We start from the raw sequence: 55291 nt of genomic DNA, 5'->3' as shown, positions 1-55291 counted from the left end.
GAAACGCGACGGCCGAGCTGAGTTACAACGCACATGGAATCTTCAACGAAGAAACTTATCGCGGTCGTACTCGCGGCGGTGATGATGAGCTCCGTCGCGGGGATGGTCGGAGCGCAGGAACTGCGGCCACAGGTCGATGCTCCGGCAGGCAACGACGCCACGGTGGCGTTTTCCGACCAGACAACGAACGGCACGGCGGTGACCGTCGATTCGGTCAACACGTCCGACGGTGGATTCGTCGTGATCCACGACGATAGCCTGCTCGACGGGGAGGTCACCGGGAGCGTGATCGGCGTCTCGGAGTACCTCGAGCCTGGGGAACACGAGAACGTCACCGTCACGCTGTTCGATGACGTTCCGGGAGCGACGTTCGACCGAACGGAACTAACCGGAAACGAGACGCTGATCGCGATGCCGCATCGCGACACGAACGCGAACGGGACCTACGACTTCGTCGCGACCGACGGGTCGGAGGACGGTCCGTACGTCGCCAACGGGTCGGCGGTCACCGATGCGGCGAACGTCACCGTGGAGGCCTCGGAGACCACCGGCGAATCGTTCGTCGTCGATGATCTGACCGCGCCCGAGGTCGTCGAACGGGGCGACGCGCTGGACGTCACTGCGACCGTCGAGAACCCCAACGACGAAGCGGACACACAGACCGTGGAGTACCGATTCGACGGTAACGTATCGGCCCGCGAGGAGGTCAGCCTCGATGCCGGCGAATCGACCGACTTCACGACCACGGTCAACACGTCGGAGATCGATTCCGACGCGTACATCCACGGCGTGTACACGCGTGAGGACGGGCAACCGGCCCGAGTCCTGATCGTCGACGAGATCGTCTCCTTCGGAGTCACGGACCTCACCGCGCCCGAGTCCGTGACCGCGGGCGAGAACGTCACCGTGAACGCCACCGTCTCGAACCCCAACGAGTTCGCCCACGAACAGCCGGTCCAGTTCCGGTTCGACGGCGACCTCGTGGAGACCCGAACCGTCGACCTCGACGGCGAGAACTCGACGACCGTTCAGTTCGAGATACCCACTGACGGGACTCCCGCAGGCACGTACATCCACAGCGTCTTCTCGAACGACTTCGGGCAGGACGCGATCATCACGATCGAAGCCCCGGACGACGAGAGTGGGGATACTGACGACGGCGATGCCGACGACGGCGACGCTGACGACGGTGAGGATGCCGACGAAGGCGAGGACGCTGACGACGGCGAAGGTGCCGACGACGGCGAGGACGCTGACGACGGCGAAGGTGACGATAGCGATGCTGGCGACGACTCCGGTGAAGACGAGAGCGACGACGATGCTGACGGCGGCGAGGACGCTGACGACGGCGACTCCGGTGAAGACGAGAGCGACGACGATGCTGACGGCGACGACGATGCTGACGACGACGACTCCGGTGAAGACGAGAGCGACGACGGCGAAGATGGAGGTGCCGACGACGGCGAAGGTGCCGACGACGGCGACGCTGAAGACGGCGGCTCCGGCGAAGACGGCGAGGCCGATAACGACGACGCTGACGACGACTCCGGTGATGACGAAAGCGACGAGGCGCAGCCGGAAACTCCTGAGGACGGGTAGCTAACCCGGTTTCCTCAGTTTCGCACCTTCTGCCGAGGTAACGGGTTCGGTCATCGAGCACTTCCGTAGCCGTCGTCCTCACGAGGGAACCGCCTTCGAGGACAGAGTGACGATTCGAACGGTGACGGTGTGGTTGGTCTCGACGAGACGACCGTCGTGAGCGAACGCGAGGGCCAACTCGGCATCGTTCCCGTCGAGATGATGGATAACACGAGGGGCAGCGTCGGATCTACGCCACGAGCGTCTCCTCGAGCAGCTGGAGCGGGTGTTCGATCTCGTAGCCGGTGCCGTGTTCCATCTGCATCGCGCAGGTCGGGCACTCCGTCATCCCCACCTCGCCCTCGGCGTCCTCCATGTGATCGAACATCTCCTCGCCGATCTGCATCGACTTCTCGTACTTCTCGCTCTTCCAGCCGTAGGTGCCCGAGATCCCCGAACAGGAGTCGCCCACGTCCTCCATCTCGACGCCGTCGACGTCGCGGAACGTCTCGACCGCCTGCCGGGCGAGCCCCTGGTTACGGGCGTGACACGGCGCGTGGTACGCGAACGACTGCTCGTCGCCGGGGCCGTCGCTCTCGGCGAGCGCGCCGTCCAGGTCCTCGTGGATCCGGAGGTACTCCAGCGCCTCGAAGGTGTGATCGGAGACGTCCTCGATGCCGTGGATGTCGAACAGCTCGGGGTACTCCTGCCGGAGCGACATCGAACAGGAGGTACACGACGCGATCACGTCCGCGCCGTCGCCGATCGCCTCGACCAGGTTCTCGACGTTGGTCTCGGCGTGGCGGCGGGCGTCCTTCAACATCCCGTTCGCGAACATCGGCGTCCCCGAGCACTTCTGGGGCGGCACCATCACCTCGTACCCGAAGTGCTCGTACACTCTGACCATCGCTTTCCCCACCTCCGGCGTGTTGTAGTTGGAGTAACAGCCGTGGAAGTACGCCACGCGCTTGTCGGGGTTCTCAATCTGTGCGCCGCCGCGGTCGCGCCACCACTCGCGGAACGTCGTCGTCGCGAACTCGGGGAACTCCCGCTCTTTGGGGATCCCGAGCACTTTGTCCATCGCCCACCGGGCGGGCCCGAAGTTCATCGCGAACGAGGAGAGCCGCGGGACCACGCTCGCCAGCCGCGCCGAGGTCCGGTAGTTCGCTAAGATCCGGTTGCGGACGTACTCGAGGGAGAGCTTCTCCATCTGTTCCTCGACGAACTGGCCGCGCGCCTCGTTGTGCATCTGCGAGAGCGGCACGGAGGAGGGGCAGGCGTCGTCACACCGCATACAGTTCGAACAGGAGGTGATCGACTCGTCGATGTCGTGGTCGTCCTTCCGTTTGAGCCGCCACTGCTCCGGTCCCTGAAACTTCGGGCCGGGGAACTCGTCGTCGACCTCCGCGACCGGACAGGAGGTATCACAGGAGGTACACTTGTAACAGGAGTCGGCCCCGTCGCGCAGGTCGAGGTCGCCCTCCGGGAACACGTCGATCGGATCGTAGGCGTCGGGGTCGAGCTCGGTCGAGTCGCTGCCGCCGGTCGCGCTCTCGACGCCTCCGTCGGTCGCGGTTCGCGGCGCGTCCGCCGCGGCCGACCCGTCCGTCTCGGACGGCCCCGCGCCGGCGCCTTCCTCGTCCCCGCCGTCGGGAACGAAGATCGCCGGGCGCTCGTCGCGGCCGATCTCGGGCACGTTCGGCTGCGGCGTCCCGTCGGTCCCCCCACAGCCGCAGCGTTGGGCGTCGTTCGCCCCGCGGCGGTCGCCGTCGTTCGGTCCGCCGTCCCCGTGCGATCCGTCGGTCCCGTCCGCCCCGTCGCCGTTCTCTGTGTGTCGTGTCATTGCTGAACCTCCCGTGCCGCCTCCCGACCCGCCACGAGGCCGGTCGCGAGCGAGACGCCGCTCGCGGACTTCTCGCGCGCCACGTCCGCGCCGCCGACGACACCGCCGGCGACCCGGACGTTCCCGTACGCAACCTCCCCCGACCCGTCGAGCGGCCGCAGTCGCTCGTCCGGCCGCACACCGAATCGCGCGTACGGCTGCTCGCCGAACGCGTCGTCGACGAACCACTCGTAGCGGTCCGCGGGCTGTGGAACGTGTAGGTCGAGGACCGGCTCGCGCACGCCGTCGCGGTCCGAATCCAGCCCCTTCCCGACCAGCCCGCCCGTCGCGAGCACCACGGCCTCCGCGCCGTACGGGACCTCGCTGCCCTTTCGGTCCATCACGAGGTGGTCGATCCGGCCGCCGTTCCCGTCGCCGCCAGCCCCGCCCTCGTCCGTCTCGTACCCCACCGCGGGCGTCCCCGTCTCGAACCGGACGCCGGCGTCGTCGAGCGCGTCGTACAGCAGGTCCTCGAGCCGGAGTCCGGGCAGGCTCGGCGGCCCCATCGGGACCTCGAAGACGTCCGCGCCGAGCCGGTCGGCGAGCGCCGCGCGCACCTCCGCCGCGTGGTCGTCGCCGAGGAACGCCGGGAACCCGACCCGCTCGACGCGGTCGACGCCGCCGGCCTCGTCGACGACGTCGTGGAGGTGCGGCCCCACCGCCTTCGCCAGCGCCTCGCGGGCCGGCGTGCCGTCGATCGGCTCGTCGCGGTCGAGCGCCTTCGCGAGGCGGGTGACCTTCGCGTCCGCGCGGAACGCCTCCGCGAACTCCACCTCCGCGCCGGCGACGTCGAAGGGGACGCCGGCCGCCGCGAGCCGGTCGGCGAACGCCCGCGCGTCGTACTCGGTGAGCGACCGGAACCCCACGATCAGCGTCGGGCGGTCGTCGCTCGCCACCCCGGCCGCCGCCGACGCGGGGTAGCGGGCGGTCGGTTTCACGCTACCGCCGAACGTCGGTACCAGCGCGTTCCGGTCGGTGTGGCCGCCGAGGTACGCGTCCCCGACGAGGTCGTCGAACAGCGCGAGCCCCTCCCGCAGCGCGTCCGCGCCGACGAGCCGGTACGGGTGGTCCTCGGGGAGCCGGTCGATCGCCTCGAAGGGGTCGGCGATCGGTCCCTCCGGGTCGGGCCACTCGTCGGGGTCGAGGTTCCAGCCCGCGGTCGGCGGCCCCTCGCGCAGGGGTTTCGCCGGCTCGGTCGGGGGGACGTAGCCGAGCGCGTCGATCAGCCCCGACGCCTGCCGCAGCGTGCTCGCCTTGTGCGAGACGAGCCGGACGTCGGCCCCTTCGCGGGCGGCCGCGATCGCGGCCGTGATTCCGGCGATCCCCCCGCCGACGACGAGGACCTCGCTATCGATCGCCATGCGTGCCCCCGTCGGTCGCGTCGGGGCTCTCGGCCGCGTCGATCCCGCCGTCGGTCGCCGTGACGCCGGCGGCCGAGTCGTCCGACTCCGAGCCGTCGCCCGCGGACCCGCCGCCCCCCGGCTCGACCCCCGCGTCGAACGCGCCGAAGTCCACGTCGGCGTCGGTCGTCGCCGGGTCGCCGTCGCGGTTCATCGTGGTGGCGTGGAGCAGGTGGTTCAACATCGCCTGCGAGAGCTGGCGGCCCCACAACGCGTGCCGCTGGCCCTTCCAGCGCTCCTGGTAGAGCTCGTCCTCGGCGTCGCGGGCGACGGGCTCGGGGTACTCTTGCGCCAGTTCCGAGGCGATGCGGTGGGTACAGAATCCGCCCTGACAGTTCCCCATCGAGGCGCGGGTCCGGAGCCGAACCGCGTTCAGGTCGGAGCCGGCCTGTTCGATCCCGTCTCGAACCTCCGCGCGGGTGACCCCCTCGCACTCGCAGACGACGGGGTTGGGGTCGGTCCCGCCCAGCACGTCGTCGGTCCGCGAGCCGAGCCGCTGGGCGGATCTGCGGCCGATCGGCGACCGGATCCCGAACTCCTCCATGTAATCGCGCAGGACGCTGAAGTCCTCGGAGCCGGGAAGCGGCACGTCGGCGGTGTCGCAGTCGGCGTCGTGGCCGAGCTTCCCACAGACGTGGTCGGAGATCGACTCGGCCATCATCCGGTAGGTGGTGAGCTTCCCGCCGACGATGCTCGTCATTCCGGGGAGGTCGTCGCGCTCGGCGTGGTCCAAGAGGAAGTAGTCGCGCGTGATGTCGGTGGGGTCGTCGGTGCCGGTTCCGGGCGGCTCGTAGAGGGGTCTGACGCCCCAGAACGAGCGGAGCGTACGGGCGTCCTTCAGCGCGGGCACGAGTTCGGAGAGCGTCTCGATCATCAGGTCGACCTCCCACTCCTCCTCCGGGTAGTCCTCGGGGTCGTCGACCTCCTCGTCCGTCGTCCCCAGGATACAGGCCGTCTCGTGGGGAACGACGATGTCGGCGTCGCCCTTCGGTCGGCACCGGTTGATCACGGTGTCGACCTGCCGGGTGTTCATCACGGTCATCACGCCCTTCGACGGGCGGACCTCGACGTCGACCCCGGCCATCTCGCCGATCCGGCCGGCCCACGCGCCGGTAGCGTTGACGACGTAGCGCGCGCGGATCTCCTCGGTCGTCCCCGGCTCGCGGTGGACGCGCTTTCCGGGTCCGCTGTCGTGTTCGATCTCGACGCCGACGACCGCGTCGTCCTCGACGAGCACGTCCGTCACCTCGGCGTGGGTCTCGACTCGCGCGCCGTGTTCGCGGGCGTCGGCGGCGTTGGCCACGCAGAGCCGGAACGGGTCGACGGCCCCGTCCGGGACGACGATCGCCTTCTCCACGTCGCGGGCGAGGTACGGCTCGCGTCGGCGCGCCTCCTCGCCGTCTATCACCTCCGCGGGGATGTCGCACGCGCGACATCCCTCGAGCTTCTCCCGGAAGTACTCCTCGGAGTCCTCGGGCCGCTTGACGAACATCCCGCCGGTCTCCTCGACGCAGTGGGCGGCGATGTCCCGGAGCACCCGGTTCTCCTCGATACACTCGCGCGCGCTCTTCTGATCGGAGACGGCGTACCTCCCGCCGCTGTGGAGGAGCCCGTGCATGCGCCCCGTGGTCCCGTGCGTGAGGTTCCCCTTCTCGACGAGGACCGCGTCGAGCCCCCGGCGCGCGAGGTCCCGTATCACGCCGCAGCCGGTCGACCCACCACCGACGACGACGACGTCCACTTGATCGTCCATGTCATACCGCTTGGACTGGGATCACTTTACTTTACCTCCCGTCCCGACCCGATCATAACTATCAGGGATAGTCATTACGTCTTGTCGGACAGCTAACCCACAAATTTATATATTTACCTTTTTTATGCGAGCCGTATCGCGGATTTTAACAGGAAGATTATTATGGTAGTACATTATGTTCACGAATGGCGTGGTAGCTTCCGTGAAGATATGCCGTGGCGGCGACGACAGCGACCCCGCGTCTTCGGTCCGTGGGCCGGCGTGAGGCCCGGACGCGACGTTTCGACGTGGGGAAGGTGACGGTTCGGTCCCGGACTCGGTCGGGACACGGACGGTGGCGTCGTCGTTTCGGCCGGACCAGCGCCGCAGGAGGGATCCAGAACATGACACAGTACGTCGGTGCGATAGACCAGGGGACGACCGGGACTCGCTTCATGGTGTTCGACCACGGCGGGCAGGTCGTCGCGAACGCCTACGAACAACACGAACAGATCTACCCCAATCCGGGTTGGGTCGAACACGACCCGATAGAGATCTGGGAGAACACTCAAGAAGTCGTCCTCGACGGCCTCGCGGACGCCGGATTGGAGGCGAACCAGCTCGACGCGATCGGGATCACGAACCAGCGCGAGACCACGATCGTGTGGGACCGCGAGACCGGTAGACCGGTCCACAACGCGTTGGTCTGGCAGGACCGCCGGACGACGGATCGGGTCGAGGAGCTTCAGGACGCGGGAATGGTCGAGGAGATCCGCGAGAAGACCGGCCTCGAGGCCGACGCGTACTTCTCGGCGACCAAGACCGAGTGGATCCTCGACAACGCCGAGCCGCTCAAGATGCAGAGCTCCCGCGGCGGCGACCTCCGCGACCGCGCCCGCGAGGGCGAACTGGTGATGGGCACGATCGACTCGTGGCTCATCTACAACCTCACGGGCAACCACATCACGGACGTGACGAACGCGTCCCGGACGATGCTGTACAACATCCGGGACCTGGAGTGGGACGACGGACTCCTCGAGGAGTTCGGCGTACCGAAGGAGATGGTTCCGGAGGTACGCCCCTCCTCCGACGAGGAGTACTACGGCCACACCGACGCGGACGGCTTCCTCGGCGAGGAGATCCCGGTCGCGGGCGCGCTCGGCGACCAGCAGGCCGCGCTGTTCGGCCAGACCTGCTTCGACGAGGGCGACGCGAAGAACACCTACGGCACCGGCTCCTTCTACCTGATGAACACGGGCAACGAGGCCGTCGAGTCCGACCACGGACTCTTAACGACCATCGGCTTCCAGATGTCCGGCGAGCCGGTCCAGTACGCGCTGGAGGGCTCCATCTTCATCACCGGAGCCGCCATCGAGTGGCTCGAGGACGTCGACCTGATCAACAACGCGGCCCAGACCGCCGAACTGGCGCGGTCGGTCGAGTCGACTGACGGCGTCTACATGGTTCCGGCGTTCACGGGCCTCGGCGCGCCCCACTGGGACGGCCGCGCCCGCGGTACCATCGTCGGGATGACCCGCGGCACGAGCAAGGAGCACATCGTCCGCGCGACGCTCGAGTCGATCGCCTACCAGACCCGCGACGTGGCCGAGGCGATGGAGGCCGACTCCGGCGTGGAGACGACGAGCCTCCGCGTCGACGGCGGGGCGGTGAAGAACAACTTCCTCTGTCAGCTCCAGTCGGACATCATCCAGACCGAGATCGCGCGACCGGAGGTCGACGAGACGACCGCGCTCGGTTCCGCGTACGCCGCCGGGCTCGCGGTCGGCTACTGGGACACCGTCGACGAGCTGCGCGACAACTGGCAGGTCGACCGCGAGTTCACGCCCGAGAAGGAGCAGGGGGAGGTCGACAAACTGTACGACCGGTGGGGCGACGCCGTCGAGAAGTCGCTCGACTGGGCGAGAGACGACGAGGGGGACGAGTAGATGAACTCCGCAGTCGCGATGGGAGTCCTCGCGCAGGCCAGCGGCTGGAACGCGGGTTCGGTCGACGCGGTGCTCGAGATCCTGCTCGACCCGACCATCTGGCTCGGCGCGGCCGCCGGCGGCGCGTTCGGTGCCGCCCTCGGCGCGCTCCCCGCGTTCATCTTCACCGGGTTCCTCGTGATCGCCGGCGTCTGGGGCGGCGACGCCGCCTCCGGCGTCGGCGTCGGCGTCGGCTTCGGGCCCGTCTTCGGCCCGCACATCTCCTTCGCCGGCGGCGCGGCCGCGGCGGCCTACGCAGCCAAGAACGGCGAGATGGAGTCCGGCTTCGACTACCACAACGCGAAGGACATCGGCTTCGCGCTCGGCAGCAAGCCGGACATCCTCGCCGTGGGTGCGGTCTTCGGCGTGTTCGGCATCGTGCTCGAACAGACGTTCCGGAACCTCGCGATCCCGACGGACCCGATCGCCTTCACCGTCGTCGCGAGCGCGCTGTTACACCGTGCGGTGTTCGGCTACTCCGTGATCGGCACCGTCAGCGACAAGGCGAACGGGTTCATGGACATGGGTCCCTTCGAGCGCGGCGAGATGCGCGAGGCCGACGAGGTGCCGGGCGACGGCGAGAAGTCGTCGGAGGACCGGCTCGCGGTCGAGCCGTGGCTGCCGAACATGTACAAGTGGTCACACGTTGCGGCGATCGGGCTGACCGCGGGGCTGGCAGCAGCCTACGCCGCGATCCAGACCGGCAGCCCGTTCCTCGGGTTCGGGATCAGCGCGGCGACGCTGCTGTTCTTGAACCTCGGCGTCGAGCGGATCCCGGTCACACACCACATGACCCTGCCAGGGGCGACGGCGTACCTCGCCACGGCGGGGACGGGCTACAGCCCGCTCGTGGCGCTGCTCATCGCCGGGCTCTTCGGGCTGCTCGGCGCGGTCGTCGGCGAGGCGTTCCAGCGCGTCTTCTACGCGCACGGGGACACCCACGTCGACCCGCCGGCCGCCTCCATCGCGATCACGCACACGCTCATCGCGATCCTCTCCATCGCGGGGATACTCGGGTCGGCCGTGTGGGTTCCCGGAGCCATCTGAGCCGCCACCGGAGCCGATTTTTAGGCCGTCGGAAGCGCCGAGGCACACAGCAGATACGCAACACTCCCGGAGATGACCCCGACACCAACCGCGGTGACGAAGCCGTGACCGAGACCGAACGAACCCACCGCGACGGCGGAGGCCGCCACCAGCGCCAGCCCGGCCGCGCCGTGGTGGTAGTTTCCGGCCGTCGGGTGATCGCGCAGCGGTCGCCGGTCCGGCTCCGGAACGCGGACGCTGGCGTGGTACGGAACGTACAGCCGCGTCCCGATCCCGGCCGTCGCCGCGACGATCGAGGAGAACTGTACGTCGCCGATCAGTTCCCGGACGGCCAGGAAGACGCCGATCGCGACGACCAGCGCGAGCACCTTGCTCCACCTGTCGGCGGCGACCACCGACTCGTGGAACGACCCTTCGGACATGCTCGCCGGGAAGCGGCCGTTCGGGTTAAGTGTGTGGTCGAACGTGAGGGCGACTCACTCCCCGTCGCCGCCGCGGTCGATCGGTACGGAACCGAGCCCGTGGGGGTGGATTTAACAGCGAGTGGGGCGAGCGGGCCGCATGAGCACGCTGGGTCTCGAGAAGCGCGACGGACGGAACATGCTGGTGGTCGCGGCCGTCGTGACGCTCGTCATCGCCGGGACCGCCGAGGGGGCGCTCGGCGTTCGGGTCGTCGCCGGGACGGTAGCCGGCGTGATGAGCGCCGTCGTCTTCGTGATATCGACGCTTCTCATCAACCGGTACGGACCGGATCACTGGTAGGGTGGGGCCGCCGCCCTCGACGTGATTCGCGTCGCGGTTCCCGTCGTTCCCACCGCGGTTCGTATCGGTTTTATTCCCGTACCGGGGAGGGAGGAGCGTGAACATCGACGACCGGATCGAGCGGCGGCTTGGGTACGACACCGGGGCGGGCGTCTTCGTCGACTTCGACGCCGTCTCCCCGGTGTTCCACCTCGAGTCACCGATCGGTCGGGGGCCGGCGATCGAGCGCCTGCTCGACGCGTTCAGCCCGGCTTTCTCCGGCGCGCTGCCGCCGAGCACCTACGTTCACGGCCCGAAGGGAAGCGGCAAGTCCGCGGTCGTCTCCGCGCTGTTCGCCCGGCTCGCGACCCACACCGGGCCGCCGCAGGCGATCCAGACGTCGACGCGGGCGGTCGAATCGTCGCTTCCGGGGTTCGTCTACGTGGACGCCAGGCGGGCTTCGACCCGATTCCGGCTCTATCACGACGCCCTGGCGGCCGTCGCCGACGAAACGATCCCGGACCACGGCATCGGGACCGACGACCTCGCCGAGTCGCTCCGGGACGCGATCCGGACGGGTCCGGACGTCGTGGTCGCGGTCGACCACACCAACGAGCCGGAGACGCCGAGTCCGGCGACGGTCGTCGAGTGGCTCACCGACGTGAGCGGGCACATCGTTCCGGTGTGTCTCGGACGGGAGCCGCCCGAGGAGATCGCGTGGAGCCCCGACGAATCGGTGGCGTTCTCGCGATACCGTCGGCACGTGCTCGTCGAACTGTTGACGAGCCGCTGTTCGACGGGGCTCGGTCGCGACGCGCTCAGCCACGACCAGGTCCGCGAGATCGGCGAGTGGGCCTCCGGGGACGCTCACGACGCGCTCGCCGCGATCGCGGGCGCCGCCATCCGCGCCGAGCGCGCGGGCGTCTCGACGATCCGACCCGAGGACGTCGACGCGGGAATCGAGGAGGTTCCGAAGCCCTGTGTCACGCTGGGGCGCGTCCTCTCGCTCTCGGAGAGCCGCCGCCGGCTCCTCTACGAGCTCGCGACGCTGCCCGAGTCCGACCGGTCGTCGGTGAGCGCCGCGACGGAGACGATCGCCTCGCGTCGGCGCGTCGACCTGTCGCCGTCCACGGTACGTCGCGTGCTCTACGAGCTCGCCGACGCCGGGCTGCTCGATCGGGTGACCGTGCGACGGAGCGACGGCAAGGGCCGGCCGCCGAGCCGGCTCGTCCCGCGGTTCCCGACGCTCGTCTACCGCGAGCTGTTCGACCGATCGACACGCGGCTGAGCCGACTCCTCGGTCCCTTCCTCGCCGAACGGAAGACAGTTGTCACCGGCGACCCGGTGTGTCGACATGGTTCCGCCCCTCGCGCTCGACATCGACGGGACGCTGACGACGCCGGACGGCCGAGTCGATCCCCGCGTCTTCGAGCTGTTGCCCGACTGGGAGGCCCCCGTGGCGCTCGCGACCGGCAAGGCGTTCCCGTATCCGGTGGCGCTCGCGGGGTTCCTCGGCCGTGACGCGACCGTGATCGCCGAGAACGGCGGGGTCGTCCACGTCGGCGACGAGACGACGATCCTCGGCGACTCCGCGGCCGCGTGCGCCGTGATCGAGACGTTCCTCGAGCGCGGCGGCGACCTGGGCTGGGGCGGGGACGAGACGGTGAACCGGTGGCGCGAGACGGAGGTGGCGGTCTCCGTCGACGCGGACGAGGCGCTGTTGCGCGAGGTCGCCGCGGCCGCCGGGGGCGTGGAGGTCGTCGACACCGGCTACGCGTTCCACGTCAAGTCGCCGGACGTGAACAAGGGAGACGGGCTCGTCCGGGTCGCGGACGCGCTCGGCGTCGATCCGTCGGCGTTCGTCGCGATCGGCGACAGCGAGAACGACGTCTCGACGTTCGAGGTGGCCGGGGACTCCTACGCCGTCGCCAACGCCGACGAGGCGGCGACCGCGGCGGCCGACGTCGTCCTCGAGGCGGGGTACATGGACGGTACCGCGGCGGTGCTGGAGGCGTTGCGTGCGGGCCAGGATCCGTGATCCCCGGTCAGTGGTAGGGGTACCGCCCGGTCGCGCCGCACTCGCGGCACCGGACGACGACCCGGCCGGGACCGAGCCGGACCCGGCTCGTCTTGCCCGGTCGGAGGTACACGTCGCAGTCGTCGCAGGTCTTCCGCTCGAACTCGCGGGGGACGCCACAGCGGTTCCGCTCGGCGATCCGCCTCGCGAGGCGGACGTACTCCCGCGCCCGGTCGTACTCGTCGTCGACGACCGCCTCGCGCGCGAGCCCGAACAGTCGCTCGATCCGTTCTTCCGGGATCCCCATGCGCTTCCGGTATCCCCCCATCGCAAAGGCGTTGTCGTCCGCGGTCGGAGCCGTCCGGAGCCGGAGCGGCGGGATCGGAGCCTCTCGGTCGATCCGCCGCACCGACCCGCATCCTTTTTGAACGCTCCACGCCAACCCGCTCGCATGAAGGAATCCCTGATGGACGTGATCTGCTGTCCGCTCGACAAGGCCGACCTCGAACTCGACGTCGACGAGCGGGACGACGAGGACATCCTTGAGGGGACGCTCACCTGTACCGAGTGCGGCGAGGTCTACCCGATCGAGGACGGGATCCCGAACCTCCTCCCGCCGGACATGCGCGAGGAGGAGGAAGCGGCGGCCTGAAGCAAGCGGCGGCCTGGGCCGAGGTACGCCGCGGGTGCCGGCGGATCCGAGAACGTCCCCTCGTTCTCGTACGGACAGGGGACCCCGTGGAACGAGGGGACGTTCACACTCGGAACATATCCGCGAGTACATGTCGTGTCCTGAAGGAAAGAGGGGGTTTTGGTCAGTACTCCAAGGATCGCTAGCGAAATGCTTGATACGACTGGACGCTATTACTATGACATATTATGACAAAGGCACTCGAAACGGGTATTGGCAGCGATAGGGTCGACAGTCTCGTGAGTGCCACCCGAACCAGTCTCGGCGACTCCCTCCGAAGCGTCGTGTACTTCACTCCGTCCGCGTTCGACGTACTGTACGTCCGACAGGATCTCTATGCGTCTGACGATGCTGCTCGGGAAGTGAAGGCGGAACTGGTCAGCCTCGAACAAGTCGGATTCGCGGAGCGACCAGTTCGGACGACGATCGCACACAGGGACATTGGATCGGATATCGGACCGTACAATTTCACCGTCCGGTTCCACGAGAACGGGTTCGTTGTGCGGGTGCTCCAGGACGACGTTGGCGTGCTCTTCACTGCCGACAGCATGGATGTCTCCGCATTCGAGGAGGCGATCAGTGCTATCAGGGGAGTACTCCGCGGCGAGTGACACGGCCGTCGTAGGCGAGAAGTCCCTGGTGGTGTGACATCCTCTCCACACTGAGGAGCGAAGATTCCCATGGCACCGTCCCGCTGGTTTGGGATGTTTCCGGTTCGTAGCTGCCCCGATGACGGCTACTGGCTGTGCCAATCAACCGGTACTACCCTCCCGGCATGGGAGTCGGAGGTACTTGTCGGATTCATCCGCGCGCTGAAGCGCGGGATGATGTCAATCACAGCGGAGTTGATCCGCGATTCGTGTGGCTGCTGCGAGGTGTTCGTTTGCTGTTGAGTCGCCCGTGTCATCAACTTCGTCGAGAAGGGCCGCCATTTGGGTAGCACGCTTGCGAACGAGTTCCGGATCGTTCGGAACTTCGACGAGGTCAGCTGCGACTGCTTCCGCTTCACCGATCCAACGATTCGCGGCACGTTCAATCGGCAATTCCGCCGTTGCCGCCAAGTGGCCGTGTAACTCGTTGACAGCAGCTCGTCGCTCGTCGTCATCTTCGATCGGCGAAGGTACCATTGCCAGCAATAGGACGTCGCCGGACAAAAATGGAAGCATACCACGTTTGTACGGGATTGAGGTCATAACCGCGTCGATGCTGACGGTCGAACTAGGGGAGTGCGGTTTTAGCTCGCCGCGACATGCGGTTCATAAGCATACAGACGAGATACAGTTATATTCTCTCCCAACCCATATTGTGTATGATGTCCACATTACTCAAAGACGACGTAGCAGTTGTTACCGGTGGTTCCAGCGGGAACGGACGCGCGATCGCTCGACGGTTCGCTTCGGAAGGAGCTGATGTCGTTATCGCGGACATTCAGGAGTCTCCTCGCGAGGGGGGAGACCCGACGCACGAACTGATCGAGGCCGAAACGGAGGCGAGGGCGACGTTCGTCGAGTGTGATGTCACGAACGTCGACGATCTCGAGGCGGCGGTCGAGGCGGCCGAGGAGTTCGGTGGTGTCACCGTGATGGTGAACAACGCGGGAATCTTCCACGGCGAGGAGTTCCTGGAAGTCGACGAAGACGCGTTCGATCGGATGATGGACATCAACGTCAAAGGTGTCTATTTCGGCGCACAGGCGGCCGCAAAGCGGATGGTCGAAGCCGGAGGCGGGCGGATCATCAACCTCTCGTCGGTAGCCGGTCTCGAGGGCTCCGGCGAGTTCATCACGTACTGCGGGACGAAAGGCGCTGTGCGACTACTCACGTACTCGATGGCAGCGAAGCTGGGACCCGACGGGGTTCGGGTGAACGCTATCCATCCGGGACTGATCGAGACGACGATGACGACTGATGATTACCCGATCATGGGGACGGATGCTGAAGAAGAGTTCCTACAGGCGATCCCGTCGCGGCGAGCGGGCCAGCCTGAAGACGTCGCGGATGCAGCGGTGTATCTCGCAAGCGATCTCTCGGACTACGTGAACGGTGAATCGCTCGTCGTGGACGGCGGGATGACGAATACACAGTAGACAGTGAACGACGGTCACAACGGGGGCTAACCGTCGGATTATGCTTTCTAGTCGGAACGCAGTGATCGATTCGCGAGAACCAGTCACCGCCTGTTCCTGGTACCTCCGACCGACTAGAAGATGATCTGAGGGATATCCTGTAATCGGGTGTTCGACTGAGTACCCGATGACGATGGGCCGATGGAACCCGTCGGGTTCGAGAAACCGCCGGAGACCCGGATGGCGTTTCTCAGCACGTACGGCTCCATGGGCATCGCCCTGGGGAAGGCCGACAGTCTCAGAGGACGCTGGGATCCGAAAACGATACCGACGGCGTTCTACAGCCTGAGCAGGCCGAGTGCCTCGGGGCTTGACCCCGAGGGTGAAGGCCGTACGCTCCACGAGCTGGACTGTGACATCCACCTGATCGATCCCAACTGGATCGGGCGTCCTGTCCGACGACTGGAGCGAGAACACGCCGCTGCGTCGGTGTGTCTTCACGGGGCGCACTTCCTGCCGGCGAGCCGTCTCGACCATGCGGTCGAGTATCCTCGACCCACCGACGTACCCTTGCTCGGCCGCTTCCGTCACCCGCAGGTCGACACCCTTCGGCCTCGCGGACGGCGATCGGCCGGTCGCACGGACGGCGGTTCAATCGCGCCGGTGCCCGAGCGGCCGCTTCCGGTCGACCTCGACCTCGACGTGGATCGAGTCCGGGAAGTCGCGACCGACGACGTCGCGGGCGACGTCGTCGGCGCCGTGGATCTCCATCGACCGCGTGTACACGTCGTAGCGCCACGGTGAGAACTCGTCGCCGGCGCGAAGGCGTTTGTACTGGGGAACGCTGACGGTCTCGGGCGGGGAGGCGTGCGGGCCCTTACACTCCGCACCCTTCCGCTCGAGGGTGTCTTTGAGCTCCTGGACGGTCTCGGCGAGCACGTCGCGGTCGCCGGAGGCGAAGGAGAGTTTCGTGACGAAGGTCATGGCTGGGGGTCGTGGATGAATGGTCCCCCGAGGCGTAAAAACACATCTACTGGCGGACACGCCCGGAGGAGCTCGAGCGTGACGGTTCCGCGGACCCGCGCAGATCGACGGAGAGCGTTGGAAAGGGTCGAGGAACCGGCAATTCCGACACCCTCTTTACCGGTCGTTGCTTACCTGAGGCTAATGACGGTCGAAGCGACCAGTTCCGGAGCCATCCTCTTCCGCGATACCCGCGGCGAACGGGAGTACTTGCTCCTGAAGAGCCGACCGGGGGACTGGGAGTTCCCCAAAGGCGGGATCGAAGGCGAAGAGGAGCTCCAGCAGACGGCGATACGGGAGGTGTCCGAGGAGGCAGGGATCGAAGACTTCCGCCTCATCGACGGCTTCCGTCGGGAGTACGACTACGTGTTCGAGGCCGGCGGGAAGACGATACACAAGACGGTCCACCTGTTCATCGCACGCTCCTTCGAGGCGAGCGCGGAGCTCTCGAAGGAGCACCGCGACCTCCAGTGGCGCGATTACGAACAGGCGATCAACACGATCACCCAGGACGGCCCGCGAGAGATCCTCGAGGAGGCTCACGAGTACCTCGACGAGCTCCAGGAGGAGGCCGACGACGGCTACGTCTGAGGCGGGCGTGACGGTGGCATCGACTCGCCCCGGACGACCGCGTCGGCGACGACGACGGCCGTGATCTCCGACGCCGAGTTCGGCTACGAGATGCTCGTTTGCCGGTACGCCGAGTTGACGTGGTACCCCGACGCCGACCCGCGTCCGGCGCTCGTCTCCAGACAGCTCGGCACGAAGCGGCGGCGCTGGGACACGGTCGTGATCGAGGTCGATCCGGAGGAATTCGCCGCGCGGCGAGCATTCGGCGACCGGACTCTCGACTCCGACCTCCTCCACGTCGTCCGAGACGCGCCGGCGGAGTGGACGTGGTACCGCGACGCGCTCCCCGATTCGGGCTACCCGTGGCGATACGTCCGACAGGCGGTCCACCGCGCCGCGGGCCGGGAGCTGATCGAGAAGCGGCGGCGGGGGAACCGGATCGAGATCCGACGCCACAGGCCGTATCCCGACTGGGTCGAGCGGATCGTCGCGATCGAGAACAAGCCCGACCTCGACCGGTCGGCGGCGGACGTGCTCGCCGACCAGCTCGCCCACGACGTCGAGACCGCCCTCGCGGACGAGGTCTGGCTCGCGACGGAGGCGACGGGCGACCGCGTCGAGCCCGCGCTCCTCCGCGAGATGCCCGTGGAGGCGGGGATCCTGACCACGTCGTTCGTCGGTGACGATCCGGGAGGCGACGACGTCGTCGACGCGGACGCCGCGACCGTGGACTGGCTCCCGAGCGACCTCGCGCCGAGCGGGTCGGGGAACCGCGACTCCGAGACGGTCACCCGTCGCTTGGAGATAGCCGAGCGCGCCTACGGCAAGGGGTGGCGCTCCTACCACGACACGATGCGGCCGGACTGCCGGCACTTCCAGCTTCGCCGCGCCGGCCGGGCGCTCGTTCCGCGCTGTGCGGCCAAGGGCCGATGCCCCACCGATCGGGAGTGTTCGGGCTCCTGTCCGGCGTTCTCGCCGGAACCCCCCGCGTGGCGGACGAAGGGGTGGCCGATCGAGGGCGGTCCGGGCAAGGGGATCCGCGCGCTCCTCTCGCGGCGTCGAGAGCGCGAGCGGGACCGGGTCGAGCCCGATGAGTGACGGGAGGGGTCAGACGAGCGCCGCCGCCAGCTTCTCCACCGGGTGCGGCGGCTCCGGGGCCGCGTCGTCGCGCTCCTTCAGCTGCGTGCTACAGGACGCGCCGGGCGCGACCACCTCGTCCGCGTCGCTCCCGTCCACCTGCGCGAAGAGATCCTCGCCGATCGCCTTGCTCATCGAGTAGTGTTCGGCCTCGTAGCCGAACGAGCCGGCCATTCCACAGCAGGTGGTGTCGAGCGGCTCGACGCCGTAGCCGGCCCGCCGGAGGACGCCCACCGCGTGGTGGTCCTTCTTCGTCGCCTTCTGGTGGCAGTGACCGTGGTAGGCGAGCCGCTCGCCGGGCGCGTCGAAGGAGATCGCCTCGTCGAGGCGGAGGGCGTCGACGTACTCCATGACGCCGAAGGTGGCCTCCGAGAGCGCCGCGACGTCCTCGTCGGGCACGTCGCTGGCGTCGCCCCCGAGCAGGTCGGCGTAGTCCGACTGGAGCATGACCGCGTCGGTGGGCTCGACGACGACCACGTCCCATCCCGCCTCGACGTCGGGCGCGAGCGTCTCGACGGTGTCGCGGGCGGTCGCTCGGGACTCGTCTACGAGCCCCTTCGAGTGGGGCGGCCGTCCGCTTCCCTTCACGTTCGGGATCGCCACGTGGCAGTTCGCGGCCTCGAGTACGCGCACCGCGGCCTTTCCCGCGCTCGGGCTCGTGTAGGTGGTGTACACGTCGGGGAACAACAACACGTCGTGGTCGGCCTCCTCGCGGGGGACGCCCGCGCCGCCGCGGGCCTCGAACCAGTCGATCAGGCTCTCCGAGCGGAACGTCGGGAGGTCGCGCTCGCTCGCGATCCCGAGCGTCTTCTCGAGGACGAGCCCCGCGCCGGGGAGCTTCCCCGGTAGATTCGACAGCGGCGCGAACCGGGAGCCGAGCGGCGCGAGATCCTCGAACTTCCCGAGTAGTCGGGTCCTGAGACTCGCACCGTGCTCCTGGTGGTGGGCGTGTTCGACCTCGGCTTTCAGCTTCGCCATGTCGACACCGCTCGGACAGTCCACCTTACACCCCTTACACCCCACACAGAGGTCCATCACCTCGGTCACGAACTCGTCCTCGGTCGGGTCGTCGGGGAGCTCCCCGTTCATCGCGCCCCGGAGCAAGTTGGCGCGCCCCCGCGTCGACTGGATCTCCTCTTCCGCGGCGCGGAAGGTCGGACACATCACGCCGCCGGTCGTCTCCTGTGGCCCCCGGCAGCCGCCACAGCCGTGACAGAGCTCGACCATTCCCCGCATCCCGTTCTCGTTGTCCCACTGCATCGCGGCGTCGAAGCCGGCATCGAACTCGTAGTCGGGGTCGAACCGGAGGTTCTCGCTCATGTCGAAGTCGCCGCAGACGTTGCCGGGGTTGAGGAGCCAGTCGGGGTCGAAGGCGGTCTTGAGGTCGCGGAACGCGTCCCAGAGGTCGTCGCCGTACAGCTTCCGGTTCCACTGGGTGCGCGCGTGGCCGTCGCCGTGCTCGCCGGAGACCGATCCCCCGAGCCGGACGACCGCGTCGGTCACGCGGTCGGCGATCTCGACCATCGTCTCCACCTCGTCGACCTGTTTCGTGTCGATCAGCGGCCGAACGTGGAGCACGCCCGGTCCGGCGTGCGCGTAGAACGTCGCGAACGTGCCGGTGTCCTCGAGGATCTCCTGGAACTCGCGAGTGTACTCGGGGAGGTGCTCGGGCGGGATCGCGCAGTCCTCGATGAAGGAGATGTGTTTGGCGTCGGAGGTCCGCGACAGCAGGATCGGGAGCCCGGACTTGCGCATCTTCCAGAAGCGGTCGCGCTCGTCGGCGTCGTGCGCCTCCATGGCGTGGAGGGCCCGCTTGGGTTGGGCGGTCGTCTCCGCCGCGCCCGGAGCCGGGTCGGCGACCGTCGACGCGCCGTCGACGCGATCGGCGACGAGGTCCGCGACCTTCCGCCGTCCCGCCTCGTCGTCCTCGGCGTAGAACTCGACGAGGAGGACGGAGTCGGTTCCCTCGGGGAGCATGCCGACGACCTCCGCGAACTCGGGGGTGTCGGCCGCGAGCGAGAGCAGCACGTCGTCCATCACCTCGACGGCCGCGGGGTCGTGGTCGAGGATCGGCGCGACGTCCTCCATCGCATCGAGGAGGTCGCCGTAGGTGAGAAGCGCCACCGCCTTCGTCTCCGGGATCTCCACGAGCGAGACGGTCGCCGTCGTCACCGTCGCGAGGGTTCCCTCGCTGCCCGCCATGAGCCGGCCGAGGTTGATCACGCCCTCCTCGCCGTACTCGCCGCGGTACTCCGCGAGCAGCCGGTCGAGGTTGTAGCCGGAGACGTTACGTTTCATCTCCGGGAAGCGCTCGTCGATCTCGTCGGCTTCCTCGTCGATGATCCGGACGATCTCGGCGTGGATCCGGGCGAGGAGGTCGTCGCTCTCGGGGTCCGCGGACTCGCGGAGATCCGCGACCCGCTCCTCGCCGAAGGTCGCGACGGTCCCGTCCGCGAGCACGACCTCGAGCTCCTCGACGTAGTGGTCGGTCTTCCCGTACTTGAGCGAGTGCGACCCGGTGGAGTTGTTCCCGATCGCGCCGCCGACCGCGGACTTGTCGCGCCAGGCGGGGTCGGGCGCGAACTTCAGCCCGTGCGGCTCGACCGCCGCGTTGAGGTCGCCGACGTACGCGCCGGCCTCCACGCGGGCGGTTCGGGCCTCGGGGTCGGCGTCGAGCACCGCGTCCATCGCCTTGGTGAAGTCGAGGACGACCGCCTCGTTCACGGTCTGGCCGGCCAGCGAGGTGCCGCCGCCGCGCGGCAACACCGGGATCTCCTCCTCGAAGCAGTACTCCTGGACCGCGGCCACGTCCGCGGTCGACTCCGGGAAGACGACGCCGATCGGCGTCACCTCGTACGCCGAGGCGTCGGTCGCGTACAGCCGGCGCGAGTAGTCGTCGAACCGCACGTCGCCCTCGACGCGTCGGTCGAGCGCGTCGACGAGGTCGGGGCGTTCGACCGTCCCGCCCGTGTACTCGAAGTTCCCTCCCTCCCGCGGGTCGCGTTCCGACCCGCTCGAGTGTGTTGCCATGCGACTCCCTCGCGCTCGGACCGACAAAAGTCCCTCGGGGTCGGCGAGATCTCTCTGTGCTGGCCCTCGGAGTCGGCGAGATCTCTCTGTGCTGGCCCCGAGGTCTGCGGGCTCGCTCGGCGCGACGCCCGTCGGTCGACCACCGGAGGTTTCATTCGTCGACTCGCGGATCGTCCGGACACGATGGTTCCCGGAGGCGTCCTTCCCGATACCGCGGTCGCGAACGTCCTCGTGGTCGTCCTCGCGAGCGGGACGATCTGGGTCGGTAGCGGGTGGCTCGAGGAGGCCGCGGAGGGACTCGCGGCGCACTACGGGCTCCCGCCGGTCGTTCAAGGGACGGTCGTCGTCGCGGTCGGGTCGAGCTTCCCGGAGCTCGCGAGCGTGGTCGTCACCGCCCTCGCCGGCGTCTTCGACATGGGCGTCGGCGCTATCGTCGGCTCCGCGATATTCAACGTCCTCGTCGTTCCCGCGCTTTCTGGACTCTCGACCGACGACGACCTCGGATCGAGTCGGACGATCGTGTACAAGGAGGCGCAGTTCTACATGCTCGCGGTCTCGGTCCTCGTGATCACGTTCGCGCTCGCGGTCATCTACGGGCCGGTCGCGGCCGAGGCCGGCGGCACCGACGGGGGCGGTTTGACCGGGACGATAACGCGCCCGCTCGCGACGGTCCCGCTTCTGGTCTACGGGCTCTACCTCTTCATCCAGTGGCAGGACACCAACGACTACGAGGCCGAACCGGGAGCGGACGTCGCCGTCGGCCGCGAGTGGGGGAGGCTCGCCGCCGGCCTGCTCGTCATCCTCGCGAGCGTCGAGGCGTTGGTGTCCGCCATCGAGTCGCTCGGGCACGCGTTCGGGATCCCCGAGTTCCTCGCCGGCGTGACGATCGTCGCGGCGGCGACGAGCCTCCCGGACACGCTCGTCAGCGTCCGGTCCGCCCGCGACGACAACAGCGCGACGAGCCTCGGCAACGTCTTCGGGTCGAACACCTTCGACCTGCTCGTGGTCATCCCCGTCGGCGTGCTCGTCGTGGGGGCGGTTCCGGTGAACTTTTCGGCCGCCGTGCCGATGTTCGCCGTGCTCACGTTCGCGACGGTGCTGCTCTTCGGGATCCTCCGGACGGATCTGACGCTGACGACCCTCGAGTCGTACGCCCTGCTCGTCACGTACCTGCTATTCGTCGCGTGGGTCGTCGCCGAGACCGCCGGCGTGACGCGGATCCTTCCGGCCTGACACGGATCCGTCCGGCGTGACGCTGGCCACCCAACGTCGCGAGGATCACCCGACACGGCGCGGGGCCGTCTGCGGGCCGATCGGGTCCCGCGTCAGACGGGCGTCGTTCGACAACGAACGCTTAATAGGCGTGCTCGTGACCATATCTGACATGAACGCTGCTCCCGAAGAGATCACGTCACTTGTCGGCAGAGAGGTGTACTCGAACAACGGCGTCTTCGTCGGCGAGGTTGAGGACGTCCGCCTCGATCTCGACACGCAGTCGGTGACCGGGCTGGCGCTGGCCGAACTCAACGGCGAGCTGTTCGCCGGACGCGTCGACGGGAACACCGGCGTCATCGTCCCCTACCGCTGGGTCCGCGCGGTCGGCGACGTGGTGCTCGTCAACGACATCATCGAGCGGCTCGAGACCGGCACCGACGAGCCGGAGGTCGAGCCGGAACAGCAGGCGACCTAGACCGGCACGGAACCCCCGGACTGCGGCTCAGAACGGAAGCGCGTTCCGGAGCCCGTCGAGGAACCCGCGACCGCCCCGCCGCGCCTCGTCGAAGACCGGGTACAGCGCGTCGAGCAGCTCCGTTTCGTTCTCGAACTCCGATTGGGGGACCTCCTCTAAAGCCGCCGCCAGCTCGATCGTTCGTCCCTTCGAGTCGTAGGGGATCTCCGGATGATCGAGCGCGCGGAGGATCTCCCCGCTCGTCGCGGGAAACGCGAGGTCCGACTCCCCCAGCCGGGCGTCGAGCGCGGCGATGCCGAACTCGATCGCCTCCGGTTCAGCGGACCCGCCGCCGCCTGGTGGACGTGCTGCCATCGACTCCTCGTAGCCGCTCGGCCGCCTTTAAACTCGGGTTTGTGAGACGATCACTCCGGCACCGCCTCCGCGGGCGGGACCGCGTCGAGGACGACCAGTTCGATCCCGTCGCCGGCGCGGTCGAAGGCGGCGACGTGGTCGTCGTCGTACGGCGGAACCGAGACGAGAACGACGGCCGCGAGGTCGTCAGTCTTCGAGAGTTCGAGCCGACCGGTCGGGTGCGAGAGGAACCGTGCGCCGCCCCGGCCCGCGGGCGTCCCGAGCTCGACGCCGAACACCGCGTTCACCGACCCGCCGACCCCCTCGAGCGTGAAGTGCGTCAACACGGGCGTCTCGGGGTCCAACCCGAGATCAGCGTCGAACTCTCGCGCGCGAGTGGCCGACAGCCGGAGGCTCACCGCGGTCGGATCGCGCTCCGCGGCGTGGTCGAGAAGCACCGTCAGCAGGTCGCGGGTGACGTGGATCACGGGCCGGTCAGATCCCGAGCGCGGAACGGAGCGTCTTCGCGTAGAGTCCGGGGGCCTTCCGTCGGGAGCCGTCGAGCGCGTCCTCGACCGCCGCGCCGGCGTCCTCGAGGACGCCCACGCCGTGGCCGACGAGGACGCGCTCGGGGTCGAGTCCGGAGAGGGCCGCCCGCGGCGGCGTCAGCCGGAGCATCGGGTGGACGCCGAGCCGCTCGCGGTCCCCCCGGAAGTACGAGGACGACCCGAGCGACTCGGGAACCACGAGGGTCTCGCCGTCGAACAGGCCCACCTCCTGCCAGGGCGGAAACGCGGAGTCGCGGATCCGTATCGACTCGAACCCGGAGTCAGCCAGCCGGCGGCCGAACCGGCGCACCGGGGCGTCGATCCCGCCGGCGACGCCCGTCATCCACTCGGGCACGTAGACGGGCGCGTCGTGGCGGGACGCCACCGCCGCGGCGTCGCGCTCGTGACGATCGAGCCCGACGACGACCCCGGCGACCGAGCCGAACTCCGCGAGCAGATCGTCGACTCCCGGCGCGTCGACCGGGTCGATCACCCACACGTCGTCGTCGCCGTCCTCGTTCGGCACCGCGAGCGCGTGGCTCGCGCGCTCCATCGTCTCGCCGGGGTACGCGATCCACCCCACGCCGCGATCGAAGCGATCGATCTCGTGGAGATCCGCCTCGCCGTCCTCCTTCATCGTCATGGCGGACCCTTCGGGCGGGAGCCATTTCAACCCGTCTCCGCGGATCCGACGGTCGCGTGAGTCCGACGGTCGCGTGGACCGACAGCGATACGTCGCGTGAGTCCGACGGTCGCGTGGACCGACAGCGATACGTCGCGTGGATCCGACACCGATATGAATCGACGCGGACGAGCGTCTCCCGTGTCCTCCACCACCGACATCACCGTCGCCGGGCGGGATATCGACCCCGTCCGCGGCGGCCTGTTGTTCCTCGTCGTCGGCCTGGCGCTCGCCGGCTACGGCGGGTACGACTACCTCCAGCAAGAACGAGCGATCGAGACCGCGGAGCCGGTCGAGGCGGTCGTCCTCGAGACCGACGTCGACGCCACGAGTTCGGCGTCGAGTCCCGACACGAACTACTACCCGTTCGTCCGCTACGAGTACGCGTATCGAGGGGAGCGATACACCGCGACCGGCGTGTATCCGGCGTCGGTTCAGCGGTCGCACGACACGCGGTCGGCCGCGAGAGACGTCATCGCCGAGTACGAGTCGGGCGAGACGACGACGGCGTACGTGACCCCCGACGCGCCTGAGGACGCGTTCCTCAGGAAGGAGCGGTCGAACGCCCCGTTCGTCGCGGTCGCGATCGGCGTGATCACGGCAGTCCTCGGCGTGCGGGGAGTGGTGCGGGGACGGCGGGGTTCCTGAGTCGCTCTCCGAACCCGCTTCACTCGTCGGCCTCTCACTCGTCGGGCCACTTGATCGAACAGCCCCGCGACGGGCGGTCCGGGTGTGCTACCTCCTCGCCGGCGAGGACCGCGTCGACCGCGTCGCGGACGTAGAACTCCGTCGGCTCGTCGTCGGGATTCAACGCGTCGTCGAGCCGGCCGTGGTACCGGAGCCGCCACTCGTCGCCCTCGCGGCCGAACAGGAACGGGTCGGGCGTACACACCGCGCCGTAGGCCGCGGCGACCTCGCCCGTTTCGTCCCGGAGGTACGCGTCGTAGGCGACCGTCCCGTCCGCGACTCGCTCGCGCATGGCCTCGAAGGAGTCGTCGGGGTACTCCTCGGCGTCGTTCGGGTTGATCCCGACCACCGCCAGGTCGTCGTACTCGGCGGCGAGGTCGTTGAGCAGCCCGAACTTCGCCTTCGCGTACGGGCAGTGGTTACAGGTGAACACCACGAGCAGCGCGTCGACGTCGAAAGAGTCGATCGCGTGCGTCTCGCCGTCGGTTCCCGGTAGCTCGAAGTCGGGTGCGGCGTCGCCACGTTCGAGTTCGGAGTCGGATTCCATCGCGACCATGCGCGACCGTAGTGCCGCCGGATCCAAAGCCGTTCCGGGCGTTCCGGGCGCTCGGGCTACGGCGGCGCGCTCGCGACGATACGGGCCGCGGCCGACAGGACGAGCCATCCGACCGCGCACGCGACGAGGAGGCCGAGGAGAAGCGACGCGGCGTACGTCCCGCCGGCGACGGCCGAGAGGACGTCGGCGTCGACGCCGACGTCGATCGGAGCGCCCTCCAGCCGGGCGGCGAGCCGCGGGACGCGCCGCCGACCGATCGATCCGAGACCGACCCCGGCGACCGCGACCGCCCCGACCGGGGCGACGGCCGAGAGGGTCCGCGCCCAGCGCCTCGGGTTCCCCGTCGAGTCGCGCGTCCCTCGATCCGGGTCGGCGTCGGGGCGTCGATCCGTACTCAAAGCGACCGTTTCGACCCGAGGCCCGCCGCCGCGGGTGCTACCCTCCCGTCCCCGCCGTTCCCATCGGTTCCTCCGTCTTCGCCCTCTCTCCCCTCTGTTCCGCCTCGCGGAGTCCGCTCCGGACGACATGCGCCCGATGGCCGCGACATCGTACATAAGGATTCGTCGACGAACCGCCGCGGATCCCGCCGCTCGTCGCGTCCGCGACGTCGCCTCGCCCGAGCGATTCACCCGCGGTGCGTGCGCACCAGGTCTCGAAGCTCCGCCTCGCTCAGGGGATCGATCTCGCGCCGCTCGCCGTCGCGGGTGTAGAGGATCGACGCGGAGACCTCCCGGTCCGGGTGTACCCCCTCGACGACGTGGTAGTAGACGCTGAGCTGCTTCTCGTACTCGTCCTCCGCGTGCCGCGTGAGATCCGTCTTGTAGTCGACGATCTCGGCGCGGTCGGGCGTGAGGTGGAGCAGGTCGATGACCCCGCCGATCGTCACCCGCTCGCCGTCGACCGTGAGCGGAAGGAAAGCGTCGACCTCCGCTCGCTTCTCGCCGTCCAGCGAGTCGATCAGCGCCCTCACGTTCGCCTCGTCGTCGCCCTCGTGAACGACCGGTTCGTCGCGCACGTACCGCTCCGCGAACTCGTGGACGGCCGTCCCGAACTCCATCCCGCGGCCGCCGACGTCCCCCTCGAAGACGGCGTCGTCGATGAACGTGTGCGGCGAGTAGCTCGCCGGCCCGTCGGGGACCGGAACGTCGACCGTGAACGGGGAGCGTTCCTCGTCTTCCGGGCGGAACGCGGAGAGGTCAGGATCGACCGACTCGACGTCGACGGGGAGCGACTCGAGGAACGCGTTTGGGTCGGCCCCGGCGGCCAGGACGACGTGGCTCTCGGCGCGTGTGATCGCCACGTAGAGGAGCCGCCGCTCCTCGTCGTAGCTCCGGGGGAGACACGCAGTGAGAACGTCCGTCCGCCAGTCGTCGTAGACGTGCGGGACCCCGTGTGCCTCCTCCGAGTACACCGTCCGTCGTCGGAGGCCGATCGGGTCGGCGTAGACGACGTCGCTCGCGCCGCCCCCGGTCGACGGGAACCGGTCGGCGTTCATGTTCGCGAGGATAACGATCGGGTACTCGAGGCCCTTCGTCGCGTGGATCGTCTGGACGGTCACCGCGTTCGTTCCGGCCCCGGCATCGACCTCGTGCGTGCTCCCGTCGGCGATCGCCGCCTCGATGAACCGGATCAGCTCGCCGCGGGTGAACGTCGTCGTCTCGTGAACCGACTGGACGGTCTCGAGGACCACGTCGGCGGTCGGGCCCTCCCGACCGTAGCGGTCGAACACGCGCCGAGCGACGCCGCCGAACGTCTCCAGTTCCCGGAGGCTCTCCCGGAAGGCGACCATCGCCTCGGGATACGCGCCGCGGTCGAGGATCGCCCTCGCCTCGTCGACCGTGTAGCCGGCCTCCTCCAAGACGAGCGCCCAGCCGCGGTCGGCGTCGCGCTCGAGGATCCGCAGCCACGCTAAGAGCAGCTTCGCGGCGTCGGTCCGGAAGACCTCGATCCCGCCCTCGTAGGCCACCGGCAGCCCGTACTCGCTCGCCGTGTCGAGGAGATCCCGGCCGAAGTCGCGGGTGCGCGTCAGAACGGCGATATCGCCGTACTCCGGCACGCGGTACTCGCCGTCGTCCCCCTCGACGGCGTAGGCGTCGTCGCCGACGATCGCGTCGATCCGCGCGAGGATCGCCTCGTGTTCGTCCTCGCTCGCCAGCGCCTCGATGCGGCTGTGGTCCCGGTCCGTGTCGGCCGTGAGCGGCGTGATCGACTCCGTGATGGCCTCCGCGTCGAGCGACTCCCGTTTCGTCGCGCGGGCCGTCAGCGCGTGCGTCGAGAAGTCCAGGATCGACTGCGTCGACCGGTAGTTCCGCGTCAGCCGCTTCCTCTCGACCGGCGACGTGGGGAAGGTGACCCGTTCCGCGTCCCGGTTCAACTCCGCGGCGAACCGCTCGAGCCGCTCGTCGAACTCGCGGATGTTGTCGACGTCGGCGTACTGGAAGCCGTAGATGCTCTGTTTCCAGTCGCCGACGGCGCAGACGTTGTTCGTGCCGGCGAGGAGCAGCGTGAGCTTGAACTGGATCGCACTGGAGTCCTGGAACTCGTCGACCATCACGTACTCGTACTCCAGCCGCTCCCGGAGGTCGCGGTCCTCACACAGGAGCACGAACGCGAACAGCTGGAGGAACCCGAAGTTCAGGTAGTTCCGCCGGAGCGCGAACCCGAGGTAGCCGTGAAAGACGTCGTGGACGAACCCCTTGAGCGCCGTTCGGTCGTCCTCGAAGGCGCGCTCGGCGACCTCGGGAGGGACCCGCTTGCCGTCGCCGCGAATCTCTCGTTTCTCCGGTGCCTCTGGAAGGTACGTCCCGTTCTCGCCGTAGCGGTAGAGCTTCCGTCGAAGCCTCGACTGCCTGCTCCCGCCGTTCCGGGGCTCGTTCAGCTCGGCGAACAGCGTCTCGAACGCCTCGAGGTCGCCGTCGAGGTGCGACTCCCCGTCGCGGTACCAGCCGTCCGCGTCGGGGAACACGCCCTTCGCGGAGAGTTCCGTGATCAGATCGAGCAGCTCGGTCGTCCCCGAGAGCGCCGCGAAGAACGGCTCGTACTCCGGACGATCGTCGACGAACTGGCCGACGAACTCGCGGAACAGCGCCCGCTCGACGACGTCGTCCTCGATTATCCGCGTCGAGCCGGTGATAGTCTCGTCGAGTCCGAGGAACGTCGGCGCGTCGTGTCCGTGCTCGTCGAGGATGTCGTGTGAAAGCGAGTGGAACGTCCGGATCGGCGCGTCCGCGAGCTCGCGCACGCCGTACTCGCTGTGGCGCACGATGCGTTCGCGCATCTCCTCGGCCGCGTTGTTGGTGAACGTCACCAACAGCACGTCGTCGGGACCGATCCCGTCCCGCTCGACGACGTTCGCGTACCGGTGGGTGACGGTGAAGGTCTTCCCGGTTCCAGCGCCGGCGTCGACGAGGTACAGCCCCTCGGTCGCCTCGATGAGGTCGCGCTGCTCCGGGTTCGGCTCGACGCCGCTCATCGCTCGCCCTCCAGGAGGAGGTCCCGGTTGTCCACCCGCCGGTAGTTCGGCTCGCCGGCGAGCCCCTCGATCGGGAACGCCTCGTCGCCGGCGCGTCGCCGGTTGATCTCTGCCAGCCGCTCGTCGACGAACGACTCGAAGGCGTCGAGGTCGTCCTCGAAGAACGCCCCCTTCCGCCGGTCAACGATCGCCCGCATGACCTGCTCGCTCCCCGTCGTCACGTACGTGTACTCGCCGATCGCCGCCTCGAGCCGGTCGATCATCGTCCGGCCGAACTCGGAGTCGATGAGCTCGTCGTTGTCGGTCGTCTCGACGAGCGGCGCGGCGTCGAAGAGCGCGGCGTACGTCGAGTGGTCGATCTTCGAGAGGACCTTCCGACACTTCCCCGCGCCCTCCTCGCGGAGGTGCTCGAAGAACGCCTCCCGTCGGACGTGGTCCGCGAGCGACTCCGGGTGGTAGGTCACCGTCGTCAACGCGTCGTCGAGGTGGGCGGCGAGGTCGTCGTCGATTCCGCCGTCTGGGTCGCCGTCGTCGAGATCGCCCTCGGGATCGCCGCCCGCGATCACCTCGTCGACGAGTTCGGTCACGTAGAAGAACGTGAACGACAGCGTCTCGTTCGGCGTCCGCGACCGCCAGTAGGTGAGATACAGCAGCGCCTGAAAGTCGGGCGCGTCGGTCGGCTCGTCGATCGCGGCGTGCTTGACGATCGAAGTGGCGCTACTCTCGCTGCCGCTCTTGTAGTCGAGGAGCTCCGTCGGCGACCGAACGAGGTCGATGGTCCCGTTGACGCCCAACCCCTCGTCGACGAACCGGCGTTCGGTCACGGGCGAGTCGACCTCCCGGTCGAAGCGGGCCGCGATGGGGTTGTCGCCGCCGCTTGCCGGCGTGAGGAACGCCCCGTCGGTCGGCGGGTTCGCGTCGAGGTACGCGACGATCGTCTCGAGGGCCGCGCGGTACTCGGTACGGCGGGTCGGTTCGTCGACGGACCGGACCAGCGGGCGGACCTCCTCGAGCATGAGGTCGACGACCGTCGAGAGCGCCGCCCCGTCGACGGCGTCCGGGTGGTTCGCGTAGAACTCCGCGAAGTCGTGGAGCAGGGTCCCCTCGGCGAGGTACGCCCGCTCGGGACCGTCGACGATCCGGTCGAAGTAGTAGTCCCGCGGACAGTTCACGTACGCGTTGAGACTCGACTTGCTGATCGTCTCGACGGGCTCGAAGGACGCGTCGATCGGCTCCCGCTCGGCCAACTCCCGTTCGAACCCGTTCGCGGATCGCTCCGCGGACCGGTTCCGGTGGCTCGTCGAGGGCAGATCCGAGAAGCGGTCGTACTCAGCCTCGAGCAGCTCCTCGAAGTACAGACACGGCGTGACGGGCGAGCCGCCGGCCGCGTCCTGAACGAGGTAGTGCTGTCGACGTCCGCTCTGTAGGAGCAGCTGGAAGCTCTCGAGGTTCCGCGTGTACTGGGCGTCGCGGTCGACCCACGGTCGGCGCGGGGCCGAGTGAGTCCACCGCTCGTCGAGCCCCAGGAAGAAGACGACCTCGCGACCCACGTACGACGCCGACTTCGCGTCGGCGAGCAACACCCCCTCGTTCTCCCGGTCGACCGGCACCTCGTAGGTCTGGAGGTAAAAGGAGAGGTCGTCGACCCGCCCCTCGGTGACCCGCTCGCCGGCGAGCCCGAGCGTCTCCAGTTCCTCGCGGAAGGCGTCGAGCGCGTCGCCGGTGCGGCGCTCGAACGCCGAGAGCGCGTCCGAGAACGTGTACGACTCGACGTCGCGGCAGAACTCGAGCAGCCACGCGAGTCCCGCGTCGTCGAGCGCGTCGAGTTCGTGGAGTCGCTTGTCCGCGTCCGCGTCGTCCACGTCGCAGTCGAACGCCGTCAACAGCGACCGGACCTCGTTCACCCGCGTGTCGGTCCCGCGGTGGGCGGTCCGGAGCAGGTGGACGAACAGCCGGTGGTCGCCGCGGTCGGCGAACCCCGGTCCGCCGAAGAACGGGACGTCGGCGGCCTCGAGCGCGGACTCGACGAGCGGCGAGTACTCGCTTCGCCCGTCGAGGACGATCCCGACGTTCTCGGCGTTCGCCTCGGTGACGGCGTCGACGACCGTCTCGACCATCGCCGTCGGCGAGTCGTGGATCCGGAACGGCGGGAGATCGAAGTCGGCGTCGGCGAAGAGGTCGACCGCGTCGTATTCGGCGGGCAGGTACGCCCGTTCGAGCGGCGTGAGCATCTCGGGCTCGACGACGGCCACGTCGAGGTCCGGGTCGATCGTCTCGTTCGCGAGCCGCATCGACGCCGTCTCGAGTCCCGCGATCCGCTCGACCGCGCGCTCTGTGGCGTCGTCGACGTAGGCGTCGTACTCGAGGATCGCGTCGTGGGTTCCCTGGTGTTCCCAACACTGGAGAATGTTCCCGACCGCGTACGCACAGCGCTTCCAGGAGACGTCCTCGTCGTCGACCATGCCGAGGAACGCGAGGCGGTCCTCGGACTCCTGTCGGCGGCCGACGGCGAGGCGGCGCGGCGGGATGGCGAACGGGCCGAGATGCGGACGGTCGAGGTGGCGGTTCAGGGCGCTCGCGAGCGGCCCGTCCGGGGTGATGACCCGGTCGTACGAGCGGACCTCGTCGTAGAGTCGGCGCGGCGATTTGGCGCGGGGAAACGGCACGCTCGACAGAGTGTCGACGGGTCGGTTAAATCTTTGTCGGCACCTCGCCGCGACGAGTCACGCGCGGTTACGGGTCACACGCCGCGGCGAGTCACGCCTCCTCGCGGCCGACGTCGCGAACGCTCGCGGCGACCACGACCGCCGCGTCCCGTAGCTGGTCGAGCGCGAGGTTCTCGTCCGGGCCGTGGACGTTCGAGTCCCGGCCGCCGGGGCCGAACTTGACGGCCTTCGTCCCTCCGGCGTGGAAGTGCCCGGCGTCGGAGCCGCCGCGGGTGCCGCGCACGGGCACGTCGCCGATCACCCGGTCCGCGTTCGCCGCGACCGCGCGGACGTGGGGGTCCTCGGGGTCCGACCGGAACGCCTTCGTCCGGCTCAGCGCGGTCACCGTCGCCGACGTCCCCGCCGGGAGGTCCGCGCCGGCGACGAGATCGCGGACCTCGCGCTCGGCGGCCGCGGCGTCGTGGTCCGGCGGCACCCGGCGGTCGACCGTGAACGAGCAGGTCGGCGGGACGACGTTGGTCGCGTCGCCGCCCTCGATCGTCGCGGGCGTACAGGTGGCGCTCCCGACGCCGGGGATCGCGCTCTCGCGGGCCGCGAGGTCGTCGCCGTGCGCGTCGAGGCGGTCGACGAGTCGCGCGGCCGCGACCACCGCGTTCGCGCCCTTCTCCGGCTCCAATCCCGCGTGCGCGGACGCGCCCTCGACGTCGACGCGGAGCGTGAGCACGCCCGAGGAGGCGTACTCGACCGCGTAGGTGTTCCCCTCGACGATCGCGTAGTCGGCCTCGAGCGCGCCGCTCTCGACGACGTGGCCCGCGCCGGCCTCCCCGCCCGTCTCCTCGTCGGCCGTCAGCGCCAGCACGAGCGTGGCGTCCTCGGGCAGCAGCCCGCTCGCCTCGAGCGCGCGAGCCGCGAGCGTGTAGGCGGCGATGCGGCCCTTCGAGTCGCGTGCGCCCCGGCCGTAGAGCCGGCCGTCCTCGACCGTGCCGCCGAAGGGGTCGTGCGTCCAGTTGGACGCCTCGACCGGCACCGTGTCGATGTGGGCGTTGAGCGCGATCGTCGGGCCCGTCCCGCGGGTCACGTGCGCGAGGACGTTCGGCCGGGGATGCGGCAGGTCGAGTTCCTCGACGAGCGTCTCGGGCGCGTACTCGACCTCGACGTCCCAGCCGGACGCCTCGTACCGCGCCGTCAGCAGGTCGACGATCGCGGCGTAGTCACCCGGCGGGTTCACGCTCGGCGTGCGGACCATCTCCCGGAGGAACTCGACCGCCTCCGCCTCCAGGTCCGCGACCGCCTCGCCTATCCTCTCGAGTTCCGCGTCGGAAGCCATGTCACCGCCTCCCGGCCGCCGCAGGTAAACCTACGGCTCGCGTCCGAGGCTGCCGGATCCGGGTGAAATGACCAGCCGAGAGAGGAAACTGGCTGTGGCGCGCCTCCGAGCGCCCGGTAGGGCGCGAGGAGCCCGCGAGGGACGCCACGAGCGCTTGAAAAGCGCGAGTGGCGAGGCTGGGGAGGCGTGAGGTGCTGTGCGGGGCGGGCGGGGTGGGACTCAAAGGGGCAGTCGCGAGGACGAAGCCCGGCGACGTAAGCACCGCAGCGAAGAAGCGAAAGCGACTGAGCGAGGAGCACAGCGAGCCGCGCGAGTCCTCGCGACTGGGGCTTTGGACGTGTTCACCGCGCCAGCAACTACGTATTCTCGATCTCTTTTAAACAATTCAGCTGCGGAGAGAAGATAATTAGTCGAACGTGATGCTGCTACCGTCGATAGTATCGATACCAGAGACTTCGATCGTCCGATCGACGAGGATCGATTCACTAGGCTGGTGAATGATCCGGACCCGGAGATCGGCACTGCCCGAACCGTCTCCACTGAAAGATCCCGACTCAATATCTCCGACGGAGAACCGATCCGAGAATTCTCCGGATGCCGTAGCTTCGTTGTCGTCCTCGTCAGTAACGATAATATCGAGCGTCTCCGAGTCGATGGGGTCACCACCGTCGTGTTCGATGGTGACGTTTTTTATGTCGTCATCGGCGTCATCTCCCTCGTCGATACTCACGTCTAACTGCGTCGTCGGCTGATTGTCTCCGAGCGAGTCGCCGAGGCCGAGCACGAACGTGCCGATCACCGCGGCGAGGATGACCGTGATGGCGACCATTAGGATGACCCCGATAACGGGGCTCACCGCGCGGTCGTCCGAGTCGAACGGGTTTGGTATGTCCATGATTGAATCCGCCGTCGATCGACCGGAATCACTCGAGTGCGTGGCGGTTAGTGCCGTCCTTACGACGCGCTCGTCAGGTCGATCGTCGGTTACGCGGACATTTATCCGTCACGTACAAGAACTTATTGACATCGTCCTCGTTTCCGGAAGTTGAAACGACCGCGAACGCGCGTGAGCCCCCCGATCGCCTCGCGTATCGACAGCGTATTTACGTGACGAACGCGTCGGTGACGACATGACTCTGGTCGTGGTGCCGGTTCGGTACCCGCTGACGGCCCACTCGGAGGCGACGCTTCGAGAGGGGGTCCGCGTCGCCGAGGAGCGCGACGCCGAACTCACCGTCCTCCACGTCGACCTGTATCAGAACAGCGGCGGCGTCTCGCGAAGCGATCTCAAACGCGCCGTCGAGGGCCGGATCGGTCGGGTCGACCGCGCCCGGTTCGTGGTCCGGCGCGGCTTCCTCGTCGAGGAGACCATCCTCGAGGAGATCGTCGCCGAGGACGCCGACGTCGTCGTCATCGGCTCGAAGCAGGCGGGGCGCTGGCGGCGCATGGTCCAGAAGCTCCTCTCCGATCCCGACATCGACACGTACCTCCGCGAACAGCTCGACTGTACGGTGATCACGGTCAACGGCTCCGGCGAAACCGTGTCACACGCCGACGGCTGATCTCCCCCTGACTCACTCGCGGCCGGCGACCTCGTAGCGCCGCTCGTACTCGATCACGGTCGCGACCCGGTCGGCGACCGCCGCGCCGAACTCCAGTTCCACGACGTACAGCGCCAGGTCGAGCCCCGATGTGACCCCGCCCGCGGTCAGGAGGTCGCCGTCGTCGACGACGCGGGCGTCGACCACGTTCGCGCCCGATTCGCGGAGTTCGTCGACCGCGCCCGCGTGGGTGACCGCCCGCCGGCCGTCCGTGATCCCCGACTCCGCGAGCAGCATCGACCCGGTACAGACGCTCGCGATCCGGGTGCCCGCCTCGTGGTGGTCGGCGAGCGCGGCCGGGATCGCCCCGCGGTTCGCCTCCGCCCACGCGCTCGCGGTCTCGTCGCGCGCGTTCCACCCGCCGCCCGGAACGACGAGCAAGTCGGGCACGTCGTCGTCGCCGGGCTCGGGGAGGACGCCGTCGACGCCGACGCGGGTCCCGTGGCTCGCGGTCACCGTCTCGCGCTCCTCGAGGGTGACGTAGCGGACGCGGCCGCCGCCGCTCGCGTCGTCTCCGTCCGCCTCCACGGCGTAGCCGATCGCGTAGTCGAACACCTCGTACGGGCCGATCCCGTCGAGTTCGTCGAACCCGTCGTACAGCAACACGTCGACGTTCATACGAGTGGAAGGCGGTCACGGACCATGTGCGTTCCCCCTCCGGAGTTCCGCTCCGCCCCCGGCCGAGCGGACAGCGGGAGCCTCCGGACGCGAGAGGGCCGTCTCACTCCGAGGGGCCGCCCTGTCGGATCCCCGTCCAGTCGTCGATCCGGAACCGATAGCCGCGGACGCCCCGCATCGGCTCGGCGGAACTGAACAGGTCGGGGTGCCAGGCGTTCTCCATCGCCTCCCGGAGGTCGGTCCACTCGCCCTCCTCGATCGGCGCGATCCGCCCGCGGAGGCTGACGCTCCGCCACTCGTGGGGCGACCGGGCGTCGTACACCAGGAATCGGGCCCCGGCGGCGTCGTCGCTCAGCGTCTCCTTGCGGCTCTCCGGACCGAACAGCAGGAACGCGAAGTAGAGCGCCGACTCCCCGTCGTACCCGAACGACATCGGCACGAGGTAGGGGGCGTCCTCGTCGGGAAGCGCGAGCGTTCCGACGCCCTGCTCGGTCAGGAACGCCCGGATCCGATCGTCGTCCATCGTCGCCGCGCTCGACTCCAGGAACTCGTCCGTTGACATATCCCACGGTTCTCCCTCCAGGATGTTAAACCACGAGACGAGCGGGAGACCGTGAGAACGCGGAAACGACGATCCGGACGGCGAGTCCCTCGCGGGAGCGGTCTCCCGATCTCGGGGCGGACGATCGGCAGCCGATCGGGGACCCCGTCCCCCGCCAGATCACTCGGCCGAGAACGCGTCGACCACCGCGGCGATGTCGTCGACGACGCGGTCCCGGTCGATGCCCTCGCCGCGGTAGGCCCGCTCGACGACCCCGTCCGGATTCGCGAGCAGCGTCACCACGGCGTGCGTGAAGTCGTACCCCTCGAGCCGGTCGCTCTCCGTCTTTCGTTCGAAGCCGATCCCCAGCCGGTCCTCGACCACCGCCTTCGCGTCCGCGGGCGAGTCCGGCCGCAGGTAGTGCCAGTTGCCCGCCTCCAGGTCCACGCCGAGCGACTCGGCGTTCTCGCGGAACGCCTGCGCGTCGTCGCGCTCGGGATCGAACGTGATCGGGAGGAAGACGACCGAGTCGGTCAGCCCCGCCTCGGCGACCCGCCGTTGAACGCCGACGAGGCGGTTGAGGAGTATCCCACACTCGGCGGGACACGAGGTGAATATCGCCGTGACGATCGCGGTCCGATCGAGATCGGTGCTGGAGATCGTCTCCCCGGCGAGCGGCGCCCGAAGCTCGAACTCGGGCAACGGCTGGCCGTAGGCGGGATACGAGAGGTCCTCGGCGTCCGCGATCTGGTCCTCCTGGGGTTCGAGGACGACTCCATCCGGCTCGTCGTCCAGCAGTCTCGTCGTACAGCCGGCGACGGATCCGATCGCGGCCGCGCCCATCCCTCCGAGCAGCGCTCGGCGTCTCATGTCGGATCCGACGGACTGCCCGCGGATAGTCGGTCTGGTGCGGTCGTCGAACGGGCCACCGACCGGCACCGATCGCTCCCGAGAACCGGCGATCGTCGTCCGCTCAGAACGGCGAGTAGTACGGGATCGGCGGATGCGGAAGCGGAACGCCGAGCGTCGCCAGCCCGTGCTGAAGCGGAACGTAGCCGAGGACGACGAACGCCACGCCGAGGACCCGATGGAGCCGGGTGCGAGTCCCGACGCTCACGGACTGAAACGCCGTTCCGAAGAGGAACATCGCCGGGATCGTTCCGACGCCGAGCGCCCCGAGCGCGACGACCCCGCCGGCGGCGCTGCCTTGGACGAACGCGTAGAGGAAGGCCGGGTACAACAGGGGACACGGAAGCAGACCGTGAGCGGCGCCGAGCCCGAGTATTCGCCAGTCGCCGACCCACGCGTCGATGCGCGGCACGACCCGCCCGGTGACGACACCCGAGAGGCGGTCGACGCCGGGGGCGGGAAGCGAGTGGCGGTCGAGTCGGAGCGCGTACCGGACGCCGATCGCGATGATGACACCGCCGACGAGGATTCCCGTGAGCGCGTGGACGTCGTCGGCGATCGTCGTGACGGTTCGGCCGGTGACGAACGCGAGCCCACCGGCGAACCCGAACGTCCCCCCGATGGCCGCGTAGCTCGCCGTTCGTCCGACGTTGAAGAGCGCGTGCTGGCGAACCTGCCGGACCGTGAGGTCGTCACCGCGGCGCCCGCCGGTCCGCATCCGGTCTGTGTACGTCGTGACGAGCGGCCCGCACATCCCGAGACAGTGCGCCCCGCCGAGCAGGCCGATCAGCAGAAACACGACGAGACCCAACGGCTCGCTCGAGTGAATGGAGCCGGCCGGTTCACACGTCGACGTGGACGTCGACGCCGCCCCGCGGACGGCTTCGAGCCCGCTCGAGACGACGCCTCCCCGCGCACGGAGCGTATCGGAACCGGCCACGACCGGGATCGAGCGCATACCCGATCTCGACGGCGTCCGACCCTAACCGATCTGGTGTGGTCGACGAACGACCGGGTCGCACGGATCGAGCGGAGCGCGCCGGGAAAGCCGACTTTCGACTCACTCGAAGAGGGTGTCGACGGTCCGAACGAACCGGTCGACGATCCGGTCCGGAAGCGACGGCGAGACGGCGTCGAGCAGCTCGGCGGTCCGCTCGGGTCGAGCCAGTTCGACGGTCATGGGCCGGTCCGCGGACTTCTCGGCTATCCCGGCGTCGACGAGATTCGAGACGTGCCAGGAGATGGTGCTCCGCGCGAGGTCGAGGTCGTCGGCGAGCACCGACGGTGGCGTCGCGCCCTCCGCGTGGAGCCGGAGAAGGATCGCTCGTGCGGTCTCGCGTCGGAGGAAGGCGATGGCCCGTCGCTCCCACGGGTCGAACGTCGGATCGAAGTAGTGAGCGCGACCGGCGACGCGCTCGACGGCGACCTCGTCGTCGCGGACCAGCCGGCGGAGGTGGTACTGCGCCTGTCCGGTCGCGATGCCGAGCTCCCGGCTTACGCGGTTGAAGTGGACGCCCGGCGTCTCCCGGACGTGGTCGCGGACCCGAGATCTGGTGTCCGGCATGGTAGTCACCGAAGCTACCGGATCCCCGCGTAAAAACCGCTCGTCCGTTCCCCCTCGTTGAGAGGGCTCCGCGATACGAACGTGTCGGTTGGGAGGGAGTCGGCGAGCCTATTTGAGGGACCGCCGCGTCCCGTTTCGTATGGACCACGTCGAGTACGTGTACACCGGCGGGATGACCGAGTCCGACGTCGACGACCACCTGCGGGCGGGCGAACACGGCGTCCTCGGACTGGCGAACGGGAACGACGCGTACGCGATCCCGCTGAGTTACCACTACGACGGCGACCGGCTTCTCCTTCGGGTGAGCGCCCACGACGACGACGGCGAAAAGGGACGGTTCCTGGAGACGACCGATCGAGCGACGTTCGTGTGTTATGACGCTTCTACGAGCGAGTCGTGGAGCATCCACGTTCGCGGCCCGATCCGGGAGTGGGAGGGCGACGCCGACGAGGCGACGCTCAACGACTGGTTCCAGCCGTTTCGCCTCTTCGACGAAACGGTCGAAAACGTCGAGTTCGCACTGTACGAACTACGGATGGAGACCGTCGTCGGCCGGGAGACGATCGAATGACTCCTCCCTGCCGTCCAGGTCCGACGGGGCCGGGTGAGCGCGTGAAACGTCGGGTCGGAAACCGGCACCGTCTTCATGGACCGCCGGGCCCGAGACGAGCACCGTGAGCACCGTCGAGATCCTCGGAACCGCTCAGGACGCGGGTGTTCCCCACGTCGGCTGCCGGTGTGAGAACTGCGCGGCCGCGCGTGAGGGATCCCGCCCGACGCGGTACGCGAGCGCCGTCCGCCTGGAGGACGCCGGCCGGTACCTGTTCGATTCGACGCCGGACGTTCGGTTTCAAGCCGTCGACGTCCCCGACGGGGCGTTCCTGACGCACGCCCACCTCGGGCACCTCACCGGACTGTTGTACTTCGGACGCGAGTCGGTCGACGCGGACGAACTTCCGGTGTACGCCACGTCCGGGCTCGGAGACGTGATCCGGGACAACGAGCCGCTCCGCTCGCTCGTGACGGAGGGGAACGTCGACCTCCGACCGGTCGCCGACGGCGACGCCGTCACCCTCGAGACGACGTCGGTCACGCCGCTCCGCGTCGACCACCGCGAGTCCCTCCCGACCGGAACGCTCGCGTATCGGATCGACGGCCCGGACCGATCGCTTCTGTACGTGAGCGACGTCGACGCGCTGACGGCTCGCGTCGAGTCCCTGATCCGGGAGGTCGACGTCGCCCTCGTCGACGGCACCTTCTGGAGCCGGGACGAGATCGACCGCGTGGACGACGTCCCCCACCCGACGGTCCGGTCCTCGATGCGCGTCCTCGACGACGTCGACACGGAAATCCTGTTCACCCACCTGAACCACACGAACCCGCTCCTCGACCCGGCGTCCGACGCACGCGAGCGGCTGGCGTCGGCGGGGTTTCGGGTCGCCGAGCGCGGCGACGTCCTCGAGCTGTGAACGGGGGCGTCCACCGCCCTTCGATCCATCGCGAACGCGTCTCCCGGCGAGGGTCGCAACGGATAATTGATAACCGGTCGCGTCCAATCGTCGATCACATGCGCCCGTCGACCGCAGCGTTCTCGGCCGCCGGCTGGGGCGTCGAAGGATCGCTCCCGATACTGGCCGTCGTCGTCGTGGCGGGGATCGGCACCGGCCTCCTCTTTCTCGTGAGCCTGGTCGCGTACGGCCGCCGTCGGAGCCGCCGACATCTGCTCATAAGCGTCGCCGTGGGGGCGCTCCTAGCGCGATCGGTCGTCGGCGCGGGGACCGTCCTCGGATACGTCCCGATGCCCGTCCACCACTTCCTCGCGCACAGCCTCGACTTCCTGATCGCCGCGACCGTGCTCTACGCGGTGTACGCGTACGCGCCGGGGTCGATCCCGAGCGCGTCGGGGTGACCGGTCGCAGCCGGAGATCCGGGGCGTCACTCGACGAACCGCGCTCGAACGCCCTCGAGAAGGACGTCCAACCGGTCGCCGTACGCGAGCGTCGCGGTCGAGACGGCGACTCCGCCGGCGATCCAGGCCAGAAGCGACCCGACCGCTCGGCCGACGTCGACGAATCCGCCGGCCGGCGCGAACGTGACGCCGACAACCGTCTCGAAGACGAGCCCGCGGAACGCGCCGTTCGGGGTGGAAGCGAGCAGTCCGGGGATCGCCGACGGGGAGGTCCCGCTCGCCAGCGACCGCAGGATCGCGAGGTCGCCGCCGAGGACGCCGGCGACGAGCGCGAGGACCGCGATCGCGACCGCGCCGCGCCGGCTCGAGGCGACCGCCGAGACGGCGGTTGCGACGGAGAGGTAGGCCGCACCGAACGGACCTATCAGTCCGAGAAAGCGGAGGTACAGGAGCGGGGAGTCGACGCCGGAGTGGGTCGCGAAGATCCCGGTGTCGGGGGCGGCGGTCGCCCAGACGATCCCGCCGATCAGCGCGTACGGAACGACGACGATCGCCAGGAACGCGAGCGCGCGCGCGAGAACCACGCCGGCGACGTAGCCGCCGACGCCCACGGGATACGTCCGGATCACCGCGAGCTCGCCGCTTCCCGCGTCGGTGAGCAGCGCGCGGTACCCGACCACGAACGCGACGAGCGGCACCACGACCTCGGTCACGAGAAGCAGGTCGACGACCGCGGGGACGAACCCGGTACTGCCCCCGCCGCCGACGGCGAGGGTACCTCCCAGGATGGCGAACAGCCCGACCGCGAGGACGCCGTACCCCGGCGTTCGGAGGACCGTCGCCAGTTCGCGGCGGAACACCGTGGCGACCGCGCCGGCGCGGGCCCGGACCGCTCCGGGACCCGTCACCGCTCCGGGACCCGTCATCGATCAGACACCCCCGTCACGTGGACCGCGCTCGGCTCGTCGCGGTCGGCGTCGCCGGAGACGCGTCCGACGCCGGCTCCGGCGACGACCGCCCGGTAGAGCCCGGCCACGTCGTCGACGCCGTGTTCCGTACACAGCCGCTCCCGCGGACCCGCCGCGGCGACGTGCCCGCGGTCGAGGACGACGACGCGGTCGGCGTGCTCGTCCGCGAGGTCGAGGTCGTGCGAACTGACCACGACGGCGGTGTCGGCTCCGGAGGCGTCGGCCGCGGTCCGGAACGCCCGCCGACGCATCCCAGGATCGAGCCCGCTCGTCGGCTCGTCGAGCACGACGAGCGGCGGATCGCCGACCGTGGCCTGGGCGATGCCGAGCAGCCGGCGCATGCCGCCGGAGAGCGCGCCGACCCGCCGGTGGGCCGCGTCGGAGAGTCCGACCCGCTCGAGCGCCTCGTCGGGATCGCCGCCCGCGAGGCGGGCGTAGAACGCGAGCGTCTCGCGCGCGCTGAACTCCTCGCGGAACGGGACGCGCTGCGGGAGGTACCCGATCGGCCTGTCGACGTCCGGCCCGGCGTATCGTGCGCGTCCGTCGGTCGGCTCGACCGCGCCGGCGAGGACGCCGAGCAGGGTCGACTTCCCCGACCCGTTCGGCCCGATCACGGCGGTCACGCCGGGTCGGACGGCGAGTGAGACCTCCTCCAGGACCGCCACGCCGCCGTAGGTCCGTGCGACGTCCGACAGCTCCGCGAGCGGATCGTCGCTCATCGGCGAGCCTCCGCCCCCGCGGAGCGGCGCGACCCCTCGGTCGGTTCCCGGCTTCCCGTCTCCCGGCTTCCCGTCTCCTGGCTTCCAGTCTCCCGACTCGCCGTCTCGTCCGTCGCGTCCCGTTTGCGTGCGTTCATCGTGTCGATGGATGTGGTCGTGTCGCCGGTCGATGCGGTCGTCGGGTCCTCGGCGGTCGTCGAGTCCTCGGCGGTCGCCTCGGTTCGCGGATCCGCGCCGCCGAGCGCGCGCCGCCAGTCGGGGTGGATCGGCTCCGAATCCGACTCCGCGGCGTCGACACGCTCGGGCGCGTACGGCTCCGAGGCCGGCGAGGGGTCGACGATGCTCCCGGATCGCGCGCCGGGGACCGTCCCGTAGAGCCGGTCGAGGAGGGCTGCCGCGGGCGACTCCCGAACCGCCGCCGCGGCCGTCTCGCGGTGGAGCGCGGCGTCGACCGGGGCGGTCGGGCGGTACGCCCGCTCGCCGGGGTCGTGGAGCCCGACGTTCGCGCCCTCCCAGTAGTTCCCGCGGTCGCCGTCGGCCCAGATCCGCAGTGCGCCCGGACCGGCCTCCGCGTGGCGGTCGTTACCGACGAAGTCGTTCGCGACGACCCGGCTCGAGGGGACGACCGTGGTCGCGTGCGCGCCCACCTCGTTCTCGACGGCGACGTTGCGCTCGTACAGCGACCCGCGTGAGCTGGTCGAGAAGCCGAGCCCGTTGTCCGCGAGGGTGTTGTAGCCGACGTACGAGCGCGTGCCGGACGCCTGGATCCCCGCGCCGGAGTCGCGGACGTCGTTGCCGACGATCGCGTTCCCGGAGGGTCGGGTCATCACCGTTATCCCGCCGAACTCGGCGTTCCGAAAGGCGTTGTCCGCGATCAGGGCGTCGCCGGTGTACATGAGGTGGGTCCCGTACCGGTTCCCGACGAACGTCGAGTTCCGGATCACGGAGCCGTCGGCGCGGTGGAGGTAGACGCCGTCGCGGCCGCCGTCGAACCGGCTGTCGGTCACGGTCACCCGCGACTCGATCCCGGTGACGCCCATGAACCCGTCGCGCCAGTCGTCGCTGCCGTCGACGCGGAGGTCGCGGATCACCGCGTCGGAGCCCTCCCGCAGGAGCACGCCGCTCGCGTTCGTCTCGACCGCGACGTCGTCGACGAGGAGGCCGGGCGCGTCGACGGCGAGGACCCCCGCGTCGCCGTGGCCGTACCCGAGCTGGATGTTGGTGTCCCAGGTTTCGCCCTCCTCGGCCGCCTCGCGTGCGGCCTCGGGGTCGCGCGTCCGGTTCCCCACGCCGTCGATCGACAGTCCGGAGAGGGTCACGTTCGGCGCGCGGACCGCGATCACGGAGCCGTTCCCGTCGCCGCGGACGCGAGCCCCGTCGCCCGCGATCGTCACCGACTCGTTCACCGTGACCGTCTCCTCGTAGGTGCCCGCCGGGACGACGACGGTCCCGTTCGGCGGCGCGGCCGCCACCGCCGCGTCGATCGTCGGCGCGTCCTCGCTGACGACGATCTCGTCCGCCTCTCCCCCGCTGCGCTCGTCCCCATCGTCCCCGTCTCCGTCGGTGTCGCGCCCGACACTCTCGTCGCCGGAACGCCCCTTCGCGGTCGCGTCGGCGACTCGCTCGTCGGCTTCGCTCCAGCGAGCCGGGGCCATCGAACGAACGGTCGCCGCCGAGTCGACGCTGAACGATCGGTCCCGGACGGCCCCCCAGTCGAGGACGCTCCCGCCGTGTTCGGCGGCGAACCGCTCGGCGTTCGCGCGGTCCGCGAAGGGAACGACCGTCTCGCCCGCCGGGCTTCGGGCCGCGCTCCCGACGACGTAGGCCGCCTCGTCCGCGGCCACCCAGTCGGTCGACCGCTCGGCCTCGAAGAGCCCGTCGTCGGTCACGCCGGGGGCACCCCCGTCGAACGTCTCGACGTAGACGACGAGCGGGTAGCCGAACTGGCGTTCGGTCCTCCCGTCGTCGAGCGTCGCCGCGAACGACTCGACCCCGTTGTAGCCGACCACGTACTGGAGCTGCGAGTAGAAGACCTGGACGCCGGGTACCCGCGCCGATCCCGCCATCAGCTCGTCGGTCTCGGAGGAGATCCCGAGCTCGACGGTGTCGTCGTATGCGACGGGGTCGGGGGTCGCCGTCGAGGGGTCCGCCGCGTACGCGCCGGCGGTCGCGACCCCGGCGAGGACCGCGAGGACCGCGACCGCGACGAGGAGCCGTCCGAACCGATCGCCGTAGGGGTCGAAGAGCGCCACGTTGCCGGTTCGATCTCCCGGCGTATAGCCTATCTGGTTCGTTCCTCGAACGATCGTCCGGATCCGTCCCGAGGGGCTAAGACGACTGAATTCGAACGTTTAGTCGATGAACACGCACGACGGATCGACGGCGGTTCCGCGGTCGCGGCGGCGGGTATTGGGCGGGATCGCGAGCGGAGTCCCGCTGGCGCTGGCCGGGTGTCTCGGCGGCGGGGCGGGCGGGGACGGCGAGGCGTCGATCTCGCCGATCTCGCTCGACGGCGAACGGGCCTGTGACCAGTGCGGGATGATCATCCGGGACCACCCCGGTCCGGTCGGACAGGTCCACTTCGCGGACGACGAGCCCGAGGGGGGCAGGCCGGCGCAGTTCTGTAGCAGCGTCTGTACCTACACCTACCGGTTCGACGCCGAGGACGGCGGTCGAGACCCGCTCGTGACCTTCCTTACGGACTACTCGATCGTCGACCAGGAGGTCTTCGAGGAGGGGTCGGACGTCATGTTCTCCTCGCACGTCGAGTCCTCGGCGTTCGCGCGGACGACCGAACTCACGGTGGTCGCCGGAAGCGACGTGATCGGGTCGATGGGGCCGGGGCTGATCCCATTCAGCGAGGAGTCGGACGTCGAGTCGTTCGTCGCCGAGTACGGCGGCGAGCCGATGGACGCGGAGGCCGTCGACCGGGGAACGCTCGAGGGATTGTAGGGCGGGCCGGCCCTCCGTGGCCGCCGACGCCTTCACTCGCCGATCGCGGCGAGCGAGCCCTCGACGTCGCGGAGCAGGTCGTCGCGGCCCTCCGTGCCGACGCTCAGTCGGACGAGTCCGGGCGGGATCCCCGCCCGCTCCAACTCGTCCCGCGAGAAGTCCTGGTGGGTCATCGTCGCCGGGTGCTCCGCGAGGCTCTCGACGCCGCCGAGGCTCTCCGCGAGGACGAACACGTCGAGGTCGGCGGCGAAGGCGGCCGCGGCCTCCCGCCCGCCCGCGAGCGCGACGCTCACCATGCCGCCGAAGTCGGCCATCTGCTCGCGGGCGACCGCGTGGTTCGGGTGTGACGTCAGACCCGGATAGTACACCCGCTCGACGGCGTCGTGGCCGTCACAGAGCGCCGCTATCGCCGTCGCGTTCCGACAGTGTCGCTCCATCCGCGCCGAGAGCGTCTTCATCCCGCGGAGCGCCAGGAAGCACGCGAAGGGACCGGGCGTGCCGCCGCGGAGGTACTGGTAGTAGGCGATCTCCTCGGCGAGGTCGTCGTCGCGGGTGGCGACCGCGCCGGCGACGAGGTCGGAGTGGCCCCCGACGTACTTCGTGAGCGACTCGACCACCAGGTCGGCCCCGTACTCGAGCGGCCGCTGGAGGTACGGCGACGCGAAGGTGTTGTCGACGACCAGCAGGGGGTCCCCGTCGTGAGCGTCGACGGCGGCGGCGGTCGCCTCGAGGTCGACGACGCGGAGCGTCGGGTTCGTCGGCGTCTCGGCGTACACCATCGCGGTCTCCGGTCGCATGGCGTCGGCGATCGCGTCGGGGTCGGTCGAGTCGACGACGGTCGTCTCGACGCCGTAGTCGGCGTACACGCGGGTCAGAAGCTCGTGGGTCTCGGCGTAGACGCTCTCGCCCACCACGACGTGGTCACCGGCGACCAGGAGCGAACACACCGCGTCGATGGCGGCCATGCCGCTGGCGAACGCGCTCGCGTGGCTCGCGTTCTCGAGGTCGGCGAACGCCGCCTCGAGTTCGCCCCGCGTCGGCCCCGAGATCCGCGAGTAGCGGTGGCCGCCGCGGGGCCCCTCCATCGTGTCGTACTCGTACGTCGAGTTGGCGTATATCGGCGTCGCGAGCGCGCCGTACTGGTCGGTTCTCGCGCTCGCGTGGACCTCCCTCGTCTCGAAGTCCCGCTCGTCGGCGCTCCGTCCGCGGTTCGACTCGCCACCTCGCTCGTCGGTCATGGATCCGACTGTCGCCCAGGTGTGATAAACTTCCGCGACGAGGGGCCTCGAACTCGTCCGGCCCTCCCGTCGACGTTTCCGTCCGCCCCGACTCCGCTGGAATCTCCCCACCCTCCGGACACGTTCCGTCCGAATCCAGTCGATGCCGAGCGCTGATAGTACCGCTGTTTCGGTGGTGATCGGGGTGGACGGAACGGGAATCGTCGCCGGCGCGGTGAACACGGCCAACGCCCCAGCCTCGGGGACCTCCGAAAGACGCTCCTGCTCGCTTCGCTCGTGTGGTGAGAACGGGGCTCAGCGCACCGATTCAGCTAGAACGCGTCCGGTACTGCCGAGTCGGCTCGGTCCATTTACGTCCCGTCTCGGACGGTGATCACCGGGACGGGGGCGGTTCGGACCGTCCGCTCCGCAACGCTCCCGAGCAGGACCCGCTCGTCGCCGTGGTCCCCGGTCGCGCCCATCACGACCGCGTGGGCGTCGAGTTCGGCGACGGCGTCGACGATGGTCTCCACGGGGTCCCCGCGTTCGACGTGTCGACCGAACTCCGCGACCCCGTGGCGCTCGGCCGCGTCGACCAGGTCGTCGAGGGCGGCGTTCGCGGCCGCCTTCCCGTCGACGACGCTGGCGGGGGCGTCCGCGTCGTCCTCGTCGTCCACGCCCTCGCTGAGGAGTCCCGAGAGCGGATCGAACCCCTCGTCGTCGACGACCGTCAGGCCGTGGACGGTCGCGTCGAGCGCGGCCGCGAGCGCGAGGCCGTGTTCGACCCCGGCGGCCGCGCCGGCGCTCCCGTCGGTCGGGATCAGGATCCGCTCGTACGGGAAGACGCGCCGCTCGTCCGGGCGCATCCGGGTCGTGAGCACCGGGACCGTCGAGTGCCGGACCACCTTCTCCGCCACGCTCCCGAGGAGGTGTCGGGAGAGCCCCTCGCGGCCGCGCGTCGGCATCACGATCAGGTCGTGTCCCTCCCGTTCGGCGTGGTCGACGATGGTCGGCGCGGGGTTCCCCTGACGGACCGTGGCGTCGTGGTCGACGCCCGCGGCCTCGAGCGCCTCGGTCGCCTCCGAGACGAGGCGTTCGCCCCGCTCTTCGAGCACGTCGACGGTCCGGCCCTCGATCACCGTGACGCTGTCGCGGGCGGTGTCGGCGACGAACAGGACGTGAACCGTCGCGTCGGTAGCACCCGCGATGTCGGCGGCGTGCCCGAGAACGTCGGCGGCTCCGTCGCTCCCGTCGAACGGCAGCAGGAGGTCGTCGTACATGTGTCTCTCGAGGTAGGACCCCCGGTGGCTAATGCGTTCGCATCGGTCCATCCCGGCCCGGATGCGACTTCGCATCGGTCCATCCCGGCCCGGATCATACTGAATCTTTTTTTGACCGCGGCGTGAGGTACCATGCGTGTCGACCCTCGCCGTCGAACTGAACGGGGACGAAGTCCACTCGATCAGCGCCCCTGACCGGTTCGCCACGACCGCCCCGTTCTCGATCGAGCTCGCGAATCGCGGCCGATCGACGCACGTCCACCTCCACCTCGACGACGACCTCGATCGGGTCGCCTCGCTCGCCGCGGTGAACCACTACGTCGAGGACGACGCGGTCAAGCGCGTCCACGTCTCGATCGCCGAGATAGACGGCCCCGTCCGCGGGAAGCTGAAGGTCGTGACGGGGTACGGCTCGAACACGGCGTACGTCGACGTGCGGATCGAGCCGCCGCCGGAGGTGGCTCCCGACGAGGTCGTCGTCGACGAGCGGCTCTCGAAGCCACCCGAACGCACTCCTACACCGCCGTGGCCGACCCGGCTCGTCGCCGGGCTGGAGCGGGCCGTGGAGCGTGGCGGCGTGCCGGCGCTTCTCGTCTCGTTCCTCGCGGTCGCGCTCGGAGTCGCCGCCGCGGTCGCGATCGACAGCGTGCTGGTCTTCCTCGCCGTCGGGGTCGTCCTCGCGGTGACGCTCGCGGCCACGCTGTACCTGCTGTGGTGAGGACCCGCACCGCCGCGGTGGGGGCGCCGGCGCGGCGCGGGTGCCGCGGCGACCGTCCGACGGACCGCCGCTCGGGCCGGATCCGCGCGCTTTTAAGCGTCCCGGCGGAACCGGGAGACATGAGCTTCGAGAAGGAAGACGAGGTCGTTCTCCACGACAAACACAGCGAGTACGACGGCGAGGCCGGGCGGATCACGCAGGTGATGGAGACGATGTTCGGCGACGCGACCTACACCGTGAGCTTCGAGGACGGCCAGGAGACGGGCGTCCCCGAGGGGTCGCTCGAGGCCGTCGAGAGCGAGGAGTAACCCCTTCTTCCGCCCGTGCCCGCAGTCCCGTTCCACTACGTCGACCTCCGGGCGTTCTCGTACGCGACCGAGGACGAGAAGCGCGTCGAGGAGGCGCTCCGATCGCTGCTCCCCGAGGACGCCGAACTCGACCGCGTCGAGAACGTGGGCCACCACGGCGACCGGATCGTGGTCCTCTCCGCGCGGATCGAGCGCGCCGACGGGATGCGCCACGTGCTCGACCGGATCGCCGAGCTCGACGACCTCGACCGCGTGCTCGCGGAGCTCGATCAGCGGGTCGACGACAACTGCGCGCTGTTCATGCGGCTGGACAAACAGGCGGCGTTCCGCGGCGAGGTCCGGCTCGGCCCCGGAATCACCGTCCGGGCGAAAGTCGAGGCGTATCCGGCGAAGAAGGAGGCCGCCGTCGAGAACGCCCGCGAGACGCTCTCCCGGCTCGCGGACGCGTCGTAGCGGCGGTTTCGTGCGGACTACCCGTCCAGCCGCTCCGTGTCGATCCCCGTTCCGGGCGGCGAGACGATCAGGAACCCGCGGAAGTGCATCAGCTCGCCGCCCATGTCCTTGATCTCGCGAGCGAAGCCGGCCGCCAGCTCGTTGAGGTCCCCCTCGACGGACAACACGAGCGTGTTGCCGTAGTCGACGCTGCGGATCCACGTCTCCGGGTCGGTCGTTCCGTCGAGGACGCCGAGGACGACGTCGCCGGCGTCGGCGAACGCCTCGTCCATCTGCTCTTCGGCGTCGCGTAAGTCGAGATCCCAGTCGCTCATACTCCAGCGTCGACTCACGCCGGCAAAAGCGTTCGGGCGGAGCGCGGGACGCTCCGTTCCGCGTCCGCTATCCGTCGTTCGACCCGACGCGCGCGAGCACGTCGAGGTTGTGCGCGCCGAAGGTCAGCCGCCCGGCCGCGACCGCGCGGTGTCTCGCGTCGGCCCACGCCGAGACTCGGTCGGGCGAGAGCCGTGCGGCGGCCCCGTTGGCGTCGCCATCGACGCGTTCACCGTCGCTCTCCGCGACCGCCTCCCGGACCACCCCCTCGATCCCGTCGACGAGGTGGTGGAGGAAGTACGCCTCGTCGTCCGGGTACGGGGGCGTCACGAGCCAGTCCGAGCCGCCGGCGGCGACGACCTCCCCGCCGGCGGCCGGCAGCGCCGCGAACAGCTCCCGTCCGGTCCGGCTCCCGCCCGGCCGATCCGCCGCGTCCATGGTCGCGTGGTAGACGTCGAGGACGGCCCGCTCGGTCGCCTCGTCGACGCTCCCGCCGTCCTCGAGCGGAGGGGAGAGGAACGTCTCCCCGTCGAAGGTGATCGGGAAGTACGCGAGCCCGTCGGGGACCAACCCGAGGAGGGGGGCGAGCGCCCGGTCGAGATCGACGATATCGAGGAACGCGCAGCCGACGAGCAGGTCGTACTCGGCGTCCGTCCGGCGGGCGACCTCGACCGCGTCCGCCGCGACGAACGCCGCGGTCACGGACGAACCGCCGGGACCGTCGAGGCGAACCGTCCGCGTCGTCTCCGGGTCGCCGCGCTCGACGGCGTACCCCGCGCCGTCGGCCCACGCTTCCAGTTCCTCGACGGCGCGATCGAGCGCGTCCTCCCGGAGGTCGTACCCGCGGTAGACGACCTCGTCGGCGGGAACCCCCCGTTCGAGGAGCCGCCGGAGCATCGTCCCGGTGCCACAGCCGGCCTCGACGACGCGGAGGGGGGCGGCGCGGTTCGCGAGCGCCTCCCGGAGTCGGTCGAGCGTCGGGCGGTGGAGCGCGCGGTCGTCGACGCTGCGTTTGGCCTCCAGGTATCTGGCGTGTGCGTACGTCGACGGTCGAGTCACGTCCGGTTCGAGGCTCTCGGTGTGGTTAAGTGCGTCCCACCCCGAGCCGACGACATGGAACACACGCGGCGGGCGCTGCTCTCCGGCCTCGCGGCCGGCGGCGCGATCGGAGTTGCCGGCTGTACGGGCGGCAGCGGCGGAGGCGGCGACGGCGACGGCGGGAACACGCTCGAAACCGGCGAGTACGACTGTGAGGTAACCGAACCGAGCGACCCGGACCTCGAGTACCGGCCGACCCTCGGCGACCCCGAGGCCGACGTGGTCGTTCGGGCGTTCGAGGACTTCACCTGCGGGCACTGCGCGACCTACAAGCTCGAGCACTTCCCGACCGTCCGCGAGGAGTTCATCGCCACCGATGAGATCCGGTACGAGCACTGGGACTTCCCGATCCCGGTGAACGAGACGTGGGCGGTCCCCGTCGCCAGCGCGGCCCGCGGGGTCGGCGACCGTGCCGGCGACGAGGCCTTCTTCGAGTTCTCCGCTGCCGCCTACGAGTCGCAGGGCGACTACGACGGACCGGCGCTCGGAGCCGCCGCGGAGACGGCCGGTGCGGACCCCTGTGCCGCCATCGCCGACGCCCAGTTCTCGGCGTACGAGGAGGCGTCGACGAGCGACCGCGACGAGGGCGAGTCGATGGGAGTCTCCGGAACGCCGACGATATTCGTGAACGGCGAGGCGACCGACGGCTACGAGGCTGCGGCGGTCATCGACGCGATCGAGTCGGCCCTGTGAGTGGCCGACTCGCCGTCATCCGGGCGGACCCACGAACGTCGGTCTTTTGACGGTTCAACCCGTCTTATAAGTCGATGACGGGAGACGACCGCGGGGACCGGCGACGGCTCGTCGCCGTCGTGCTCGCGGTACTGATCTCGCAGGTCCTCCTCTACCCCGGCGTCCCCGACCTCGTGGTCGAACTCGGTGCGCCCGCGGGCATCGACGCCGGGATGTGGTTCCTCGTCGCGGAGTTCGCGGCGTTCGTGACGTTCGCCGTGGTCTGGGGGGCCGCGAGCGACGCGCTCGGCCGGCGCGTGCCGCTCGTCGCGGCCGGCGCGCTCGGCGGGGCCGCCTCCTACGCCGCGCTCGCCGCGGTCCCGCGGCTCGGGTTCGGCTTTCCGGCCGCCCTCCTCGTCCGCGTCGTCGGCGGCTCGCTCACGATCGGCGCGTTCTCGCTCGCGATCACGATGCTGATGGACTTGGGCGGCGGCAACGGGCGGAACATGGGGGCCGCCGGCCTCGCGATCGGCCTCGGCGCGGCGGTCGGGTCGGTCGTCGGCGGGGCGCTCGCCGACCTCGGCGCGTTCTACCCGGTATACGCCGGGGCGGTCGTCCTCGCCGGCGCGGGGCTACTCGCGGCGACAGTCGACGACCGGAAGGCGGGAGGGGCCGTCACGGGTTCGGGAGCCGGCGGCGACGCCGTCGACGACTACGCCGCCGACGGCGACGACCCCGGATTCCGGGAGGTGCTCTCCCGCACCCGCGAGACCCCCGGACTCCTCGTCCCCTTCGCGTTCGGCTTCGTCGACCGTCTGACCGCCGGGTTCTTCGCACTCGTCGGTGTGTACTACTTCCAAGACTCGGCCACCTTCGGGCTCTCGGCGACCGGGGCCGGCGCGACGCTCGCGCTGTTTTTCGTCCCGTTCGCGCTGCTACAGTCTCCGTTCGGGTCGCTGTCGGACCGCATCGGCCGCTTCACGCCGGTCGTCGTCGGGTCGCTCGCGTACGGGATCGTCACGATCGGCGTCGGCGTCGCGCCCGTCTATCCCGTCGCGGCCGGGCTGATGGTGCTGGTCGGCGTCTGCGGCGCGCTCATGGCCCCGGCGACCATGGCGCTCGTCACCGACCTCGTCGACCCGACCGCCCGCGGCGCGGCGATGGGGGCGTTCAACGTGTTCGGTTCGCTCGGGTTCCTGACGGGCTTTCTCGTCGGCGGCGGCGCGACCGGCGCGTTCGGCTACCGGACCGCCTTCCTCGCCGTGGGCGGGCTCGAGCTCGCCATCGCGCTGGCGCTCTTCCCGGCCGTTCGCGCGGTCGCACCCCGAGCGCCCCCCACCTCTCCGACCGGTGACGACTGACCGTCCCCGCCCGTCGACGGCGTCGATGTCGCGGCCCGACTGCCGCGATCGGACGGCCCGGCGGACCCGACCGGAGCCGAAGCACCGAGTCGAGCCTTTTTAGCGCTCGCGGGTCATCGGGACGGACGACGAATGGACGTGCTCGTCGTCGGCGCGGGAGAGATCGGCCGCTGGGTGGCGGACACCCTCACAGCCGAGGGCTCGCCGGTCGACGCGAGCGTTGCCTTCACCGATCGCGACGCCGCCGTCGCCGCCGACGCCGCCGCCGGGCGTGACGCCGAGGCGGTCCCCGTCGACGCCGAGACGACACACGACGCGGTCTGTCTCTCCGTTCCGATGTCGGCGGTCCCCGAGGCGGTCGCGGCGTACGCGCCGCGGGCCGATCGAGCGATGTTCGACGTCTCGGGCGAGATGACCGGGTCGATCGCGGCGATGCGCGAGCACGTCCCCGACCTCGAGCGCGCGAGCTACCACCCGCTCTTCGCGCCGCCGCGGGTCCCCGGCAACGTCGCCGCCGTCGTCGACGAGCCCGGACCGGCGATCGCCGCGGTCACCGCGGCGATCGAGGCCGGCGGCAACGAGGTCTTCGAGACCACGGCGGCCGAACACGACCGCGCGATGGAGACGGTCCAGGCCGGCGCCCACGCCGCGGTACTCGCGTGGAGACTCGCCGGCGAGGAGGTCCGCGAGGAGTTCCACACCCCGGTCTCCGCGGCGCTCGCCGACGTGGCCGACACGGTCACGGAGGGGTCGCCCGCGGTGTACGCCGAGATACAGCGCGCCTTCGGGGGCGCTGACGGCGTCGCCGAGGCGGCCCGCGAGATAGCCGACGCCGACTCGCAGCGGTTCGCCGAGCTGTACGAGGAGGCCCGCGGCGAGCGCGACCCCCGCGAGCGACACGAGTGAACTCATGATCGACAGAACGGCGGTCCGCGACACCGCCAACTACCTGCGCCAGGTCCGCCCCATCGACCCCGATGAGATAACCGAGTACATCGAGGGGACGCCGCATCCGGCCGTCGTCCGCGAGGCGCTCCGCGAGGAGGCGTTCGACCTGCGGCTCCGCGAGCGCGAGGACGGCAGCTTCGTCCCCGTCGACGACGACCCGGTCCGCCCGCCGGGCTGGGCCCCGGACGCGTTCCCCGAGGCGTACGCGTTCGCCCTGGAGGACCTCCTCGTCGCGGAGTTCGGCGCGAACTGGCACGTCGGCGACTCCGGCGACGACCTCCGGGAGACGATCCGCCGGCTCAAGACCGACTACCTCTACGGCAACGACGTCGAGTACGACCGGATCGCCGCGCTCGGCTACGCGATCTACCACCTCCCTGGCTACTACGCGGCGATCGGCTACGTCCTCGACGACCTCGCCGAGAACGGCCTGCTGGACCGGACGCTCCGCGTCCTCGACGTCGGCGCGGGCGTCGGCGGCCCGGCCCTCGGCCTCCACGACTACCTCCCCGAGGACGCGGTCGTGGAGTACCACGCGGTCGAGCCCAGCGCCGCCGCCGACGTGCTCGATCGACTGCTCGAGGAGACCGGCCGGAACTTCCGTTCGACGATCCACCGGGCGACCGCCGAGTCGCTGTTCGGCCTCGAGGCGTCGTCCGCGGCGGACGCGGCGGACGCGGCGGACGACCGGTCCGCCGTCGCCGCGGGCGACTCCCCGATCGCGGAGCCCTTCGATCTGGTGATCCTCGGGAACGTCCTCTCCGAACTCGCGGACCCGATCGCCGTCCTCGAGGCCGCCCTCGACGCGCTCGCGGCCGACGGGAGCCTCCTCGCGCTCGCGCCCGCGGACCGCGAGACCGCGATCGGGCTCCGGGAGGCCGAGCGGGCGGTGACGAGCCCCGAAAGCGCCGTCGAGGTGTACTCGCCGGCTCTCCGGCTCTGGCCCGACGCGGTCCCGAGCGACCGCGGGTGGTCCTTCGACGTCCGCGACGACCTCGCGGTCCCGCCGTTCCAGCGCCGGCTCGACGAGGTGGCCACCCGCGAGGCGACCGACGAGCCGGGCGAGTTCCACAACGTCGACGTCCAGTTCGCCTACTCGATCCTGCGGACCGACGGGGAACGCCGGGTCGACGTCCGCGCGAGCGACGACCGCTGCGCGCGGATGGCCGACTCGGAGGCCCACGTCACGGACCGGGTGAACCTCCTCGCGGTGAAGCTCAGCCACGATTTGAGCGACGGGAAGAACGCGGTGTACCGCGTCGGCGACGGCTCCCAGTCGGTCGACCACTACCTCGTCTGTACGCGCGAGACGGTCCTCAACGACGGGCTCCGGGGGGCCGACTACGGCGCGGTCCTCTTCGTCGAGAACGGGCTCGTGCTCTGGAACGACGACGAGGGCGCGTACAACGTCGTCGTGGACGACGAGACCGTCGTCGACGTCGTCGCGCCCTGACCGAGCGATCGGAGCCCCGGACTCCGTGGCCCACCGATCTCGTGGCCACCGCACCGATCCCGTGGTCGAAACCGGTCGAACCCCGGTCCCATCGACATCCTGATTCACGCGCCGTCCGGTCCACCGGTATGGGCACCTCACCGGACGGCGACGACCGGACGCTTCCCGCGGAGACGCGGATCGGTCGGGTCGCGCTCCGCGTCGGCGACCTCGACTCGACGACCGCCTTCTACCGGGACGTGATCGGGCTCGCCGTGCTCGACCGGAACGGAACGACGGCGACGCTCGGCGCCGGCGGGACGCCGCTTCTCGAACTGACCGCCGATCCCGACGCGCCCGACCGCGGGCGAGCGGACGCCGGGCTGTTCCACGCGGCGTTCCGTGTGCCCTCCCGCGCCGCGCTCGGCGACGCCCTGGATCGGATCCGGGAGCGGTGGGAGCTCGACGGCGCGTCCGACCACGACGTGAGCGAGGCGCTGTACCTCGCCGACCCGGAGGGCAACGGGGTGGAGGTGTACCGCGACCGCCCCCGCGAGTCGTGGTCGACGGTCGGCGACGGCCGGGTCCACATGACCACCGAACCGCTCGACGCCGAGGGCGTCGCCGCGGCCGCGGCCGGCGAGGACGGGGCACCGGCGGACACCAACGTCGGGCACGTCCACCTCGAGGTGACCTCGATCGAGGCGTTCGAGCGATTCTATATAGGGCTCTGTAGTTTCGGTATACGGCGGCGGATTTTACGGGTATCGGACGCTGCGGCGAAGGTTGTAGACGGTGGCTTTCAGCAGCATTTCACGGAACTCTAGCCACCAGCTTCGCGCACGCACGGCG

Annotated in this window: 54 protein-coding genes and 3 pseudogenes; 27 read left to right on the top strand and 30 right to left on the bottom strand. The window is 69.7% G+C overall.

Annotated features, from left to right (window positions below; translation table 11 throughout):
* The first annotated feature begins 84 nt into the window (after positions 1–84).
* A complete protein-coding gene (locus tag NO889_RS14345) occupies positions 85–1599 on the top strand; it encodes a DUF7282 domain-containing protein (RefSeq protein ID WP_256412914.1) in 1515 nt (504 codons plus the stop codon).
* Between the two features lie 229 nt (positions 1600–1828).
* Here NO889_RS14345 and NO889_RS14340 read toward each other — a convergent pair whose 3' ends face one another.
* The 3 genes from NO889_RS14340 to glpA are packed head-to-tail and all read right to left on the bottom strand — an operon-like array spanning position 1829 to position 6613.
* Positions 1829–3421 (bottom strand): anaerobic glycerol-3-phosphate dehydrogenase subunit C, encoded by a 1593-nt coding sequence (locus NO889_RS14340; RefSeq protein ID WP_256412913.1) that lies wholly within the window; start codon positions 3419–3421, stop codon positions 1829–1831.
* The gene (glpB, locus tag NO889_RS14335; RefSeq protein ID WP_256412912.1) at positions 3418–4821 is read right to left on the bottom strand and encodes a glycerol-3-phosphate dehydrogenase subunit GlpB; all 1404 of its coding nucleotides are present in this window, start codon (positions 4819–4821) and stop codon (positions 3418–3420) included. Before glpB ends, NO889_RS14340 begins: the two co-directional genes overlap by 4 nt.
* Complete coding sequence (glpA, locus tag NO889_RS14330) at positions 4808–6613, bottom strand: anaerobic glycerol-3-phosphate dehydrogenase subunit GlpA (RefSeq protein ID WP_256412911.1); 1806 nt, start codon at positions 6611–6613, stop codon at positions 4808–4810. Before glpA ends, glpB begins: the two co-directional genes overlap by 14 nt.
* A 383-nt stretch (positions 6614–6996) precedes the next feature.
* Between glpA and glpK the strand changes: the two genes are divergently transcribed.
* Entirely contained in the window at positions 6997–8538 is a 1542-nt protein-coding gene (gene glpK, locus NO889_RS14325) for a glycerol kinase GlpK (protein ID WP_256412910.1), read from the top strand.
* Positions 8539–9624 carry a DUF7973 family transport facilitator gene (locus NO889_RS14320; RefSeq protein ID WP_256412909.1) on the top strand — a complete coding sequence of 362 codons (1086 nt, stop codon included), beginning with the start codon at positions 8539–8541 and terminating at the stop codon, positions 9622–9624.
* A 20-nt stretch (positions 9625–9644) separates the two neighbouring features.
* Here NO889_RS14320 and NO889_RS14315 read toward each other — a convergent pair whose 3' ends face one another.
* Positions 9645–10046 carry a hypothetical protein gene (locus NO889_RS14315; protein ID WP_256412908.1) on the bottom strand — a complete coding sequence of 134 codons (402 nt, stop codon included), beginning with the start codon at positions 10044–10046 and terminating at the stop codon, positions 9645–9647.
* Between the two features lie 139 nt (positions 10047–10185).
* On the opposite strand from NO889_RS14315, the gene NO889_RS14310 reads away from it, so the two are divergent.
* The 3 genes from NO889_RS14310 (at position 10186) to NO889_RS14300 (ending at position 12403) form a co-directional block, all read left to right on the top strand.
* Positions 10186–10386: a hypothetical protein gene (locus NO889_RS14310; RefSeq protein WP_256412907.1), complete on the top strand. Its 201-nt coding sequence runs from the start codon at positions 10186–10188 to the stop codon at positions 10384–10386.
* A 97-nt stretch (positions 10387–10483) separates the two neighbouring features.
* On the top strand, positions 10484–11653 hold the full coding sequence (locus NO889_RS14305) for a Cdc6/Cdc18 family protein (RefSeq protein WP_256412906.1): 1170 nt from the start codon (positions 10484–10486) through the stop codon (positions 11651–11653).
* Positions 11654–11719: 66 nt separating this feature from the next.
* The gene (locus NO889_RS14300) at positions 11720–12403 is read left to right on the top strand and encodes an HAD-IIB family hydrolase (protein WP_256412905.1); all 684 of its coding nucleotides are present in this window, start codon (positions 11720–11722) and stop codon (positions 12401–12403) included.
* 7 nt (positions 12404–12410) lie between these two features.
* On the opposite strand, the gene NO889_RS14295 is transcribed toward NO889_RS14300, so the two are convergent.
* Complete coding sequence (locus NO889_RS14295; RefSeq protein ID WP_066418556.1) at positions 12411–12689, bottom strand: ribonuclease P protein component 4; 279 nt, start codon at positions 12687–12689, stop codon at positions 12411–12413.
* Between the two features lie 144 nt (positions 12690–12833).
* On the opposite strand from NO889_RS14295, the gene NO889_RS14290 reads away from it, so the two are divergent.
* Positions 12834–13034 (top strand): methytransferase partner Trm112, encoded by a 201-nt coding sequence (locus NO889_RS14290; protein WP_256412904.1) that lies wholly within the window; start codon positions 12834–12836, stop codon positions 13032–13034.
* Positions 13035–13261: 227 nt separating this feature from the next.
* Complete coding sequence (locus NO889_RS14285) at positions 13262–13684, top strand: DUF7522 family protein (RefSeq protein WP_256412903.1); 423 nt, start codon at positions 13262–13264, stop codon at positions 13682–13684.
* A gap of 219 nt (positions 13685–13903) precedes the next feature.
* Here the strand turns inward: NO889_RS14285 and NO889_RS14280 are convergent, their stop codons facing one another.
* Positions 13904–14239, bottom strand: a complete 336-nt coding sequence (locus NO889_RS14280) for a DUF8152 family protein (protein WP_256412902.1) — start codon at positions 14237–14239, stop codon at positions 13904–13906.
* Between the two features lie 146 nt (positions 14240–14385).
* Here NO889_RS14280 and NO889_RS14275 point away from each other — a divergent pair, with 146 nt between their 5' ends.
* A complete protein-coding gene (locus NO889_RS14275) occupies positions 14386–15159 on the top strand; it encodes an SDR family oxidoreductase (RefSeq protein WP_256412970.1) in 774 nt (257 codons plus the stop codon).
* Between the two features lie 630 nt (positions 15160–15789).
* Here the strand turns inward: NO889_RS14275 and NO889_RS14270 are convergent.
* A complete protein-coding gene (locus tag NO889_RS14270; protein WP_256412901.1) occupies positions 15790–16122 on the bottom strand; it encodes an uS10/mL48 family ribosomal protein in 333 nt (110 codons plus the stop codon).
* Positions 16123–16305: 183 nt separating this feature from the next.
* On the opposite strand from NO889_RS14270, the gene NO889_RS14265 reads away from it, so the two are divergent.
* Together NO889_RS14265 and NO889_RS14260 are read left to right on the top strand one after the other, a co-directional pair.
* Positions 16306–16752, top strand: coding sequence for a bis(5'-nucleosyl)-tetraphosphatase (locus NO889_RS14265; RefSeq protein WP_256412900.1), 447 nt, complete (start codon positions 16306–16308; stop codon positions 16750–16752).
* Positions 16753–16812: 60 nt separating this feature from the next.
* Positions 16813–17829, top strand: coding sequence for a DUF5787 family protein (locus tag NO889_RS14260; RefSeq protein ID WP_256412899.1), 1017 nt, complete (start codon positions 16813–16815; stop codon positions 17827–17829).
* A 9-nt stretch (positions 17830–17838) separates the two neighbouring features.
* Here the strand turns inward: NO889_RS14260 and NO889_RS14255 are convergent, their stop codons facing one another.
* Positions 17839–20898: an FAD-binding and (Fe-S)-binding domain-containing protein gene (locus NO889_RS14255; RefSeq protein ID WP_256412898.1), complete on the bottom strand. Its 3060-nt coding sequence runs from the start codon at positions 20896–20898 to the stop codon at positions 17839–17841.
* A gap of 183 nt (positions 20899–21081) precedes the next feature.
* Between NO889_RS14255 and NO889_RS14250 the strand changes: the two genes are divergently transcribed.
* Both NO889_RS14250 and NO889_RS14245 read left to right on the top strand, forming a co-directional pair.
* The gene (locus tag NO889_RS14250; protein ID WP_256412897.1) at positions 21082–22131 is read left to right on the top strand and encodes a sodium:calcium antiporter; all 1050 of its coding nucleotides are present in this window, start codon (positions 21082–21084) and stop codon (positions 22129–22131) included.
* A gap of 151 nt (positions 22132–22282) precedes the next feature.
* Entirely contained in the window at positions 22283–22588 is a 306-nt protein-coding gene (locus NO889_RS14245; protein ID WP_256412896.1) for a PRC-barrel domain-containing protein, read from the top strand.
* A gap of 27 nt (positions 22589–22615) precedes the next feature.
* Here the strand turns inward: NO889_RS14245 and NO889_RS14240 are convergent, their stop codons facing one another.
* From NO889_RS14240 to NO889_RS14230, 3 genes are read right to left on the bottom strand one after another with little or no spacing between them, the layout of a single operon-like run.
* Positions 22616–22942: a hypothetical protein gene (locus NO889_RS14240; protein ID WP_256412895.1), complete on the bottom strand. Its 327-nt coding sequence runs from the start codon at positions 22940–22942 to the stop codon at positions 22616–22618.
* Between the two features lie 50 nt (positions 22943–22992).
* The gene (locus tag NO889_RS14235; protein ID WP_256412894.1) at positions 22993–23409 is read right to left on the bottom strand and encodes a JAB/MPN domain protein-containing protein; all 417 of its coding nucleotides are present in this window, start codon (positions 23407–23409) and stop codon (positions 22993–22995) included.
* Positions 23410–23416: 7 nt separating this feature from the next.
* Entirely contained in the window at positions 23417–24106 is a 690-nt protein-coding gene (locus tag NO889_RS14230) for a hypothetical protein (protein WP_256412969.1), read from the bottom strand.
* 186 nt (positions 24107–24292) lie between these two features.
* Between NO889_RS14230 and NO889_RS14225 the strand changes: the two genes are divergently transcribed.
* Entirely contained in the window at positions 24293–24799 is a 507-nt protein-coding gene (locus tag NO889_RS14225; protein WP_256412893.1) for a DUF3592 domain-containing protein, read from the top strand.
* A gap of 34 nt (positions 24800–24833) precedes the next feature.
* On the opposite strand, the gene NO889_RS14220 is transcribed toward NO889_RS14225, so the two are convergent.
* The 6 genes from NO889_RS14220 to NO889_RS14195 form a co-directional block, all read right to left on the bottom strand.
* A complete protein-coding gene (locus NO889_RS14220; protein ID WP_256412892.1) occupies positions 24834–25394 on the bottom strand; it encodes a thioredoxin family protein in 561 nt (186 codons plus the stop codon).
* Positions 25395–25450: 56 nt separating this feature from the next.
* The gene (locus NO889_RS14215; protein ID WP_256412891.1) at positions 25451–25792 is read right to left on the bottom strand and encodes a hypothetical protein; all 342 of its coding nucleotides are present in this window, start codon (positions 25790–25792) and stop codon (positions 25451–25453) included.
* A gap of 227 nt (positions 25793–26019) precedes the next feature.
* Positions 26020–28866 (bottom strand): UvrD-helicase domain-containing protein, encoded by a 2847-nt coding sequence (locus NO889_RS14210; protein ID WP_256412890.1) that lies wholly within the window; start codon positions 28864–28866, stop codon positions 26020–26022.
* Positions 28863–31532, bottom strand: coding sequence for a PD-(D/E)XK nuclease family protein (locus NO889_RS14205; protein WP_256412889.1), 2670 nt, complete (start codon positions 31530–31532; stop codon positions 28863–28865). Before NO889_RS14205 ends, NO889_RS14210 begins: the two co-directional genes overlap by 4 nt.
* Positions 31533–31623: 91 nt before the next feature.
* On the bottom strand, positions 31624–32859 hold the full coding sequence (locus tag NO889_RS14200) for a M20 family metallopeptidase (RefSeq protein WP_256412888.1): 1236 nt from the start codon (positions 32857–32859) through the stop codon (positions 31624–31626).
* Between the two features lie 406 nt (positions 32860–33265).
* The gene (locus NO889_RS14195; RefSeq protein ID WP_256412887.1) at positions 33266–33754 is read right to left on the bottom strand and encodes a type IV pilin domain-containing protein; all 489 of its coding nucleotides are present in this window, start codon (positions 33752–33754) and stop codon (positions 33266–33268) included.
* A gap of 235 nt (positions 33755–33989) precedes the next feature.
* Here NO889_RS14195 and NO889_RS14190 point away from each other — a divergent pair, with 235 nt between their 5' ends.
* Positions 33990–34421, top strand: coding sequence for a universal stress protein (locus NO889_RS14190; protein WP_256412886.1), 432 nt, complete (start codon positions 33990–33992; stop codon positions 34419–34421).
* 12 nt (positions 34422–34433) lie between these two features.
* Here NO889_RS14190 and NO889_RS14185 read toward each other — a convergent pair whose 3' ends face one another.
* The 5 genes from NO889_RS14185 to NO889_RS14165 all read right to left on the bottom strand — a co-directional run bounded on the left by NO889_RS14185 (position 34434) and on the right by NO889_RS14165 (position 38092).
* Positions 34434–35078 carry a DJ-1/PfpI family protein gene (locus tag NO889_RS14185; RefSeq protein WP_256412885.1) on the bottom strand — a complete coding sequence of 215 codons (645 nt, stop codon included), beginning with the start codon at positions 35076–35078 and terminating at the stop codon, positions 34434–34436.
* 103 nt (positions 35079–35181) lie between these two features.
* Positions 35182–35640 carry a pyridoxamine 5'-phosphate oxidase family protein gene (locus NO889_RS14180; protein ID WP_256412884.1) on the bottom strand — a complete coding sequence of 153 codons (459 nt, stop codon included), beginning with the start codon at positions 35638–35640 and terminating at the stop codon, positions 35182–35184.
* 159 nt (positions 35641–35799) lie between these two features.
* Positions 35800–36489 (bottom strand): SCO family protein, encoded by a 690-nt coding sequence (locus NO889_RS14175; protein ID WP_256412883.1) that lies wholly within the window; start codon positions 36487–36489, stop codon positions 35800–35802.
* A 103-nt stretch (positions 36490–36592) separates the two neighbouring features.
* Complete coding sequence (locus tag NO889_RS14170; RefSeq protein WP_256412881.1) at positions 36593–37486, bottom strand: sulfite exporter TauE/SafE family protein; 894 nt, start codon at positions 37484–37486, stop codon at positions 36593–36595.
* 102 nt (positions 37487–37588) lie between these two features.
* Positions 37589–38092, bottom strand: coding sequence for a winged helix-turn-helix transcriptional regulator (locus tag NO889_RS14165; protein WP_256412879.1), 504 nt, complete (start codon positions 38090–38092; stop codon positions 37589–37591).
* A 139-nt stretch (positions 38093–38231) separates the two neighbouring features.
* Between NO889_RS14165 and NO889_RS14160 the strand changes: the two genes are divergently transcribed.
* The 3 genes from NO889_RS14160 to NO889_RS14150 all read left to right on the top strand — a co-directional run bounded on the left by NO889_RS14160 (position 38232) and on the right by NO889_RS14150 (position 40001).
* The gene (locus NO889_RS14160; RefSeq protein ID WP_256412878.1) at positions 38232–38663 is read left to right on the top strand and encodes a pyridoxamine 5'-phosphate oxidase family protein; all 432 of its coding nucleotides are present in this window, start codon (positions 38232–38234) and stop codon (positions 38661–38663) included.
* A gap of 103 nt (positions 38664–38766) precedes the next feature.
* Positions 38767–39561 (top strand): MBL fold metallo-hydrolase, encoded by a 795-nt coding sequence (locus tag NO889_RS14155; RefSeq protein ID WP_256412876.1) that lies wholly within the window; start codon positions 38767–38769, stop codon positions 39559–39561.
* A gap of 98 nt (positions 39562–39659) precedes the next feature.
* The gene (locus NO889_RS14150) at positions 39660–40001 is read left to right on the top strand and encodes a DUF7471 family protein (protein WP_256412875.1); all 342 of its coding nucleotides are present in this window, start codon (positions 39660–39662) and stop codon (positions 39999–40001) included.
* Positions 40002–40027: 26 nt separating this feature from the next.
* Here the strand turns inward: NO889_RS14150 and NO889_RS14145 are convergent, their stop codons facing one another.
* The 3 genes from NO889_RS14145 to NO889_RS14135 are packed head-to-tail and all read right to left on the bottom strand — an operon-like array spanning position 40028 to position 43940.
* Positions 40028–40927: a copper ABC transporter permease gene (locus NO889_RS14145; protein WP_256412874.1), complete on the bottom strand. Its 900-nt coding sequence runs from the start codon at positions 40925–40927 to the stop codon at positions 40028–40030.
* Entirely contained in the window at positions 40924–41688 is a 765-nt protein-coding gene (locus NO889_RS14140) for an ABC transporter ATP-binding protein (protein WP_256412873.1), read from the bottom strand. The genes NO889_RS14145 and NO889_RS14140 overlap by 4 nt, the downstream gene beginning before the upstream one ends.
* On the bottom strand, positions 41685–43940 hold the full coding sequence (locus tag NO889_RS14135) for a right-handed parallel beta-helix repeat-containing protein (RefSeq protein WP_256412872.1): 2256 nt from the start codon (positions 43938–43940) through the stop codon (positions 41685–41687). The genes NO889_RS14140 and NO889_RS14135 overlap by 4 nt, the downstream gene beginning before the upstream one ends.
* Positions 43941–44046: 106 nt before the next feature.
* Here NO889_RS14135 and NO889_RS14130 point away from each other — a divergent pair, with 106 nt between their 5' ends.
* Positions 44047–44640 carry a nitrous oxide reductase accessory protein NosL gene (locus NO889_RS14130; protein WP_256412871.1) on the top strand — a complete coding sequence of 198 codons (594 nt, stop codon included), beginning with the start codon at positions 44047–44049 and terminating at the stop codon, positions 44638–44640.
* Between the two features lie 32 nt (positions 44641–44672).
* On the opposite strand, the gene NO889_RS14125 is transcribed toward NO889_RS14130, so the two are convergent.
* Positions 44673–45878, bottom strand: coding sequence for a trans-sulfuration enzyme family protein (locus NO889_RS14125; RefSeq protein ID WP_256412870.1), 1206 nt, complete (start codon positions 45876–45878; stop codon positions 44673–44675).
* Between the two features lie 350 nt (positions 45879–46228).
* Positions 46229–47137, bottom strand: a complete 909-nt coding sequence (locus NO889_RS14120; protein ID WP_256412869.1) for a universal stress protein — start codon at positions 47135–47137, stop codon at positions 46229–46231.
* Between the two features lie 136 nt (positions 47138–47273).
* Between NO889_RS14120 and NO889_RS14115 the strand changes: the two genes are divergently transcribed.
* The 3 genes from NO889_RS14115 to NO889_RS14105 all read left to right on the top strand — a co-directional run bounded on the left by NO889_RS14115 (position 47274) and on the right by NO889_RS14105 (position 48616).
* The gene (locus NO889_RS14115) at positions 47274–47855 is read left to right on the top strand and encodes a DUF7524 family protein (protein ID WP_256412868.1); all 582 of its coding nucleotides are present in this window, start codon (positions 47274–47276) and stop codon (positions 47853–47855) included.
* 119 nt (positions 47856–47974) lie between these two features.
* Positions 47975–48163 (top strand): DUF1918 domain-containing protein, encoded by a 189-nt coding sequence (locus NO889_RS14110; protein ID WP_256412867.1) that lies wholly within the window; start codon positions 47975–47977, stop codon positions 48161–48163.
* 15 nt (positions 48164–48178) lie between these two features.
* Positions 48179–48616, top strand: coding sequence for an RNA-binding protein (locus NO889_RS14105; protein ID WP_256412866.1), 438 nt, complete (start codon positions 48179–48181; stop codon positions 48614–48616).
* 26 nt (positions 48617–48642) lie between these two features.
* On the opposite strand, the pseudogene NO889_RS14100 reads toward NO889_RS14105, so the two are convergent.
* Positions 48643–48930: pseudogene (locus NO889_RS14100) on the bottom strand (DUF5779 family protein); the annotation flags it as partial.
* Positions 48931–48997: 67 nt separating this feature from the next.
* The gene (locus tag NO889_RS14095) at positions 48998–49987 is read right to left on the bottom strand and encodes a class I SAM-dependent methyltransferase (protein WP_256412864.1); all 990 of its coding nucleotides are present in this window, start codon (positions 49985–49987) and stop codon (positions 48998–49000) included.
* A 54-nt stretch (positions 49988–50041) separates the two neighbouring features.
* On the opposite strand from NO889_RS14095, the gene NO889_RS14090 reads away from it, so the two are divergent.
* The 5 genes and pseudogenes from NO889_RS14090 to NO889_RS14070 form a co-directional block, all read left to right on the top strand.
* Entirely contained in the window at positions 50042–50719 is a 678-nt protein-coding gene (locus NO889_RS14090) for a DsbA family protein (protein WP_256412863.1), read from the top strand.
* A 74-nt stretch (positions 50720–50793) separates the two neighbouring features.
* The gene (locus tag NO889_RS14085; RefSeq protein WP_256412862.1) at positions 50794–52059 is read left to right on the top strand and encodes an MFS transporter; all 1266 of its coding nucleotides are present in this window, start codon (positions 50794–50796) and stop codon (positions 52057–52059) included.
* A gap of 132 nt (positions 52060–52191) precedes the next feature.
* A complete protein-coding gene (locus NO889_RS14080) occupies positions 52192–52965 on the top strand; it encodes a prephenate dehydrogenase/arogenate dehydrogenase family protein (RefSeq protein ID WP_256412861.1) in 774 nt (257 codons plus the stop codon).
* Positions 52966–52969: 4 nt separating this feature from the next.
* Positions 52970–54460: a small ribosomal subunit Rsm22 family protein gene (locus tag NO889_RS14075; protein ID WP_256412860.1), complete on the top strand. Its 1491-nt coding sequence runs from the start codon at positions 52970–52972 to the stop codon at positions 54458–54460.
* 128 nt (positions 54461–54588) lie between these two features.
* Positions 54589–54963: pseudogene (locus NO889_RS14070) on the top strand (VOC family protein); the annotation flags it as partial.
* A 234-nt stretch (positions 54964–55197) separates the two neighbouring features.
* On the opposite strand, the pseudogene NO889_RS14065 reads toward NO889_RS14070, so the two are convergent.
* Positions 55198–55291: pseudogene (locus NO889_RS14065) on the bottom strand (IS5/IS1182 family transposase); the annotation flags it as partial.

Origin of the sequence: Halorubrum rubrum, from assembly GCF_024494685.1 — an archaeon.
In the GTDB taxonomy this organism is placed as follows: Archaea; Halobacteriota; Halobacteria; order Halobacteriales; family Haloferacaceae; genus Halorubrum; species Halorubrum rubrum.
Note: the sequence above shows the minus strand (reverse complement) of the source record. Positions and strands in the feature narration are given on the sequence as shown.

Excerpts from the sequence above, each read along its gene's own strand:
- NO889_RS14345 (WP_256412914.1), top strand. The coding sequence starts at position 85 with ATGAGCTCCGTCGCGGGGATGGTCGGAGCGCAGGAACTGCGGCCACAG.
- NO889_RS14340 (WP_256412913.1), bottom strand. The coding sequence starts at position 3,421 with ATGACACGACACACAGAGAACGGCGACGGGGCGGACGGGACCGACGGA.
- glpB (WP_256412912.1), bottom strand. The coding sequence starts at position 4,821 with ATGGCGATCGATAGCGAGGTCCTCGTCGTCGGCGGGGGGATCGCCGGA.
- glpA (WP_256412911.1), bottom strand. The coding sequence starts at position 6,613 with ATGGACGATCAAGTGGACGTCGTCGTCGTCGGTGGTGGGTCGACCGGC.
- glpK (WP_256412910.1), top strand. The coding sequence starts at position 6,997 with ATGACACAGTACGTCGGTGCGATAGACCAGGGGACGACCGGGACTCGC.
- NO889_RS14320 (WP_256412909.1), top strand. The coding sequence starts at position 8,539 with ATGAACTCCGCAGTCGCGATGGGAGTCCTCGCGCAGGCCAGCGGCTGG.
- NO889_RS14315 (WP_256412908.1), bottom strand. The coding sequence starts at position 10,046 with ATGTCCGAAGGGTCGTTCCACGAGTCGGTGGTCGCCGCCGACAGGTGG.
- NO889_RS14310 (WP_256412907.1), top strand. The coding sequence starts at position 10,186 with ATGAGCACGCTGGGTCTCGAGAAGCGCGACGGACGGAACATGCTGGTG.
- NO889_RS14300 (WP_256412905.1), top strand. The coding sequence starts at position 11,720 with ATGGTTCCGCCCCTCGCGCTCGACATCGACGGGACGCTGACGACGCCG.
- NO889_RS14295 (WP_066418556.1), bottom strand. The coding sequence starts at position 12,689 with ATGGGGATCCCGGAAGAACGGATCGAGCGACTGTTCGGGCTCGCGCGC.
- NO889_RS14290 (WP_256412904.1), top strand. The coding sequence starts at position 12,834 with ATGAAGGAATCCCTGATGGACGTGATCTGCTGTCCGCTCGACAAGGCC.
- NO889_RS14285 (WP_256412903.1), top strand. The coding sequence starts at position 13,262 with ATGACAAAGGCACTCGAAACGGGTATTGGCAGCGATAGGGTCGACAGT.
- NO889_RS14280 (WP_256412902.1), bottom strand. The coding sequence starts at position 14,239 with ATGCTTCCATTTTTGTCCGGCGACGTCCTATTGCTGGCAATGGTACCT.
- NO889_RS14275 (WP_256412970.1), top strand. The coding sequence starts at position 14,386 with ATGTCCACATTACTCAAAGACGACGTAGCAGTTGTTACCGGTGGTTCC.
- NO889_RS14270 (WP_256412901.1), bottom strand. The coding sequence starts at position 16,122 with ATGACCTTCGTCACGAAACTCTCCTTCGCCTCCGGCGACCGCGACGTG.
- NO889_RS14265 (WP_256412900.1), top strand. The coding sequence starts at position 16,306 with ATGACGGTCGAAGCGACCAGTTCCGGAGCCATCCTCTTCCGCGATACC.
- NO889_RS14255 (WP_256412898.1), bottom strand. The coding sequence starts at position 20,898 with ATGGCAACACACTCGAGCGGGTCGGAACGCGACCCGCGGGAGGGAGGG.
- NO889_RS14250 (WP_256412897.1), top strand. The coding sequence starts at position 21,082 with ATGGTTCCCGGAGGCGTCCTTCCCGATACCGCGGTCGCGAACGTCCTC.
- NO889_RS14245 (WP_256412896.1), top strand. The coding sequence starts at position 22,283 with ATGAACGCTGCTCCCGAAGAGATCACGTCACTTGTCGGCAGAGAGGTG.
- NO889_RS14240 (WP_256412895.1), bottom strand. The coding sequence starts at position 22,942 with ATGGCAGCACGTCCACCAGGCGGCGGCGGGTCCGCTGAACCGGAGGCG.
- NO889_RS14230 (WP_256412969.1), bottom strand. The coding sequence starts at position 24,106 with ATGAAGGAGGACGGCGAGGCGGATCTCCACGAGATCGATCGCTTCGAT.
- NO889_RS14220 (WP_256412892.1), bottom strand. The coding sequence starts at position 25,394 with ATGGTCGCGATGGAATCCGACTCCGAACTCGAACGTGGCGACGCCGCA.
- NO889_RS14210 (WP_256412890.1), bottom strand. The coding sequence starts at position 28,866 with ATGAGCGGCGTCGAGCCGAACCCGGAGCAGCGCGACCTCATCGAGGCG.
- NO889_RS14200 (WP_256412888.1), bottom strand. The coding sequence starts at position 32,859 with ATGGCTTCCGACGCGGAACTCGAGAGGATAGGCGAGGCGGTCGCGGAC.
- NO889_RS14195 (WP_256412887.1), bottom strand. The coding sequence starts at position 33,754 with ATGGACATACCAAACCCGTTCGACTCGGACGACCGCGCGGTGAGCCCC.
- NO889_RS14190 (WP_256412886.1), top strand. The coding sequence starts at position 33,990 with ATGACTCTGGTCGTGGTGCCGGTTCGGTACCCGCTGACGGCCCACTCG.
- NO889_RS14185 (WP_256412885.1), bottom strand. The coding sequence starts at position 35,078 with ATGAACGTCGACGTGTTGCTGTACGACGGGTTCGACGAACTCGACGGG.
- NO889_RS14180 (WP_256412884.1), bottom strand. The coding sequence starts at position 35,640 with ATGTCAACGGACGAGTTCCTGGAGTCGAGCGCGGCGACGATGGACGAC.
- NO889_RS14175 (WP_256412883.1), bottom strand. The coding sequence starts at position 36,489 with ATGAGACGCCGAGCGCTGCTCGGAGGGATGGGCGCGGCCGCGATCGGA.
- NO889_RS14170 (WP_256412881.1), bottom strand. The coding sequence starts at position 37,486 with ATGCGCTCGATCCCGGTCGTGGCCGGTTCCGATACGCTCCGTGCGCGG.
- NO889_RS14165 (WP_256412879.1), bottom strand. The coding sequence starts at position 38,092 with ATGCCGGACACCAGATCTCGGGTCCGCGACCACGTCCGGGAGACGCCG.
- NO889_RS14160 (WP_256412878.1), top strand. The coding sequence starts at position 38,232 with ATGGACCACGTCGAGTACGTGTACACCGGCGGGATGACCGAGTCCGAC.
- NO889_RS14150 (WP_256412875.1), top strand. The coding sequence starts at position 39,660 with ATGCGCCCGTCGACCGCAGCGTTCTCGGCCGCCGGCTGGGGCGTCGAA.
- NO889_RS14145 (WP_256412874.1), bottom strand. The coding sequence starts at position 40,927 with ATGACGGGTCCCGGAGCGGTGACGGGTCCCGGAGCGGTCCGGGCCCGC.
- NO889_RS14140 (WP_256412873.1), bottom strand. The coding sequence starts at position 41,688 with ATGAGCGACGATCCGCTCGCGGAGCTGTCGGACGTCGCACGGACCTAC.
- NO889_RS14130 (WP_256412871.1), top strand. The coding sequence starts at position 44,047 with ATGAACACGCACGACGGATCGACGGCGGTTCCGCGGTCGCGGCGGCGG.
- NO889_RS14125 (WP_256412870.1), bottom strand. The coding sequence starts at position 45,878 with ATGACCGACGAGCGAGGTGGCGAGTCGAACCGCGGACGGAGCGCCGAC.
- NO889_RS14120 (WP_256412869.1), bottom strand. The coding sequence starts at position 47,137 with ATGTACGACGACCTCCTGCTGCCGTTCGACGGGAGCGACGGAGCCGCC.
- NO889_RS14110 (WP_256412867.1), top strand. The coding sequence starts at position 47,975 with ATGAGCTTCGAGAAGGAAGACGAGGTCGTTCTCCACGACAAACACAGC.
- NO889_RS14090 (WP_256412863.1), top strand. The coding sequence starts at position 50,042 with ATGGAACACACGCGGCGGGCGCTGCTCTCCGGCCTCGCGGCCGGCGGC.
- NO889_RS14085 (WP_256412862.1), top strand. The coding sequence starts at position 50,794 with ATGACGGGAGACGACCGCGGGGACCGGCGACGGCTCGTCGCCGTCGTG.
- NO889_RS14080 (WP_256412861.1), top strand. The coding sequence starts at position 52,192 with ATGGACGTGCTCGTCGTCGGCGCGGGAGAGATCGGCCGCTGGGTGGCG.
- NO889_RS14075 (WP_256412860.1), top strand. The coding sequence starts at position 52,970 with ATGATCGACAGAACGGCGGTCCGCGACACCGCCAACTACCTGCGCCAG.